General features: G+C 68.6%; 53 protein-coding genes (1 of these 53 only partly in view). 25 read left to right on the top strand and 28 right to left on the bottom strand.

Annotation, left to right across the window (positions count from 1 at the left end; all coding sequences use genetic code 11):
- Positions 1-163: 163 nt before the first annotated feature.
- Complete coding sequence (locus OID54_RS29135; protein ID WP_329024288.1) at positions 164-331, bottom strand: hypothetical protein; 168 nt, start codon at positions 329-331, stop codon at positions 164-166.
- Positions 332-696: 365 nt separating this feature from the next.
- On the opposite strand from OID54_RS29135, the gene OID54_RS29130 reads away from it, so the two are divergent.
- From OID54_RS29130 to OID54_RS29115, 4 genes are all read left to right on the top strand, one after another.
- Positions 697-1,350 (top strand): response regulator transcription factor, encoded by a 654-nt coding sequence (locus tag OID54_RS29130; RefSeq protein WP_329024286.1) that lies wholly within the window; start codon positions 697-699, stop codon positions 1,348-1,350.
- A 6-nt stretch (positions 1,351-1,356) separates the two neighbouring features.
- Positions 1,357-2,595, top strand: a complete 1,239-nt coding sequence (locus OID54_RS29125; protein WP_329024284.1) for a sensor histidine kinase — start codon at positions 1,357-1,359, stop codon at positions 2,593-2,595.
- 394 nt (positions 2,596-2,989) lie between these two features.
- Entirely contained in the window at positions 2,990-3,286 is a 297-nt protein-coding gene (locus OID54_RS29120; protein WP_005310959.1) for a DUF4193 domain-containing protein, read from the top strand.
- A 13-nt stretch (positions 3,287-3,299) separates the two neighbouring features.
- Complete coding sequence (locus OID54_RS29115) at positions 3,300-4,244, top strand: hypothetical protein (protein WP_329024282.1); 945 nt, start codon at positions 3,300-3,302, stop codon at positions 4,242-4,244.
- Between the two features lie 100 nt (positions 4,245-4,344).
- On the opposite strand, the gene OID54_RS29110 is transcribed toward OID54_RS29115, so the two are convergent.
- Positions 4,345-4,809, bottom strand: coding sequence for a DUF3093 domain-containing protein (locus OID54_RS29110; protein WP_329024280.1), 465 nt, complete (start codon positions 4,807-4,809; stop codon positions 4,345-4,347).
- A 103-nt stretch (positions 4,810-4,912) separates the two neighbouring features.
- Between OID54_RS29110 and OID54_RS29105 the strand changes: the two genes are divergently transcribed.
- The 9 genes from OID54_RS29105 (at position 4,913) to OID54_RS29065 (ending at position 16,247) form a co-directional block, all read left to right on the top strand.
- Complete coding sequence (locus OID54_RS29105) at positions 4,913-5,476, top strand: PaaI family thioesterase (RefSeq protein WP_329027853.1); 564 nt, start codon at positions 4,913-4,915, stop codon at positions 5,474-5,476.
- The gene (gene dut, locus OID54_RS29100) at positions 5,476-6,006 is read left to right on the top strand and encodes a dUTP diphosphatase (protein ID WP_329024278.1); all 531 of its coding nucleotides are present in this window, start codon (positions 5,476-5,478) and stop codon (positions 6,004-6,006) included. The genes OID54_RS29105 and dut overlap by 1 nt, the downstream gene beginning before the upstream one ends.
- A gap of 1 nt (position 6,007) precedes the next feature.
- Complete coding sequence (locus tag OID54_RS29095) at positions 6,008-6,799, top strand: DUF3710 domain-containing protein (protein ID WP_329024277.1); 792 nt, start codon at positions 6,008-6,010, stop codon at positions 6,797-6,799.
- Positions 6,800-6,916: 117 nt separating this feature from the next.
- The gene (locus tag OID54_RS29090) at positions 6,917-7,648 is read left to right on the top strand and encodes an ABC transporter ATP-binding protein (RefSeq protein ID WP_329024275.1); all 732 of its coding nucleotides are present in this window, start codon (positions 6,917-6,919) and stop codon (positions 7,646-7,648) included.
- A 187-nt stretch (positions 7,649-7,835) separates the two neighbouring features.
- Complete coding sequence (locus OID54_RS29085) at positions 7,836-10,379, top strand: sensor histidine kinase (protein ID WP_329024273.1); 2,544 nt, start codon at positions 7,836-7,838, stop codon at positions 10,377-10,379.
- Positions 10,380-10,492: 113 nt separating this feature from the next.
- Complete coding sequence (locus OID54_RS29080) at positions 10,493-11,182, top strand: response regulator (RefSeq protein ID WP_329024270.1); 690 nt, start codon at positions 10,493-10,495, stop codon at positions 11,180-11,182.
- Positions 11,183-11,376: 194 nt separating this feature from the next.
- Entirely contained in the window at positions 11,377-11,805 is a 429-nt protein-coding gene (locus OID54_RS29075) for an OB-fold nucleic acid binding domain-containing protein (protein ID WP_443055689.1), read from the top strand.
- 3 nt (positions 11,806-11,808) lie between these two features.
- Positions 11,809-12,546, top strand: a complete 738-nt coding sequence (locus OID54_RS29070; protein ID WP_329024266.1) for a DUF3159 domain-containing protein — start codon at positions 11,809-11,811, stop codon at positions 12,544-12,546.
- A 335-nt stretch (positions 12,547-12,881) separates the two neighbouring features.
- The gene (locus OID54_RS29065; protein WP_329024264.1) at positions 12,882-16,247 is read left to right on the top strand and encodes an ABC transporter permease; all 3,366 of its coding nucleotides are present in this window, start codon (positions 12,882-12,884) and stop codon (positions 16,245-16,247) included.
- Positions 16,248-16,326: 79 nt separating this feature from the next.
- Here OID54_RS29065 and OID54_RS29060 read toward each other — a convergent pair whose 3' ends face one another.
- Positions 16,327-16,482 (bottom strand): hypothetical protein, encoded by a 156-nt coding sequence (locus OID54_RS29060; protein WP_329024262.1) that lies wholly within the window; start codon positions 16,480-16,482, stop codon positions 16,327-16,329.
- A 27-nt stretch (positions 16,483-16,509) separates the two neighbouring features.
- On the opposite strand from OID54_RS29060, the gene OID54_RS29055 reads away from it, so the two are divergent.
- Both OID54_RS29055 and OID54_RS29050 read left to right on the top strand, forming a co-directional pair.
- Positions 16,510-19,215 (top strand): ABC transporter permease, encoded by a 2,706-nt coding sequence (locus tag OID54_RS29055; RefSeq protein WP_329024260.1) that lies wholly within the window; start codon positions 16,510-16,512, stop codon positions 19,213-19,215.
- Between the two features lie 92 nt (positions 19,216-19,307).
- Positions 19,308-20,228: an ABC transporter ATP-binding protein gene (locus tag OID54_RS29050; protein WP_443055688.1), complete on the top strand. Its 921-nt coding sequence runs from the start codon at positions 19,308-19,310 to the stop codon at positions 20,226-20,228.
- Positions 20,229-20,329: 101 nt separating this feature from the next.
- Here the strand turns inward: OID54_RS29050 and OID54_RS29045 are convergent, their stop codons facing one another.
- Together OID54_RS29045 and OID54_RS29040 are read right to left on the bottom strand one after the other, a co-directional pair.
- On the bottom strand, positions 20,330-20,998 hold the full coding sequence (locus OID54_RS29045; RefSeq protein WP_329024256.1) for a potassium channel family protein: 669 nt from the start codon (positions 20,996-20,998) through the stop codon (positions 20,330-20,332).
- Positions 20,998-21,666, bottom strand: coding sequence for a potassium channel family protein (locus OID54_RS29040; protein WP_329024254.1), 669 nt, complete (start codon positions 21,664-21,666; stop codon positions 20,998-21,000). The genes OID54_RS29045 and OID54_RS29040 overlap by 1 nt, the downstream gene beginning before the upstream one ends.
- 214 nt (positions 21,667-21,880) lie before the next feature.
- Between OID54_RS29040 and OID54_RS29035 the strand changes: the two genes are divergently transcribed.
- Both OID54_RS29035 and OID54_RS29030 read left to right on the top strand, forming a co-directional pair.
- Positions 21,881-23,938: an APC family permease gene (locus OID54_RS29035; protein ID WP_329024252.1), complete on the top strand. Its 2,058-nt coding sequence runs from the start codon at positions 21,881-21,883 to the stop codon at positions 23,936-23,938.
- Between the two features lie 130 nt (positions 23,939-24,068).
- Complete coding sequence (locus OID54_RS29030) at positions 24,069-25,397, top strand: class I SAM-dependent RNA methyltransferase (RefSeq protein WP_329024250.1); 1,329 nt, start codon at positions 24,069-24,071, stop codon at positions 25,395-25,397.
- A 122-nt stretch (positions 25,398-25,519) separates the two neighbouring features.
- On the opposite strand, the gene OID54_RS29025 is transcribed toward OID54_RS29030, so the two are convergent.
- Positions 25,520-26,758 carry a cytochrome P450 family protein gene (locus OID54_RS29025; protein ID WP_329024248.1) on the bottom strand — a complete coding sequence of 413 codons (1,239 nt, stop codon included), beginning with the start codon at positions 26,756-26,758 and terminating at the stop codon, positions 25,520-25,522.
- A 265-nt stretch (positions 26,759-27,023) separates the two neighbouring features.
- Here OID54_RS29025 and OID54_RS29020 point away from each other — a divergent pair, with 265 nt between their 5' ends.
- Both OID54_RS29020 and OID54_RS29015 read left to right on the top strand, forming a co-directional pair.
- The gene (locus OID54_RS29020) at positions 27,024-27,281 is read left to right on the top strand and encodes a hypothetical protein (protein WP_329024246.1); all 258 of its coding nucleotides are present in this window, start codon (positions 27,024-27,026) and stop codon (positions 27,279-27,281) included.
- Positions 27,282-27,457: 176 nt separating this feature from the next.
- Positions 27,458-28,006, top strand: coding sequence for a hypothetical protein (locus OID54_RS29015; RefSeq protein WP_329024244.1), 549 nt, complete (start codon positions 27,458-27,460; stop codon positions 28,004-28,006).
- A gap of 256 nt (positions 28,007-28,262) precedes the next feature.
- On the opposite strand, the gene OID54_RS29010 is transcribed toward OID54_RS29015, so the two are convergent.
- From OID54_RS29010 to OID54_RS28975, 8 genes are all read right to left on the bottom strand, one after another.
- Complete coding sequence (locus OID54_RS29010) at positions 28,263-29,540, bottom strand: MFS transporter (protein ID WP_329024242.1); 1,278 nt, start codon at positions 29,538-29,540, stop codon at positions 28,263-28,265.
- Positions 29,541-30,179: 639 nt separating this feature from the next.
- On the bottom strand, positions 30,180-31,112 hold the full coding sequence (locus OID54_RS29005) for a dioxygenase family protein (RefSeq protein ID WP_329024239.1): 933 nt from the start codon (positions 31,110-31,112) through the stop codon (positions 30,180-30,182).
- A gap of 24 nt (positions 31,113-31,136) precedes the next feature.
- Positions 31,137-32,234, bottom strand: coding sequence for a maleylacetate reductase (locus OID54_RS29000; RefSeq protein WP_329024237.1), 1,098 nt, complete (start codon positions 32,232-32,234; stop codon positions 31,137-31,139).
- A 40-nt stretch (positions 32,235-32,274) separates the two neighbouring features.
- Positions 32,275-33,249, bottom strand: coding sequence for an amidohydrolase family protein (locus tag OID54_RS28995; protein WP_329024235.1), 975 nt, complete (start codon positions 33,247-33,249; stop codon positions 32,275-32,277).
- A 123-nt stretch (positions 33,250-33,372) separates the two neighbouring features.
- Complete coding sequence (locus OID54_RS28990) at positions 33,373-33,912, bottom strand: VOC family protein (protein WP_329024233.1); 540 nt, start codon at positions 33,910-33,912, stop codon at positions 33,373-33,375.
- A gap of 65 nt (positions 33,913-33,977) precedes the next feature.
- Positions 33,978-35,189: an NAD(P)/FAD-dependent oxidoreductase gene (locus OID54_RS28985; RefSeq protein ID WP_329024231.1), complete on the bottom strand. Its 1,212-nt coding sequence runs from the start codon at positions 35,187-35,189 to the stop codon at positions 33,978-33,980.
- A gap of 3 nt (positions 35,190-35,192) precedes the next feature.
- On the bottom strand, positions 35,193-35,387 hold the full coding sequence (locus tag OID54_RS28980; protein WP_329024229.1) for a ferredoxin: 195 nt from the start codon (positions 35,385-35,387) through the stop codon (positions 35,193-35,195).
- Complete coding sequence (locus tag OID54_RS28975) at positions 35,384-36,319, bottom strand: fumarylacetoacetate hydrolase family protein (RefSeq protein WP_329024227.1); 936 nt, start codon at positions 36,317-36,319, stop codon at positions 35,384-35,386. The genes OID54_RS28980 and OID54_RS28975 overlap by 4 nt, the downstream gene beginning before the upstream one ends.
- Positions 36,320-36,400: 81 nt before the next feature.
- Between OID54_RS28975 and OID54_RS28970 the strand changes: the two genes are divergently transcribed.
- Positions 36,401-37,339: a LysR family transcriptional regulator gene (locus tag OID54_RS28970; protein WP_329024225.1), complete on the top strand. Its 939-nt coding sequence runs from the start codon at positions 36,401-36,403 to the stop codon at positions 37,337-37,339.
- Positions 37,340-37,563: 224 nt separating this feature from the next.
- Here the strand turns inward: OID54_RS28970 and OID54_RS28965 are convergent, their stop codons facing one another.
- The 8 genes from OID54_RS28965 to OID54_RS28930 all read right to left on the bottom strand — a co-directional run bounded on the left by OID54_RS28965 (position 37,564) and on the right by OID54_RS28930 (position 46,153).
- Complete coding sequence (locus tag OID54_RS28965) at positions 37,564-38,478, bottom strand: alpha/beta hydrolase (protein WP_329024223.1); 915 nt, start codon at positions 38,476-38,478, stop codon at positions 37,564-37,566.
- Between the two features lie 217 nt (positions 38,479-38,695).
- Positions 38,696-39,457, bottom strand: a complete 762-nt coding sequence (locus tag OID54_RS28960) for an SDR family NAD(P)-dependent oxidoreductase (protein ID WP_329024221.1) — start codon at positions 39,455-39,457, stop codon at positions 38,696-38,698.
- Positions 39,458-39,911: 454 nt separating this feature from the next.
- Positions 39,912-40,838, bottom strand: coding sequence for a VOC family protein (locus OID54_RS28955; protein ID WP_329024219.1), 927 nt, complete (start codon positions 40,836-40,838; stop codon positions 39,912-39,914).
- Between the two features lie 42 nt (positions 40,839-40,880).
- Positions 40,881-41,723: a fumarylacetoacetate hydrolase family protein gene (locus OID54_RS28950; protein WP_329024218.1), complete on the bottom strand. Its 843-nt coding sequence runs from the start codon at positions 41,721-41,723 to the stop codon at positions 40,881-40,883.
- A gap of 363 nt (positions 41,724-42,086) precedes the next feature.
- Complete coding sequence (locus OID54_RS28945) at positions 42,087-43,184, bottom strand: LLM class flavin-dependent oxidoreductase (RefSeq protein WP_329024216.1); 1,098 nt, start codon at positions 43,182-43,184, stop codon at positions 42,087-42,089.
- Between the two features lie 37 nt (positions 43,185-43,221).
- Complete coding sequence (locus OID54_RS28940; RefSeq protein ID WP_329024214.1) at positions 43,222-44,964, bottom strand: CocE/NonD family hydrolase; 1,743 nt, start codon at positions 44,962-44,964, stop codon at positions 43,222-43,224.
- Between the two features lie 4 nt (positions 44,965-44,968).
- On the bottom strand, positions 44,969-45,400 hold the full coding sequence (locus OID54_RS28935; RefSeq protein ID WP_329024211.1) for a GlcG/HbpS family heme-binding protein: 432 nt from the start codon (positions 45,398-45,400) through the stop codon (positions 44,969-44,971).
- Positions 45,401-45,412: 12 nt separating this feature from the next.
- A complete protein-coding gene (locus tag OID54_RS28930) occupies positions 45,413-46,153 on the bottom strand; it encodes a GntR family transcriptional regulator (RefSeq protein ID WP_329024210.1) in 741 nt (246 codons plus the stop codon).
- 205 nt (positions 46,154-46,358) lie between these two features.
- On the opposite strand from OID54_RS28930, the gene OID54_RS28925 reads away from it, so the two are divergent.
- On the top strand, positions 46,359-46,871 hold the full coding sequence (locus tag OID54_RS28925; RefSeq protein ID WP_329024209.1) for a flavin reductase family protein: 513 nt from the start codon (positions 46,359-46,361) through the stop codon (positions 46,869-46,871).
- A 117-nt stretch (positions 46,872-46,988) separates the two neighbouring features.
- On the opposite strand, the gene OID54_RS28920 is transcribed toward OID54_RS28925, so the two are convergent.
- Entirely contained in the window at positions 46,989-49,406 is a 2,418-nt protein-coding gene (locus tag OID54_RS28920) for a SpoIIE family protein phosphatase (RefSeq protein WP_329024207.1), read from the bottom strand.
- 292 nt (positions 49,407-49,698) lie between these two features.
- Positions 49,699-50,046 carry a hypothetical protein gene (locus tag OID54_RS28915; protein ID WP_329024205.1) on the bottom strand — a complete coding sequence of 116 codons (348 nt, stop codon included), beginning with the start codon at positions 50,044-50,046 and terminating at the stop codon, positions 49,699-49,701.
- 134 nt (positions 50,047-50,180) lie between these two features.
- On the opposite strand from OID54_RS28915, the gene OID54_RS28910 reads away from it, so the two are divergent.
- Entirely contained in the window at positions 50,181-51,083 is a 903-nt protein-coding gene (locus OID54_RS28910) for an LLM class flavin-dependent oxidoreductase (protein ID WP_329024203.1), read from the top strand.
- Positions 51,084-51,331: 248 nt separating this feature from the next.
- On the opposite strand, the gene OID54_RS28905 is transcribed toward OID54_RS28910, so the two are convergent.
- Complete coding sequence (locus OID54_RS28905) at positions 51,332-51,853, bottom strand: MarR family winged helix-turn-helix transcriptional regulator (RefSeq protein WP_329024200.1); 522 nt, start codon at positions 51,851-51,853, stop codon at positions 51,332-51,334.
- A 319-nt stretch (positions 51,854-52,172) separates the two neighbouring features.
- On the opposite strand from OID54_RS28905, the gene OID54_RS28900 reads away from it, so the two are divergent.
- Together OID54_RS28900 and OID54_RS28895 are read left to right on the top strand one after the other, a co-directional pair.
- Complete coding sequence (locus tag OID54_RS28900; RefSeq protein ID WP_329024198.1) at positions 52,173-53,240, top strand: alkene reductase; 1,068 nt, start codon at positions 52,173-52,175, stop codon at positions 53,238-53,240.
- Positions 53,241-53,440: 200 nt separating this feature from the next.
- On the top strand, positions 53,441-53,959 hold the full coding sequence (locus OID54_RS28895) for a MarR family winged helix-turn-helix transcriptional regulator (protein WP_329024196.1): 519 nt from the start codon (positions 53,441-53,443) through the stop codon (positions 53,957-53,959).
- A 47-nt stretch (positions 53,960-54,006) separates the two neighbouring features.
- Here the strand turns inward: OID54_RS28895 and OID54_RS28890 are convergent, their stop codons facing one another.
- Positions 54,007-54,402: a RidA family protein gene (locus tag OID54_RS28890; protein WP_329024195.1), complete on the bottom strand. Its 396-nt coding sequence runs from the start codon at positions 54,400-54,402 to the stop codon at positions 54,007-54,009.
- Between the two features lie 135 nt (positions 54,403-54,537).
- Here OID54_RS28890 and OID54_RS28885 point away from each other — a divergent pair, with 135 nt between their 5' ends.
- Positions 54,538-55,512, top strand: a complete 975-nt coding sequence (locus OID54_RS28885) for a helix-turn-helix transcriptional regulator (RefSeq protein WP_329024193.1) — start codon at positions 54,538-54,540, stop codon at positions 55,510-55,512.
- A 58-nt stretch (positions 55,513-55,570) separates the two neighbouring features.
- On the opposite strand, the gene OID54_RS28880 is transcribed toward OID54_RS28885, so the two are convergent.
- Both OID54_RS28880 and OID54_RS28875 read right to left on the bottom strand, forming a co-directional pair.
- Positions 55,571-55,843: a hypothetical protein gene (locus OID54_RS28880; protein WP_329024191.1), complete on the bottom strand. Its 273-nt coding sequence runs from the start codon at positions 55,841-55,843 to the stop codon at positions 55,571-55,573.
- 638 nt (positions 55,844-56,481) lie between these two features.
- Positions 56,482-57,137: the 3' portion of a 4-hydroxy-3-methylbut-2-enyl diphosphate reductase gene (locus OID54_RS28875; RefSeq protein WP_329024189.1), read on the bottom strand. It continues 325 nt past the right edge of the window; 656 of the gene's 981 nt are visible here — the last part of the coding sequence; its start codon lies off the right edge, out of view — the gene reads right to left on this strand; it ends in the stop codon at positions 56,482-56,484.

Here is a 57,137-nt window from a genome sequence, read left to right as displayed (position 1 = left end):
CGGCCGGGCCCAGCCAGCCCCACAGGGCCCACCACGGGCCCCAGGAGCCACGCAGGCCCCCGGGGGGTACCCGGGCGCGGCCCTGTGGCCAGGAGGCGGCCAGAACGCCAGGGACCCCCGTCGAATCGAGACGGGGGTCCCTGGCGTGCCAGGGTGCGGCCTACTAGGCCGCACGTACCTCCACACCGTGTTCGGCAGCCAACCGGTGGAGGTCTTCCAGCTCCTCCTGCTCGACCTCGGCCAGGAACTCGTCACCCGTCTCCCGGGCCAATGTGAGGTCCGTCTCCGCGGCCTTGATGCGCTGTAGCAGTCCTGCGGTAAATGCGTCCATGTGCGCCCCCTCGTCGTGGGTCGGTGGCACGGGGGTGTGCCTCGGGGTCCCCCTGCCGCAGCAGGGAGCGGGGTGATTGATCACCTTTGGCCGAAGGGCCGGGTTTGTGGCGTTGCCACGTCCAACGTCGCCGCCACTGGCAGGGCGTGATCTCGGGATGTCTAAGCGTCCTCCCCCAAGCGCTCACGGGGGAAACCTCAACTGGCCCGAGAAACGGGTCAATTCCCCGGGCCCCGCTCCGGCTGCACGGGGGCGCTCTCGCCTTACCGCCGGTTTACGCGCGTAACGGGCAGGATGGAGGCGCACAGCACGTGCAAAACGCTGCCCTGATCATGGCTGACGGGCCCGGAGGAAGGAAACGAGACGTGCGCGTACTCGTCGTCGAGGACGAGCAGCTGCTCGCCGATGCGGTGGCCACCGGACTGCGCCGGGAGGCGATGGCCGTGGACGTCGTGTACGACGGTGCGGCGGCACTGGAGCGCATCGAGGTGAACGACTACGACGTGGTCGTCCTCGATCGCGACCTCCCCCTGGTCCACGGTGATGACGTCTGCCGCAAGATCGTCGAGCTCGGCATGCCGACCCGGGTCCTGATGCTGACGGCCTCAGGCGATGTCAGCGACCGGGTGGAGGGGCTGGAGCTGGGCGCGGACGACTACCTGCCCAAGCCCTTCGCCTTCACCGAGCTGATCGCCCGGGTGCGCGCGCTGGGCCGGCGCACCACGGTGCCCCTGCCCCCCGTGCTGGAGCGGGCGGGCATCAAGCTCGACCCCAACCGACGCGAGATCTTCCGCGACGGCCGCGAGATCCAACTCGCACCCAAGGAGTTCGCCGTCCTGGAGGTCCTGATGCGCAGCGAGGGTGCGGTGGTCTCGGCCGAGCAGCTGCTGGAGAAGGCGTGGGACGAGAACACCGACCCCTTCACGAACGTGGTCCGGGTGACCGTGATGACGTTGCGCCGCAAGCTCGGGGAGCCGCCGGTGATCGTCACCGTTCCCGGCTCGGGATACCGGATCTGAGCTGCGGTGGCCGCAACCCCGCCGCATCCGTCGGCGCCCCCGAAACCGACCTGGGACCCTCGTGACCCGGTCCGCCCGTTGCTGCGTCCGACGATCCGGATACGGCTGACCCTGCTGTACGGCGGGATGTTCCTGATCGCGGGCGTGCTGTTGCTGTCGATCATCTATCTACTGGCGGCCCAGGCACTGCACTCGGGGAACGCGCTGCCGTTCAAGCTGCTCCCCGAGAGCACGATCGAGCTCACCGCCAACTCCTGCCCGGCACTGCGGCACGACCTCTCGGCCGATCAGGCCAACGCGGTCCTCAAGGAGTGCTTCGCCCGGCAACGCGAGGTGGCGCTGGACGATCTGCTGCGCCGTTCGCTCTTCGCCCTGTTGGGCCTGAGCATCATCGCCTTCGCCTTCGGTTACGCGATGGCGGGCCGGGTGCTGTCGCCGCTCGGGCGCATCACCCGTACCGCCCGACAGGTCGCCGGATCGGACCTGACGCGCCGGATCGAGCTGGACGGCCCGGACGACGAGCTCAAAGAGCTGTCGGACACCTTCGACGAGATGCTGGACCGGTTGCAGCGGGCCTTCACCGCCCAGCAGCGGTTCGTCGCGAACGCGTCCCACGAGCTGCGTACGCCGCTCGCGATCAACCGCACCCTGCTGGAGGTCCACCTCTCGGACCCCGGTGCACCCATGGAGCTCCAGCAGCTCGGCAAGACGCTGCTGGCCACCAACGAGCGCAGCGAACAGCTGGTGGAAGGACTCCTGCTGCTCGCCCGCAGTGACAACCAGACCTTCGAACGCAAGCCGGTGGACCTGGCCGAGGTGGCCACCCGTGCGATCGACCAGACCCGGTCGGAGGCCGACAGCAAGGGTGTGGAGATCCGCGGCGAGTACGCCGAGGCCGTGGTCCAGGGCAATGGAGTGCTGCTGGAGCGGATCGCACTGAATCTGGTGCAGAACGCCGTGCGGTACAACATCCCGGAGGACGGTTGGGTCGAGGTGACCACCGAGACCGCGGCGGGGCAGGCGATCCTCGTCGTGTCGAACACGGGCCCCGTGGTCCCCGCATACGAGATCGACAACCTGTGGGAGCCATTCCGCCGGCTCCGACAGGAGCGCACGGGGAGTGACAAGGGGGTGGGACTGGGGTTGTCGATCGCCCGATCGGTGGCCAGGGCCCACGGGGGACGTATCATCGCGGAGCCTCGCGAGGGCGGAGGGCTCGTGATGCGCGTCACACTTCCTATCTAGACCGTGTTTCGCGTCGCACGACTTCGTTCGCTTTACGCGGAATTTTCAGGACCCGTTCCCGGCTTGCACATGTGGGATCGATCACAGAGATGGCTTTCCGGCCATCTACTCTCCGTGATCAAGGGACCCTCCAGAAAGCCGGGAAAAGTCCGGGTTTCCCGGGGTCGAGATCACGGGAAGTACACGGGGTGGCGCCCGTGAGCTGCGACATTTGGATCGTGTACGGTCCCCTTCGCCATCCAACCTGATCACCATCGGGGAATCCGGTTGGGTGTCGATTGAGTAACAGACCTTGATGTGAGGCAAAATCTCCGCCTCAGGTCGGGCACAAGTCCGGCCTCTCACGCGTTACGTGCGCTGGAGACACCGAAATCACCCAGAGGGGGAGAGCGACATGGCAACGGATTACGACACCCCACGTAAGACCGATGACGACGTCGATTCCGACAGCCTTGAAGAGCTGAAGGCACGACGGAACGACAAGTCGACATCTACGGTCGACGTCGACGAGTTCGAAGCAGCAGAGGGCATGGAGCTGCCCGGCGCGGACCTTTCCAATGAGGAACTGGCCGTCCGGGTGCTGCCCAAGCAGGCCGATGAGTTCACCTGCATGAGCTGCTTCCTCGTACACCACCGCAGTCAGCTGGCCCGTGAGAAGAACGGCCAGCCGATCTGCCGCGACTGCGACTGAGGTCCGGTCGGCTGTGGCAGGCGAGACACCGTCCAGGAAGCGACGCTTCCGACGTCAGAAGCCGTCGGAGGCGCCCGCAGAGGCGTACCCGGGCGGTACGGGACCGGACGAGGGCAGTACGCCCTCCGACACGGACTCGTCCGCCCTCCTGCCCTACGGTGCGGGAGAAGGCGGGCGAGACACTTCAGCCTCGCTCGAAGCACTCCCGCGCGACACGGCTGACCGGCCCCACGGGTCGAGTCGGCCGGGGCGGCTGGCCTCCGTGCGCAACGGCGTGCGGAGAAGCAGCGAGGGCGCCAAGGCGGCCGTGGGCTACATCGCCGACCGGATCATCGAGAACGCACCGCGCGTGCCGGTGCGTGACCTCGCGACCCTGCGAGGGCAATTCCCCGGACTGGGTCCCGAACAGCTTGCTGACAAGCTGGTCGCGGGCGCGTCCAACGCCACGGCGACGGTGGGCGCGGGTGTGGGCGCTGCCGCGATGCTGCCCGTACCGCCCGCAATGCCCGCTGAGCTGGCGGCAGAGATCACCGGCGTTGCCGCGATCGAGCTCAAGCTGATCGCCGAACTACACGAGGTCTATGGCCTGAGGCCCCCGGGCAATCTCAAAGAACGCAGCAGCGCCTATCTGGCCGCCTGGTCGGACGAGCGCGGCGTCGACGTGACCAAACCGTCGACGTACAAGAACGCCGCCATGAGCGGCGGGCTCAAACGCGAGCTGCGCCAACAGATCATGAAGCGGATGATCCGCAACCTCCCCAACCTGATTCCGTTCATGGTGGGCGCGGCGGTCGGTGCCGTGATGAACCGCCGGGACACCCGGCACCTCGCGGACCGGATCCGCAAGGATCTCCGTACGCGGCAGGTCCCGTGGGACGCACTGCCGTCGCTACCGCCGCTGGAGCAGCCCGCGCAGCCCCTGGAACACCTGAAGAAGCCCTACGAGTTGGAGGGCTGAGCCACTCCGCCGGACGGCGAGGGCAAGGAGCCGGCATCGAGATCGACGCCCGGCACGACCGGGCGGTCCGCGGCCCCGAGAGCGGCCCGGACCGGTTCGGTCAGGCGCCGCGAAGGGCGTCGGCCAGCCCCTGTGGATCACGGGTCGAGAGATAGACGTACGGCGTCGGGTCGGCCGGATCGGTGATCTCGATCCGCAGGGCCGTGGGGATGTAGCTGCGCAGCAGCATGAAGGCCCGCGGATCCGCCTTGTAGGAGCGCCAGGCGACCGCTTCCTGGGCGTCCAGGACTTCCGGCTCCCCCAGCGCACTCAGCGGAATGCGGGCGTCCCCCACGATCAGCGACCCGGTGACCACCCGGATCCGAGCGGATCCGTAGGAGCTCACCAGGACCGCGGTCAGCAGTGCACCGCCGGCCAGACCGCCGAGCATGGGAAGGACACCGAGGGGGAGTGTGACCAGACCGCCCGAGATGCCGGCCAGCAGGGTCAGGGCCCACCAGGTGGGCGGAGCGGTCAGACGTTCTTCGTAGCGCACGGCCGTGGCGCCAGGGGCGGAGGGCTGCATGCCGACTAGCTTGGCACGGTGCGGCTGCGGGCCGGCCACGCGGGTAAGGTCTGCGCCTGTGAGCACTGAGAATTCCCGGGGGTCGAGTCCCAGCCATCCGGCCATGGTCCCCCCGGCCGACGCCATACCTCCGGTGCGGCACCCCGACGCCCCCGCCCCCGGTGAGCTGCTCGGCTCGCACTACGACCACTGCTTCGGTTGTGGAGAGGCCCAGCCGCACGGTCTGCATCTGCAAGCGCGGGCGGGTGACGGTGTGAGCATCACCGCCGAGTTCACCGTACGGCCGGCGCACCAAGGGGCACCGGGACTGGCACACGGCGGGGTCCTGACATCCGCACTGGACGAGACGCTCGGGTCGCTGAACTGGCTGTTGCGGACGATCGCCGTCACCGGTCGGCTGGAGACGGACTTTGTGCGGCCCGTGCCGGTGGACACCCAACTCTTCCTCCAGGCGGAGGTCACAGCGGTCGCCGGTCGGAAGATCTACTCCAGTGCCGTGGGCCGTATCGGCGGCCCGGACGGACCCGTCGCCGTACGCGCCAAGGCCCTCTTCATCGAGGTCAAGGTCGACCACTTCATCGACAACGGCCGGTCGGCGGAGATCCAGGCCGCCATGTCCGACCCCGACCAGATCCGACGCGTACGCGCTTTCGAGGTGAATCCCTGATGTCCCGCACGTCCGACCACAACAGCCCCGTGGACCTGCTGATCCGTCGAGTGGACCCGGAGGTGCCGCTGCCCTCGTACGCGCACCCCGGGGACGCGGGTGCGGATCTCGTCACCTGTGAGAGCGCCGAGCTCGCTCCCGGTGAGCGCGTTGTGCTGCCGACCGGGGTCGCCATCGCGCTTCCCGACGGGTACGCCGCCTTCGTCCATCCGCGCTCCGGACTGGCGGCCCGCTGCGGCGTAGCACTCGTGAATGCCCCGGGGACGATTGATGCCGGGTACCGTGGGGAGATCAAGGTGATCGTGGTCAATCTCGACCCGCACGAGACGGTGCGGTTCGAGCGATTTGACCGGATTGCCCAACTGGTTGTCCAGCAGGTCGAGAAGGTGCGCTTCCACGAGGTGGCGGAGCTTCCCGGCTCGGCACGGGCCGAGGGGGGCTTCGGGTCCACCGGCGGTCATGCCGCTGTGGACGGCTCAACGGGTGGGAATCGATACGCTTCCGTCGTATCCGACCGGGAAGGACAGTGACGTGTTCGGACGTCGCAAGAAGAGTGGTTCCGCGGGGGACGCGGACGCAGCGGCCGAGGCCGAGCAGGTCGCCGAGCTCGACTCGGAGAACGCTGACGATGCTGATGGCACTGAGGACGCCCCGGGCAAGGGCCGCCGGGTGAACCTGCCGCCCGCGCCACGGCCGGACGGCCCCTGGGACCTCTCCGAGGTCTCCAAGGCCGATGAGGGCCGTGTCGATCTCGGTGGGCTGTTCGTGCCCGGGGTCGAGGGCATGGAACTGCGGGTCGAGGTCGCCGGCGATGCGATCGTCGCAGCGACGGTCGTGCTGCGCGACAGCGCCGTACAGCTCCAGGCGTTCGCAGCGCCGAAGAAGGAAGGCATCTGGGGCGAGGTCCGCGAGGAGATCGCCTCCGGCATCACCCAGCAGGGCGGCATCATCGACGAGGTCGAAGGTCCGCTGGGCTGGGAGCTGCGGGCCCAGGTGCCCGTGCAGCTGCCCGACGGCACCGGTGGGGTGCAGTTGGTGCGCTTCATCGGGGTCGACGGTCCGCGGTGGTTCCTGCGGGGTGTGATCTCCGGCCAGGGCGCCGTACAGCCGGAGGCGGCCGGTCTGCTGGAGCAGATCTTCAAGGACACGGTCGTCGTCCGCGGCGAAGGTCCCATGGCGCCGCGCGACCCGATCGTCTTGAAGCTGCCCGACGACGCACAGATGGTGCCCGAGGGTGTCCAGCAGGAGGAGCAGGAGGGCTCGCGCTTCTCCGGTGGCATGGGGCAGCTCCAGCGCGGCCCGGAGATCACCGAGGTGCGCTGACGCGCTCCTGAACAGCTCGGACCGGTGGGTCGCACTTCCCTGGGGAGTGCGACCCACCGGCATTTTCTCGTACTGTTCCGAGATCGAACCGGAACTCCCGTACGAAGGGCGCGCTTCATGACCGAGAGCACAGGAGCCCGCGGCAGCACGGCACTGGCCGACGAATCGGCACAGGGTCCGATGGTGCGGGTGGAGGGCCTGCACCGTTCGTACGGATCCGGCGCCGCGGCCGTCCACGCGCTGCGGGGTGTCTCCTTCGAGATAGGTCGAGGGGAGTTGGTGGCGCTCAAGGGCAGATCGGGTTCGGGCAAGACGACCCTGCTCAATCTGGTCGGCGGCCTCGACTCCCCCGACGAGGGACGCATCGTCGTTGACGGGATCGAACTGGCGGGACTGGGCGAGAAGCAGCTTCTGGAGCTGCGTCGTGATCGCATCGGGTTCGTGTTCCAGGCGTTCGGACTGATCCCGATCCTGTCGGCCGCCGAGAACGTGGGCGTGCCGATGCGGATGCGCAAGACGCGCCAGCGCGAGCGGGAGGACCGGGTTCAGCTGTTGCTCTCGCTGGTGGGCCTCGCGGACCACGCCGCCCAACGCCCCGGGGAACTCTCCGGCGGGCAGCAGCAGCGCGTGGCCATCGCCCGCGCGCTGGCCAATCGGCCCGCCCTGCTGATCGCCGACGAGCCGACCGGCCAGTTGGACGCGGACACGGGGCTCGCCGTGATGGAACTGCTGCGGGCGGTGGTGCGGGGCGAGGGTTTGACCGCCCTGGTGGCCACCCATGACGCGCAGTTGTTGGGGTTGGCGGACCGAGTGATCGAACTCAGTGACGGCGAGATCACCGAGGGCTGACCTGGTGTGACGGGGGCACGCATGGGATTCGCACGAACCGTCGACCACCGGATGCGGCGAAGCGTCCCCACCGCATCAGAATCACGTCAAATCCGCCGCTCAGGCACCCCCCTGGCCCGAAATGCCCGATTCCACCGCCGTATGGTCATGACAGCGCACCCAGCTGTTTCTGAAAGACAATGAGGCCATGGCACGCGGCAAGCTCAGGATCTATCTCGGCGCGGCACCCGGCGTCGGCAAGACCTACGCCATGCTGTCCGAGGCCCATCGCCGGGTCGAGCGCGGCACGGACTGCGTGGTGGCCTTCGTGGAGCACCACGACCGCCCCCGTACCGAGGTCATGCTGCACGGGCTGGAGCAGGTCCAGCGCCGGCAGATCGAGTACCGGGGATCCGTCTTCACCGAGATGGACGTCGACGCCGTACTGGAGCGGTCGCCGGCGGTGGCCCTGGTGGACGAGTTGGCGCACACCAATGTGCCCGGATCCCGTCACGCCAAGCGCTGGCAGGACGTCCAGGAGCTGCTGGTCGCGGGCATCGATGTCATCACGACGGTGAACATCCAGCACTTCGAGTCGCTCGGCGATGTCGTCGAGTCGATAACCGGGGTGCGCCAGCGGGAGACCGTGCCCGACGAGGTGGTGCGCCGGGCGGAGCAGATCGAGCTGGTGGACATGACGCCCCAGGCGCTCAGGCGGCGGATGGCGCACGGCAACATCTACACCTCGGACAAGGTCGATGCGGCCCTGTCCAACTACTTCCGCCCCGGCAATCTGACGGCCCTGCGGGAGCTGGCCCTCCTCTGGGTGGCGGACCGGGTCGACGAGTACCTCCAGCAGTACCGCGGCGAACACAACATCCGCTCCACCTGGCAGGCCCGGGAGCGCATCGTGGTGGGGCTCACCGGCGGGCCGGAGGGTCGCACCCTGATCCGTCGGGCGGCCCGGATGGCGGCCAAGGGCTCGGGCAGCGAGATCCTGGCGGTCTACATCGCCCGCAGTGACGGTCTGACCTCGGCATCGCCCAAGGAACTGGCGGTGCAGCGGACCCTGGTCGAAGACCTCGGCGGAACGTTCCACCACGTCATAGGCGACGACATTCCGGTCTCCCTGCTGGAGTTCGCCCGGGGCGTCAACGGCACCCAGATCGTCCTCGGGTCCAGCCGCCGCAAGGCATGGCAGTACATCTTCGGCCCGGGCGTCGGCGCCACCGTCGCCCGCGACTCGGGGCCCGACCTCGACGTCCACATCGTCACCCATGACGAGGCGGGCAAGGGGCGCGGATTGCCGGTGGCCCGTGGGGCACGGCTGGGCCGTACCAGAATCATCGCGGGCTGGCTGGTGGGAGTGGTCGCCCCGATCCTGTTGTCACTGCTGCTCACGGCCCTGGGCGACTCGCTGGGGCTCGCCAACGACGTGCTGCTCTTCCTTTTCCTGACCGTGCTCTCGGCGCTTCTCGGCGGTCTGTTGCCCGCCCTCGCCTCCGCTGCGGTGGGTTCCCTGTTGCTGAACTTTTACTTCACTCCCCCGGTGCGCACCCTGACCGTCTACGACCCCAAGAACATCGTGGCCATCGTGATCTTCTTCGCGGTGGCGGTCGCGGTGGCTTCGGTGGTCGATCTGGCGGCCCGCCGCACCCATCAGGCGGCCAGGCTGCGCGCCGAATCGGAGATCCTCTCCTTCCTCGCCGGCAGCGTGCTGCGCGGCGAGACCACCTTGGACGCCCTGCTCCAACGGGTCAGGGAGACGTTCGGCATGGAGTCGGTCGCGCTGCTGGAGCGTGCAGGGGACATCGATCCATGGACGATCGCCGGCAGTGTGGGGCCCCGCTGTGTCGTGCGCCCGGAGGACGCCGATGTGGACATGCCGGTGGGCGACCACATGGCACTCGCGCTCTCGGGCCGGGTGCTGCCCGCCGAGGACCGTCGGGTCCTGGCCGCCTTCGCCGCCCAGGCCGCGGTCGTCCTCGACCGGGAGCGGCTGGTCGACGAGGCGGAGGAGGCGCGGGCGCTCGCGGAGGGCAACCGCATCCGCACGGCGCTGCTCGCCGCGGTCAGCCATGATCTGCGCACCCCCCTGGCAGCCATCAAGGCGGCCGTGACCTCGCTGCGGTCGGACGACGTGGCCTGGTCCGACGACGACGAGGCGGAGTTGTTGGCCGGTATCGAGGACGGCGCCGACCGGTTGGACCACCTCGTCGGCAATCTGCTGGACATGTCCCGGCTCCAGACCGGCACGGTGACCCCGCTGATCCGGGTGACCGATCTGGACGAGGTGGTGCCGATGGCTTTGGTGTCGGTGCCGGTGGAGAGCGTAGAGCTGGACATTCCGGAGTCGCTGCCGATGGTGGCCGTCGACCGGGGGCTCCTGGAGCGTGCCGTCGCCAACATCGTGGAGAACGCGGTCAAGTACAGCCCCCTCGACACGGCCGTCACGGTGGCCGCGAGCGCACTGGGCGACAGGGTGGAGGTACGGGTGGCCGATCGTGGCCCGGGGGTTCCGGACGAGGAGAAGGAGCGGATCTTCGAACCGTTCCAGCGGTACGGGGACGCTCCGCGCGGCGCCGGGGTGGGTCTCGGCCTCGCCGTCGCCCGGGGGTTCACCGAGGCGATGGGCGGCACCCTGACCGCGGAGGACACACCCGGCGGTGGCATGACCATGGTCCTCACAGTGAAGGCCGCACCCGGGCTGGAACCGGTGAGCGGCGACCTGCCCGCCCAGGTCACCTCATGACCGCTCCGAGCGGACGCACGGTGGAAGCAACGGCCGGGGCCGTGCCTGCACGACACCCGGCCCCCGACGGGACGACAGTCGCTCAGTCGACGATGCAGAAAGGCAGGCCCGCCATGACCAGGGTGCTGGTAGTCGACGACGAGCCGCAGATCGTTCGAGCGCTCGTGATCAACCTCAAGGCCCGCAAGTACGAGGTGGATGCCGCACCGGACGGTGCCACCGCCCTGGAGCTGGCCGCCGCGCGCCACCCGGACGTGGTCGTGCTCGACCTGGGCCTGCCCGACATGGACGGTGTCGAGGTGATCCGCGGCCTGCGGGGGTGGACGCGCGTACCGATCCTGGTGCTCTCCGCCCGGCAGACCTCGGACGAGAAGGTCGAGGCGCTCGACGCGGGCGCCGACGACTATGTGACCAAGCCCTTCGGCATGGACGAGCTACTGGCACGGCTGCGGGCGGCGGTGCGGCGGGCGGAGCCGGTCGGCGGTGGGGACGATGACGTGGTGGTCGTGGAGACCGAGGGGTTCACGGTCGACCTGGCGGCCAAGAAGGTCCACCGGGACGGACGCGATGTCCGACTGACCCCGACCGAGTGGCATCTGCTGGAGGTCCTGGTGCGCAACACCGGCCGGCTGGTCAGCCAGAAGCAGCTGTTGCAGGAGGTGTGGGGGCCTTCGTACGGGACCGAGACCAACTACCTGCGCGTCTACATGGCGCAGCTGCGGCGCAAGCTGGAGGCCGACCCCTCGCATCCGCGCCACTTCGTCACCGAGCCGGGCATGGGATACCGGTTCGAGCGATTCTGAGCGGGTCGCGTGCGCTCGGGGCCACGTCGGGCTTTCGGGTGGGCCCGGGGGCGTCACCGGGGCGGCCGGGCACAGCCGTACAGCCGTGGGTGGCGTCCTTGGCGCCCTTCTTCCGCAGGGAACGGGTCCGTACCGTCCATACCGTCCGGTCGGGGTCCCGGGAAGGTGTCGGCAGTGGCCGGTACGCTTGCTCCATGAGTGCAACACCCCGCTCGGAGAGTGGTTCAGCGAAGGACGACAGAGCCGCAAGGCCGACAGGTCGCTTTCGCCGCATGCTCGACCGACTTTCCAGCTCACAGCAGGACCTGGAGTCCGAGGAGCTGCGGGAGGATGCCCAGGCGTCGGGGTGCGTTCGCATAGCCGAGTGCGGTGACCGGCAGATCGTCAGGGTCACTGGTACGTTGCGCACGGTCACCTTCAGGCCACGTGCGGGGGTGCCCGCCCTGGAGGCGGAGCTCTTCGACGGCAGCGCTCCTCTGGACGTCGTCTGGCTCGGTCGCCGCGCGATCGTCGGCATCGAGCCCGGCCGCAGGCTCATAGCGTCCGGCAGGATCTCGATGAGCCACGGCCGCCGTGTGCTGTTCAATCCCAAATACGAACTCCGACCACTCGGACAGGAGTAGCCGGTGACGTCTCTCGACAAGCCGACCACCACGAACGACCCGCAGCAGGACGACGACTCCAAAGCAGTCACGGAGGCGGCGCTCTCCGAGGCGTTCGGTGGCGTTCGGGGCATGGTGGAGACCGTTCTGCCCGGACTGTTGTTCGTCACGATCTACACGATCAACAGAGATCTTCATGTCTCCGCCATCGCGGCGCTGACGGTCTCCCTGTTGTTGGTGGGGGTCCGCCTGGTGCGCAAGGACACCGTGAAGCACGCGTTCAGCGGTGTCTTCGGGGTGGCCTTCGGCGTCGTCTTCGCCATGATGACGGGCAATGCCAAGGACTTCTATCTGCCCGGAATGCTGTACACGCTGGGCACCGCGCTCGCCTACATCATCACCACCTTGTGCGGTGTGCCGCTGGTGGGATTGATCCTGGGGCCCATCTTCAAGGAGAACCTCTCCTGGCGGACTCGCAACCCCGGTCGCAAGAAGGCTTATGCCAAGGCCAGTTGGGCCTGGGGTCTGATCTTCCTCGCCAAGTGCGCGATCCTCTTCCCGCTCTACTGGTGGGCGGACACCACCCAACTGGGCTGGGTCCTGGTGGCGCTGAAGATCCCGCCACTGCTGCTGGCCGTCTATCTGACCTGGCTGTTCCTGGCGAAGGCTCCCCCGCCGATCGATGTCTTCGCCGAGATGGAGGAGCAGGAGCGCGCCGAGAAGGAGCGCAAGGCGGCGGCTGCTCAGCGGCCCGAACTGTAGGACGCACATCAGGTGCCCGGTCCCTGAGGGATCGGGCACCTCGTCGTTCGCCGCACCGCTCGGAAGGATCGCAGCGGCTGCCGGGGCTTGTGCGGCTGGCGGGACTTGTGCGGCCATGGCCGAAAGGGCTTGCGCGGCGCCGATCCGCAAGCCGCTCATCAGCCGGTTTCGTTGGCCGATCCGTTCCCCTCCGATCACGATCTCATCAATTCCTACGCAACAATCGCCACTTCAAACGCACCTTCTGAAAGCATCCGAAAGCAGAAAAGGCTTTCAGGGGGCATACACCTTTACCGGTCTCACCGGGTGAGGACTGGCGCAGCAGGGGGATTGTCGTGGCGGGGTTTCTGTTCCTGCGCGCCCGGGGGCATCGACTGCTCCTGGCGGCGGCGCTCCTCGCCATCCTGCTCACGACCTCGGTACTCGCCGCATTGGCCGCCTTCGCGGGATCCGTGTCGGACGCCGGACTGCGGCACGCCCTACAGACCAGGGACGCATCCGCTGCGGCCCTGGTCATCACCACCGAGAACTCCGAGTTGGACCGGGTGGCGGCAGCGCGGGACGCCCAACGCGGCGCCCGACTCGCCTTCGACGGCCTCCCCGTCACCCTGCGCACGTTCGAACGATCGGGTCCGTACGCCCTGCCCCGGGCGCTCCAGTCACCCGCCGCACGCAAGGGCGAACCGGACCTCACCCTCTTCGCCGCCGTCGACCGCTCGCACGTCCGTCTGTCCGCGGGGGCCTGGCCGGCGCCGGGTACCGGCAAGGTGATTCCGGTCGCGCTGCCCGAGGCCGCGGCCAAGCAGCTCAAGCTTGCTCCGGGGCCACGGGTCCTCACGGTCACCGACCGGATGGGTGGCCCACCCGTACGGATCAAGGTCACCGGCACCTATCGGCCGCTGGACCGCAGCGCCTCCTACTGGCAGCTCGACGAACTGAACGGCCGGGGGGTCAAGAAGGACGTCTTCACCACGTACGGTCCGCTGCTCGTCGACCCCAACGGCTTCGCTGCGGGCGGTATCCGCCCCGGTGGGCTGGCCTGGATCGCCACGGCCGACTTCGGCGGATTGGGCGCGGAGCGGATCGACGATCTGCGCAGCGCCGCGGGGAAGAGTCAGCAACTGCTGTCCGCCCAACCCGCGCTGACGACCGGCGTCGTCGCCCGTACCTCGCTGCCGAGCGTGCTCGACCAGTTGGAACGAGCGCTCCTGGTGTCCCGCGCGACACTGCTGCTGGTCTCCCTGCAACTGGTCCTGCTCGCCGGATACACCCTGCTGCTCGTCGCCCGACTGCTGGGCCAGGAACGGGACAGCGAGACCCGGGTACTGGTGGCACGCGGGGCCTCCCGACGCAGGCTCGCCGCCCTCGCCGCCCTGGAAGCACTGCTGCTGGCCCTGCCGGCCGCCGTCTGTGCTCCGTTGCTCGCCGGCCCGCTGACCCGGCTGCTCGCCGGTCACGGTCTGCTGGCCAGGATCGGGCTCCGGGACGAACTGGGCGACACCGGACCGACACCACAGCTGTGGCTCATCGGCGCCGCGGTCGCGCTGGCCTGTGCGACAGCGGTGACGATCCCCGCCCTCAGCGCCGCCCGAGCCGCCCGCGGCAGGGCCAGGACGCTGCCGGGCCCCCTGCGGGCCGGTGCCGATGTCGCCCTGCTCGCGGTCGCCGCGGTCGCCTACTGGCAGTTGGACCGGCGGACTCTCGGCAGCGGCGCGCTCAGCGGCGACCGCGACGGCCGACTCGGCATCGATCCGCTGCTCGTGGTGGCCCCGGCGCTGGCGCTGCTCGCCGGTACGGTGCTAACCCTGCGGCTGCTGCCGCCGGCCGCACGGCTCGCCGAGCGCCGCGCCGCACGCGGGAAGGGGCTGACCGCCTCGCTGGCCGGCTGGCAGTTCAGCCGTCGCCCCATGCGCGGTGCGGGCCCCGTCCTGCTGCTGGTGCTCTCGGTCGCCATGGGGATGCTGGCGATCGGACAGGGCGCGTCGTGGGACCGCTCGCAGGACGATCAGGCGGACTTCCGCACGGGCGCTCCGATCCGGGTGCTCAGCGGCGGCAGCGCTCCCCCCATGGGCCAGGGCGGCCAGTACGACGAACTGCCCGGCTCTCCCGCGGTGGCTCCCGGGACCCGTACGGAGGTCAGCCTCTCCGGTGGGCGGCGGGCCACGGTGCTGGCGCTCGACACGGTCGCCGCGACCGATGGGATCCAGCTCCGCAGCGATCTGGCGGAAGGCGGCGCGTGGCGGCTGCTGGAGATACTCAAGCCGCACGAGGACGCCCGACCAGGGGTGGAACTGCCCGAGGACATCGCCCGGTTGGAGTTCGATCTGACGCTGCACCGGCCGTCGAAGGGCGGGCCCGAGGAGCAGCACGAGGAGCCGGCCCTCACCTTCACCGTGGAGGACCGCTACGGAGTGTCGTACCGCCTGCCGCTCACCGCTCCACCGGCCGACGGCAAGGCGCACCGGGTGTCCCTCGACCTCGCCAAGGCGGCGGGGGCTCCGTCAGGGAAGCCGGCCGCGCCCTTGGCGCTGACCGACATCGAGGTCTTCGAACCCGGGGCGCTGACCCGGATCGTCCCCAAGCGGTTGACGTTCGGCGCGTTCCACGCGGTCACCGCGGATGGTGTGTCCCGTCTCGTCGCCCTGCCGTCGGGGCCCGTGTGGTCGGTCCGTGCGATCCCCAGCGTCGAGGTCGACCCGGCGAACGACGCGGAGGCCGCACCCGCCGTCACCTCGGTGCGTTCGACGTCTCGGCAACCGCTCGACATCCGGTATCACACGGGGAAGATCTCGGCCTACGACCCCTGGGGCTCGGATATGACGGCCACCTTGCGGATCACCGTCAAACGGGAGGCGCCGGAGGTGGTTCCCGCCCTGGTGACCGAGGGCTTCCTCCGGGCCAGCGGCGCCAAGATCGGCGCGACGATCGAACTGCCGTTGGCCGGCGGCCAGGTCAAGGTGCGGCTCGCCGGGGTGCTGGGTGCCATACCGACGACCGGGCAGGACAAGGTCGCCGTGAGCACGGACGGGGGCACGGACGCCGCATCGGCCGCCAAGGCGGACGGGGGCGCGATGTTGATCGATCTGCGCGCCGTCAACCGGGCGCTGGCCACCCGTCCCGACGCCGCGATGCCTCCTTCCGAGTGGTGGTTGTTCCCTCGGCCGGGACAGGCGGCCGAGGTCGCCGCACAGGTGCGCGAACGCGCGGATCTGGAACCGAGTCAGGTCCAGGTGCGGGACGAGGTGGCCGCTGCCCTGCATGACGATCCGCTCGGCGCGGGCCCCCAGTCGGCGCTCCTGGCGGCGACCCTCGCCGCCGCCGCACTCGCCGCTGTCGGCTTCGCGGTGGCCGCGGCGGGCGCGGTGCGTGAGCGCTCCCGTGAGTTCGCCGTCCTCCGGGCGCTGGGTGCGCCGCGACGTCAGTTGGCCAGACTGCTGGCCCTGGAACAGTCCCTCCTCCTCGGCATCGCGCTGGTGATCGGGACCGCGCTGGGAGCGGCGCTGACCCGTGCGGTCGTTCCGCTGATCGTCCTGACGGGTCAGGCCACCCAGCCGATTCCTTCGGTGATCGTGGAACTGCCGGCCGACCGGGTGTGGTTGCTCCTGGCAGCCGTGGCCGCCGCGCCCGTCGCCATCGTGGTGGCACTGTCGCTGCGGCGCGGTGAGTCGACCGTGGTGCTGCGCACGCAAGGAGGCGAATGACAGTGTCGTGCGTGAGCAGTGATCCGGGGGCTCCGATGCATCGGATGCCGCCGATACGCAGGCGAGAACGGCCGGCCGATCAGTCCGTACGACCGTCCGTCGGTTGCACGACGGTCTGCTCCGGGTCGAGGACCCGGAGCAGATCGCACCCCGCTGGGGAGTCGTGGAGCCGACTCGGTTCGGGGGCGGCGAACTGCGCTCCAACCCCGTCGCACCGCCCGCTCGTGGCGTTCATCGGTTCATCCGCCCGAGGAGGCATGGAGTGAGGGCCGTCGCCCCGTGGGTCCGTACCCGGTTGCGCACCTCGCCCGGTGCGGCCGTCGCGCTGTTGGTGCTCGTCCTGGTCACCTCGTTCCTCGCCGCGGCCTTTCCCCGCGCGGTGGACGGGTACGAGAGCGACGGGCTGCGCCAGGAGATCAGCGCGGCGTCGCCGGACCGCAGCGTCATCCAGTTCACCGAGGGCCCGGCCGAAGAGTTCACCGATACCTCCGACGATCCGGAGGCCGATGCGGCCTACCGGCTGCGGCCGGAACGGCTGACGAAGGCGTACCGGGCGATCCTGTCCGCCCTCCCCGGGCCGCTGCGCGCCGATGTCGACCAGTCGGCGTACGGAGTGCGGAGCGTGGAGCCGGAGCGGGCCGGCGATGCCTGGCTGCCGGAACTCGACGGCGGCCGTCCCGCCTTCACCTTCAGTACGCAGGCCGGGCTCGGCGATCACTCGACACTGCTGAAGGGGCGGCTCCCGAGGGCGGGAAAGGGCTCGGGCACGGTGGAGGGCGCGGTCACCGCGGCCACCGCGGCGACCCTGCGGATCACGGTGGGTGCGACCGTCCACGCCGGTCCCGTAACGGTCCGGGTGACCGGAATCGTCACGCCCCGCAGCCCCCAACTGGGCTACTGGTCCACCGAACCCGTGCTGCGCACCCCGACCCTCCTCTATGTCGGACAGCCCGTGCCCGTGCCCTACTGGCACGGCGCGCTCCTGCTCGACCCCGGTTCGGCCGAGGCGCTGTTGGCCCTGCCGAACGCGCCCGAGCCCTACTGGCGGATCGCCCCGGACCCCTCGGGGCTGGACATCGCCGACCTGTCGGAGCTGAGGGATTCCGTCGCCAGCGCCGAGAGCGGTCCCCTCCGTACCGCACTGCGCGATTCCGTCTCGCCCGAGTTGGACGCCGGAACGTCCCTGGACGAACTCCTGCTGGGATTCGACGACATCCGGGCCGCCATCGGGCCGGTGGTCGCGGTCGCGGCGTTCGGTGCCGGCAGCGTCGCCTTCGTCGTCCTCCTGATGGCCGGCGGGCTGGCCGTCGCCCGACGGAATCGGGAACTCGCCCTCGTACGGGCTCGTGGTGGCTCGCTGCCCGGTCTCTTCGGCAGGCTGCTGCGGGAGACCGCGGTGGTGGCGCTGCCCGCAGCCGCGGGCGGATGTGCCCTGGCGCTGGTGGCCGTCCCGCACGGAGCGTTGCTGCCCTCTCTGCTGGCTTCGGGCCTCGTCGCCCTCGTTGCCTGCACCGCGCTGCCCGCGCGGGCTGTCTTCGCGCACCGTAGGGCGCGGCTCGACGGCGGACGGGACGACGTGACCCACCACAGGCCCTCACGCCGCCGGGTGGTGGCCGAGGTGACCCTGTTGACGTTGGCGGTGGGCGCGGTCGTCGCGCTGCGCCGCCGGGGCACCGAGCCTGGCGCGGCGGACGAACTGGTCAGCGCCGCACCGGTGCTGGTGGCCGTGGTGGCGGCACTCGTCCTCGTCCGGCTCTATCCGCTTCCCCTGCGGCTGCTGACGATGCCGATGGCCCGTCGGCGCGGGGTGGTCGGATTCCTCTCACTGGCCCGCGCCGGCCGGTCCCCGGCGACCACGGTCCTGCCGCTGCTGGCTCTGCTGGTGGCACTGACGACGGCCGCCTTCGGGGGCTCGGTGGTCTCCGGTGTGGACGGGGCGCGCGATCGGGCCGCTCTGGTCACGGTGGGCGCCGATGCCCGGATCGCCGCGCTGGACGGCCTGCCGGACTCGCTGGCCCAGCAGGTGCGGAAGGTTCCGGGCGTCCGGGAGGTCGTGCCGATCTTCCTGGAGGCCGAGTTGGACCTCCGGGACACCGGGACGCGCAATGTGACGCTGGTGGCCGTCGAGCCGGACGCCTATGCCCGACTGGCGCAGGCCACGCAGTTGGGGGAGTTCGGCGCGGGCCGGCTGCGCGGCGGATCGGATGCGGTGCCGGCCCTGGTGACGCCCGCGGTCGCCGAGCGCCTCGGGGACACCGAGGCCCTGATCGGACCGGCCGGGGCGATGTTCACGGTCCGGGCCGTCGGAGTGCTGGAGACGACGCCGGCCGTGCCCGTGGGCGACTTCGTCCTCGTCGACGCCTCACGGGTGCCGAACCGGGCTACGACGGCGCTGCTGCTGACGGGCCAGGACATCTCGCCGACCGGACTGAGGTCCGCGGCACGGGCAGCCGGCGGCGATCCGGTCGTCGCGCTGCGTTCCGAAGCGCGGGCGGACCTGACCGAGTCACCCGTACAGAGCGGGGCCGAACGGATCTACGTGGTGGCTGCCGCAACCGGAGCGGGGTACGCCGTACTTGCCCTGCTGCTGTCGCTGCTCCAGGCGGCGCCCGAACGCACCGCCCTGCTCGCCCGGCTGCGCACCATGGGGCTGACCCGGGGGCAGAGCAGACGCCTGTTGGTGCTGGAGAGCCTGCCGCAGACCCTCCTGGCCGCGTCCGGTGGCGCTCTGGTGGGCTGGGGTGCCATCCAACTACTGGCCCCCGGTATCGACCTCGGGCGCCTCTCGCTGGGCTCGCAGAGCGGGTTCGCCACCTTGGGCGCGGTGCGACTGGCCCCCGACCCGACGAGCCTGCTGCTGCCCGCGTTCGCCGTGGTGGTGATCGCGGTCGGCGTGTGTGCGGTGCAGGCATGGATGGCGACCCGGCGTACGACGACGACCGAACTCAGGGTGGGAGACACACGATGACCGAAGCTGCTTCCCCTGCATCCGCTGCTTCTGCTGCTGCTTCTGCTGCTTCTGCTGCTTCTGCTGCTTCTGCTGCTTCTGCGCTACAGGAGTTGGAGCGTCGAGCGACGGCCCGGCGCGAGAGCCCCGGGTTCGGCCATGACGCGCTGATCGCCTGCGACCGTCTGGTGCGGGTCTTCGCCACCGACGGGGTTGAGGTGCAGGCCCTCCAGGGCCTTGACCTGCTGGTGCGCGAGGGCGAACTGATGGCCCTGGTCGGTGCGTCGGGAAGCGGCAAGTCGACCCTGATGAACATCCTCGCGGGGCTCGACGAGCCGACCGCGGGGGCGGCGAAGGTCGCCGGCAGCGATCTGCTCGGGATGAGCGCCAAGGAGCGGCTGCGCTACCGGCGCGAGGTGGTGGGCTTCGTCTGGCAGCAGACGGCCCGCAATCTGCTGCCGTATCTGACGGCGGTGCAGAACGTGGTCCTGCCGATGCAGCTGCGGGGTCGTACGAAGAAGAAGGCCGAGCGGGCCGAGGCACTGCTCGCGTTGCTCGACGTCGCCGACTGTCGCGATCGGCGCCCCCAGCAGATGTCGGGTGGACAGCAACAGCGGGTGGCGATCGCGGTGGCCTTGGCGAACGAACCATCGGTCCTGCTGGCGGACGAGCCCACGGGCGAGCTGGACTCCCAGACCGCGGAGCAGATCTTCGCCGCGTTCCGCACGGCCAACGAGGAGTTGGGGACGACGATCGTGATCGTCACCCATGACCAGGCCGTCGCCAGCGAGGTCAAGCGGACGGTGGCCATCCGCGACGGGCGGACCTCCACCGAGATCCTGCGGCACACCGAGGTGGACGGGGCGACCGGCGAGGAATCGGTGGTGGCCAGGGAGTACGCCATGTTGGACCGGGCCGGCCGGCTCCAGCTCCCCGCGGAGTACACACAGGCATTGGGCATGCGGGACCGGGTGCTGCTGGAGCTGGAGCCGGACCACATCCAGATCTGGCCGGACGGTCCTCGGGAGGAGTGACGTAGGCGGGGATCGAAGTGCCCTGGGCGCGATCGCCCACCCCACGTAGACGGTGATGGTTCGCCTTCCGTAAGAAAGGCAAACCATCACCGATTCAGCGACTACATTTCGCGGCGGACCTGGAGTAGGTCCTCCAACTGCTCCTCACGCGCCTGCGCGGCCACGAACAACAGTTCGTCGCCGGCTTCGAGGGTCTCTTCCGGGCTGGGGGTGAGCACCCGTGAGCCACGGATGATCGTCACCAGCGAGGTGTCCTCGGGCCAGTCCACATCGCCGACCTGGGTTCCCGCCACAGCCGACTCGGGCGGCAGGGTCAACTCCACCAGGTTGGCGTCACCGTGGCTGAAGCGCAGCAGCCGTACGAGATCACCGACGCTCACCGCCTCCTCCACCAGTGCCGACATCAGCCGTGGCGTCGAAACGGCCACGTCCACGCCCCAGGACTCGTTGAACAGCCACTCGTTCTTGGGGTTGTTGACCCGGGCGACCACCCGGGGGACGGCGTACTCCGTCTTCGCCAACAGCGACACGACCAGATTGACCTTGTCGTCGCCGGTGGCCGCGATCACGACGTTGCACCGCTGGAGCGCGGCCTCGTCGAGCGAGGTGATCTCGCACGCGTCGGCCAGCAGCCATTCCGCCTGCGGCACCCGCTCCACGGAGATCGCCGTGGGTGCCTTGTCGACGAGCAGCACCTCGTGGCCGTTCTCCAGCAACTCCCCGGCGATGGAACGCCCCACCGCACCTGCGCCCGCGATAGCGACCCGCATCAGTGTTCGCCCTCCTCGGGGCCTTCGGCGAAGGCCGCCTCGACCTTCTCGATCTCGTCCGTGCGCATCATGACGTGGACGAGGTCGCCTTCCTGGATCACCGTCTGCGAGGTCGGCAGGACCGCCTCCCCCAGCCGGGTGAGAAAGGCCACCCGCACGCCCGTCTCGTCCTGGAGCCGGCTGACCTTCTGTCCGATCCAGGAGGGTGCGGTGTGGACCTCGGCGAGTTGCACCCCGCCGCTGGGGTCACGCCACAGGGGCTCGGCGCCGGACGGCAGGAGTCGGCGCAGCATCTGGTCGGCGGTCCAACGGACCGTGGCGACGGTGGGAATGCCGAGGCGCTGGTACACCTCGGCCCGGCGCGGGTCGTAGATACGGGCGGCGACATGGTCGATGCCGAACATCTCGCGCGCCACCCGGGCGGCGATGATGTTGGAGTTGTCGCCACTGCTGACGGCGGCGAAGGCTCCCGCGTCCTCGATCCCCGCTTCGCGCAGGGTGTCCTGGTCGAACCCGACTCCGGTGACGCGCCGGCCACCGAATCCGGAGCCGAGACGGCGGAAGGCCGTGGGGTCCCGGTCGATGACGGCGACCGTGTGCCCCTGCTTCTCCAGGGTTTGGGCAAGAGCGGCTCCCACCCGCCCGCACCCCATGATGACGATGTGCACGACCGTCCTTCCGGCTGCCACCTCAGTGGCGTTCTTTGCTCAGTATTTAACGGTTGAAGCAGTGCTGTGGCTTAAAGGGTCTCAGACCTTGGCTCAAGCTACACACGCACCGTAAGCCCTGGGACACCAGGTATCCGGGGTGAAGGATGCATTCCGTGGGGGGACTGGGGTGGTGGGTGGGCCTGGCCCATATCGAACGCTTACGATCCTCTCCGTGTCCAAACTGACCGACCTGCCCAAGCGGATTCTGATTGGCAGGGCGCTGCGGAGCGACCGCCTCGGGGAAACGCTCCTTCCCAAGCGCATCGCGCTCCCGGTCTTCGCCTCCGACCCGCTGTCATCGGTGGCCTATGCACCTGGTGAGGTGCTCCTGGTGCTCTCGGTCGCAGGTTTCTCCGCCTACCACTTCAGCCCCTGGATCGCCCTCGCGGTCGTGGTGCTGATGTTCACGGTGGTCGCGTCCTACCGACAGAACGTGCACGCCTACCCCAGCGGCGGCGGCGACTACGAGGTGGCCACCACGAACCTCGGGCGCAGGGCCGGATTGACGGTGGCCAGTGCGCTGCTCGTCGACTACGTCCTCACGGTCGCGGTCTCCATCTCCTCGGGCGTGGAGAACCTCGGCTCCGCGATCCCGTTCGTGGTGGAGAACAAGGTCCTGTGCGCCGTGATCGTCATCGGGCTGCTGACAGTCATGAACCTGCGCGGCGTGCGGGAGTCCGGAAAGCTCTTCGCGATTCCGACGTACGTCTTCGTCACCGGCGTCTTCATCATGATCGCGTGGGGGGCGTACAAGGGGCTGGTCCTCGACGACACCATGCGTGCACCGACCGCGGGTCTGGAGATCAAGGCCGAGGATGAGGGGTTGGCCGGATTCGCTCTGGTCTTCCTGCTGCTGAGGGCCTTCTCCTCCGGCTGTGCGGCGCTCACCGGTGTCGAGGCCATCAGCAACGGCGTACCGGCCTTCCGAAAGCCGAAGTCGCGCAACGCCGCCAGCACGCTCGCGCTGATGGGCGCCCTGGCGGTCACCATGTTCTGCGGGATCATCGGGTTGGCAATGGCCACGGACGTCAAGATGGCCGAGAACCCGGCCGTGGATCTGCTGCGCAACGGCGCGCCGGTCGGGGACGGCTTCGTACAGGATCCGGTGATCTCCCAGGTCGCCGCCGCCGTCTTCGGTGACGGCACCTTCTTCTTCGTCCTGCTGGCGGCGGCAACCGCCCTCGTGCTGTTCCTGGCCGCGAACACCGCGTACAACGGCTTCCCGCTGCTCGGCTCGATACTGGCGCAGGACCGCTACCTCCCCCGCCAACTGCACACCCGCGGCGACCGGCTCGCGTTCTCCAACGGCATCGTGATGCTCGCGGGCGCCGCGGCGATGCTCGTCGTCATCTACGGCGCCGACTCCACCCGGCTGATCCAGCTGTACATCGTCGGTGTCTTCGTGTCCTTCACGCTCAGCCAGATCGGCATGGTCCGACACTGGAACCGCCATCTGCGCACCGAACGCAATCCGGCCAAGCGCCGCCATATGATCCGCTCCCGGGCCATCAACGGCTTCGGGGCCTTCTTCACCGGTCTGGTCCTCGTCGTGGTGCTCGCGACCAAGTTCACCCACGGCGCCTGGGTGGCGCTCCTCGGCATGGTGATCTTCTACGCGGTGATGAGCGCGGTCCGGCGGCACTACGACCGCGTTTCGGCCGAGCTCGCGGCATCCGACGAGCCGAGCGATGACAGCGTGCGACCGTCGCGGGTGCACGCCATCGTGCTCGTGTCGAAGGTCCACAAGCCCACCCTGCGGGCTCTGGCCTACGCCAAGCTGATGCGCGTCGACAAGCTGGAGGCCGTCAGCATCAACGTGGACACGACCGAGACCCGGGCCCTCCTGGCGGAGTGGGAGCGCCGCAACATCAATGTGCCGCTGAAGATCCTCGACTCCCCCTACCGGGAGATCACCCGCCCGGTGATCGAATACGTCAAGGGGCTGCGGCGGGAGAGCCCGCGGGACGTGGTCAGCGTGGTCATCCCGGAGTACGTGGTGGGCCACTGGTACGAACACCTCCTGCACAACCAGAGCGCCCTGCGGCTCAAGGGGCGGCTGCTCTTCACCCCCGGGGTGATGGTGACGTCGGTGCCGTTCCAGCTGGTGTCGTCGGAGGCGGCCCGCAAGCGGGCGCGCAAGCGGCAGGAGTGGAGCGCGCCGGGCGCCGTGCGTCGGGGCATCGTGGACGAGCGCCCGAAGGCACCCGCCCCCCACCACGAAGACGAGTGAGGCAGAACGCCACGGCTCACCGGCGTAGACTGGTGGGCTGCCCCGCCCTTCGCAGGGCCACACGCCCCTCCGCGCACCGGCCGGGCCGGTCCGCACCTCGCACCACATCGAACTCTGGAGTCACCCCACCATGCAGAACGCATCCGATTCTTCGCTGGTCGGGGACGAGTACGAGGTCGAGATCGGTCCCGTGGCCCACGGCGGCCACTGCATCGCCCGCACCGAGGACGGCCGGGTGCTGTTCGTCCGGCACACGCTGCCGGGCGAACGGGTGATCGCGAAGGTCACCGAGGGCGAGGAGGACTCGCGTTTCCTGCGGGCCGACGCGGTCCGGATCATCGAGGCCGCCAAGGACCGGGTGGAGGCGCCCTGCCCGTTCTCAGGGCCCGGCAAGTGCGGCGGCTGCGACTGGCAGCACGCGAAGCCGGGTGCCCAGCGACGGTTCAAGGGCGAGGTGATCGCGGAGCAGTTGCTGAGGCTCGCGGGCCTGACCCCCGAGGAAGCCGGCTGGGACGGCACCGTGGCTCCCGCCCCGGGCGACAAGCTCCCCCCGGGCGAGGTCCCCGCCTGGCGCACCCGAGTGCAGTACGCCGTGGACGCGGAAGGCCGCGCCGGATTGCGTCGCCACCGCTCCCACGACGTGGAGCCGATCGACCACTGTGCGATCGCCGCCCCCGGGGTCACGGAACTGGGTATCGAGAAGCGCAGCTGGCCGCAGATGGAGTCGGTCGAGGCGATCGCCGCGACCGGTTCCCACGACCGCCAGGTCATCCTCACCCCGGCACCCGGCGGCCGTCTCCCCCTGGTCGAGCTGGACAAGCCCGTATCGGTGCTGCGGGTCGACGAACGCGACGGCGGGGTGCACCGGGTCCACGGCCGCGCCTTCGTCCGGGAACGCGCGGACGGCCGCACCTACCGCGTCGGCGCGGGCGGCTTCTGGCAGGTCCACCCGCAGGCGGCCGACGTCCTGGTGAAGGCCGTGATGCAGGGCCTGATGCCCCGCAAGGGCGAAACGGCACTGGATCTGTACTGCGGGGTCGGCCTGTTCGCCGGCGCGATCGCGGAGCGCCTCGGCGAACGCGGCGCGGTGCTGGGCATCGAGTCCTCCAAGCGCGCGGTCGAGGACGCCCGACACAACCTCCGCGACCTGGACCGCGTCCGCATCGAACAGGGCAAGGTCGACCAGGTGCTCCCCCGCACGGGCATCACCGAAGCCGACCTGATCGTCCTGGACCCGCCCCGCGCGGGCGCCGGCAAGCAGACGGTCCGCAGCCTGGCCGCCCTGGGCGCCCGCCGGATCGCCTATGTGGCCTGCGACCCGGCGGCCCTGGCCCGGGACCTGAAGTACTTCAGCGAGGCGGGGTACAAGCCGCGGACGCTGAGGGCGTTCGATCTCTTCCCGATGACGCACCACGTGGAATGCGTGGCGATTCTGGAGCCGGTGAAGAAGGACGCCTGAGCTGGGGTTTTTCGGGTGCGTGTGATGTGCGGTGGGCGTTGCGTCATCGACTGCCGCACACATGACCGGGTGAACCGCCCGCATGGTTGGATGGGCGGTTCGCGTTCACTGGAACGGCCGGCTCACCGCGCCGCGCGGCCGGTGGCCCGCAGTAGAACGGGCAGGGCGAGGACGTCGTTGCCGATGAACGACGGCTGCGGGTCCGGAGCGTTGCCCTCGTCCGCGAGCGCGATGTCCGGGAACCGGTCGAAGAGGGCGGGCAGCGCGATGGCGGCCTCCAGCCGGGCGAGCGGGGCACCGAGGCAGTAGTGGATGCCGTGCCCGAAGGCCATATGGTCCCTGTCCGCGCGGTCGATCTGGAAGCCGTGCGCGGCATCGTGGAGCGACGGGTCCCGGCCGTGCGCCCCGAACCCGATGAGAATGGCCTCCCCGGCCGCTATGGTGACGCCCTCGCCGAGGTCGATGTCACGGATCGCGAACCGCAGGGGAAGGTGGACGACCGGCGGATGGAGCCGCAGGGTCTCCTCGATGACATCGGCCCAGCGGGCGGGCTCGGCCAGGGTCGCGTTCAACTGCTGACGGTGGGTGAGGAGCGCCCGGACGGCGTTCCCGATCAGCGCGATCGTGGTCTGGCTCCCGGCGCCGATCATCAGGACCAGGGTGGATATCAGCTCCGTCTCGGTGAGCCGGTCCCCCTCATGTGCGGTGAGCAGCAGGCTGGTCATGTCATCGCCGGGCTCCCGCCGCTTCGCCTCCACGAGACGGTGCATGGCGGTGATCAACTCGTTCGTGATCCGTGCCGACTCCTCCTGGGGGACATCGGTGGCCAGGATCGCGTCGACGGCGGAGAGCATGGCGGGGCGCTGGTCCTCGGGAACGCCGAAGAGATCGCAGATCACACGGGTCGGCACACCGTGCGCGAAGTGCGCCCGCAGATCCACTGCCGCGCCGTCCTCCAGAGCCTCCAGACCGTCCAGGAGGTCGGTGACGGTGGACTCGATCGAGGGCCGCAGAGACTGCATGCGCCGCGATGTGAAGGCGGGGCCGATCAGCCTCCGTAACCGGGTGTGCTCGGCCCCCTCAGAGGTGGCCATGGAGCGGACGTCGACCCAGGGGGAGAGCCAGGGGACGGCGCCCGGCTGGTAGCCGGTCCAGGCGTCACGGGCGTTCCTGGTGACATCGGGATGGGTGACCAGCCGCTTGATGACATCGCCGCGCGTGATGGACCACGCGATGACGTTTTGGGGCAGCCGGACCCGCACGGCGGGCCCAGTGGCACGGAGTTCCTCGATCTGCTCGTACAGCCGGTCACCTCCATCGCTGTCGAGGACCGGGATGGCAACCTCGTGGCTGGTGGTCATGGGACACCTCCGGTCACGCGGGGGCGGCCCGTCGGCGGGAGCGGCGGCTTCCCGGGCGCCGGGTCGCGCCGGTGCGTGGATGGATGAACTCGCGGCCATGGATGAACTTCGCGGCAGCGACGGGGAATCGGTATCGGGGATTGTGCTGCGACCGCGCAGGATCGCAAAGAGGTAAATCAGCCTCTTGTCTGGTTTCTGGGCCGATTTCAGGATTGCTCGAACGTTTGCACGTCCACCGGTGGGCGGCGCGGCTCACGGAGACGTTGTGCGGGGAGCCGTCTCCGGGGACGGCGGTGTGTCTGGCCGACAGAGCTACACGGCAGCTGTCAGCGCGTACTGCACCGAGGTCGAACACCTCGCCAGGGAAGTCGGCGACACCGAAATGCCGGTGTGGACCGCCGGAACCCGATCTCTCGGCTACTGCTGCACCGGCCGCCACGCCGCCTTCCGTGTTGAGCAGCCCCTGCTTCGACGCACCGCGTTGGAGTGCGTGGCGACTGGACCGCTGAAGAAGGACGCCTGAGTTGGGGTTCTGCGGGTGCTCGTGATGTGCGGTGTTGGCGTTGGCGTTGGCGTTGGCGTTGGCGTTGGCGTTGGCGCTAGGTGAAGAGATCCTGAATCACTGAGAAGAGACAGCGGTGGGCGGCTACCGGGCTGCTCACACGTCTCGGCTGTTGACTCTGTGGAACGGAGATCGATGTGTGGACGGAACGACTGCTGGAAGCGACCGGCTGGGAGGACCAACGGCTCATGTTGCCGTGGGCATCCCTTGAAGACGTGCTGGAGATCCGACTGCCGGACGACTACAAGCGACTGTGTGAAGCCTTTGGCGCGGGCGTCTTCTCTGGTGCGTACTTCGCTCTTTCGGTAGGCGATGGTGCGTCCAGCGACTTCCTCAGCATGTGGCGAACTCAAGTGCGGTACGCGCCTGAACCGGGCAGCGAAGAAGAAGGGCAATCGCGGTACGCGCCGTACGCCATCTATCGGCCCCGGCGCGGGGGCCTGATTCCCTGGGGGGCGAGTGAGTCGGCCCACCAACTCTTCTGGATCGCCGATTCCGGATCTCCGGACGACTGGCCCACCCTGGCCATGTCGCCCGAGGCGGCGGCAGGGGAATGGAACCGATACGAGATGTCGGCTTCCGAATTCATGGGCCGGGCAATCCTGGACCCCGAATTCGGAGGTCTCGGTGTCGCGGACTTGGTTCCCCGGCCTTTCTTCGATCCGCACGGGGGCGAAGTTGGCTGAGCCGGACCCACGGACGAGAACCCGCGGCCGGGACGCCTCCCGGACCGGACCGGCGACCGTGGTGTTCCCGGTCCGCTGCGCCACCGGGAACACCACGTGATGTCACCACTCGGACCCCACACTTGGACTTCTCGCCCGTGCGTTCTCACGCGGGGAGCCCCGCTCAGCGCCTCCGAGCCCCACCCGGAACGCCCGGGCGCGCGCCCCCAAAGCGCGCGCCCCGCCGTACCGGAAGTGGAGACCGTACCGACTTGCGTCAAGGAGTGATGTCGGCCCCGGGCTGCGGTTTGGTGGCTTCACGAGGGGCCGAGTGCAGTAGTCCGATGAGTGCCGCGCCCAGGATCGCCGGGACGACGAAGGCGTAGAAGCCGGCCTTCGGGGAGCTGATCAGGACGGTGACGGCGGCCAGATAGCTCGGGCCGACGATGGCGCCGACACGGCCTACGCCGAGGCTGAAGCCCAGTGCTGTGCCGCGCAGGTGTGCCGGGTGGGAGCGGGCGACGAAGATGTTGATGAGGGTCTGGGAACCGAGTGCGCCGAAACCGGCGACGGCGGAGGCGAGGAGCAGCAGGGGCCGGGCCTGCGGTGTGCTGAGGACGATCATGGCTACGCCGGCCAGGAGGAAGCTCGCCATGGTGGCGAGCTTAAGGAAGCCACGGTCGGCTATCAGGGCGGCGCCTATGGTGCCGATGACGGCACCGGCGTTGAAGGCGATGGCGAACTCCAGCGACGAGCGGAGGTCGTATCCCGCCTCGACCATCAGGGCCGGCAGCCAGGTGCTGGCGCCGTAGACGATGACGAGCCCGACGAACGTCGAGGCCCAGGCCAGGAGAGTCAGCCGGCGGTACCGAGGCGTCAGCAGTTCGCCGAGCCGGTTCGCGGAGGTGGTCCGCTCAGGGGCCGGCTCCGGCTCGGCTGTGCTGGTCGCGTGTGAGGTCTGATCGTCGATCGATCCGGGGACCATCCGCCACACCACGGGGATGAGCACCAGGGGGATGACGCCGAACAGGAAGAGGGTGCGGAAGTCCCATTCCGGCAGCAGGGAGCGTCCGACGACCGCGGTGATGATGCCGCCGATGGCCAGTCCAGTGGTGGCCACGCCTACTTGGAGGGAATGGCGACTGGGTGTGGCTGCTTCGCTGACGTAGGCGGTGACGAGGGGTATCAGGGCTCCGACGCCCATGCCGGTGAGGAATCGTGTCGCGGCGAAGAGTGTGAGGTCATCGGCTATGGCGCTCAGGAGCATGCTCAGGGACAGCCAGGCCAGGCTGAGGACCATAGGGAGCCGACGGCCGTAGAGGTCGCCGGCCCAGCCGGCGACGATGGACCCCAGGGGCATCCCCAGTGCGGTGAGGCTGCCCAGCAGTCCCAGGGTCGACTTGGTGACGTCCCAGTCGGGGTGGGCCAGGAGGGAGGGGCCGACCGCGCCCAGGATGAAGAGGTCGTATCCCTCGATGCACAGGATGACGAGCCCGAGGGTGACCGCAGGGCCGGGGCGGACCCCGGGTCTGGGTCCGCTGGAGATGGAGCTCATGTTGGTACTCCTCACGGAGAGGCGCGCGGGGGAAGCGCGCGGCGATTGCAGGTGTTCGAGGACGAGGGCGAGTAGGCCCTGACTGATCTCGGCACGCAGCGCCGAGGGTTCGACCGAGCACGATCGATCCGCCCCAGGGGCTGAGGGCAGGTCGAACTCGGGCCATCGGGGGATGCGGCCCAGCACTTGGGCGGCGAACGCGTCGTACGACTCCGGGCATCCGGGTCGCCGAATCCCGCGCCCGCGGGGCCTGATTGTCTGCGTCGACGGTGCGAGGCCGGAGGAGTGGGTCGAGGCGGGAATCCGGGCGAGCGGCGCGCTATCTGAGGTTTCGCTCGTCGGGGCGGCAGCAGAGGGGTGGCGCAATCGGCCGTTGCCCGCTGGGGCACATGGCCGATGATGATCTAGCTGCTTGACGGTTGCTCGGGCCCACGGAGGGTGTGCCGAGTTGGTGTTGGCGGGTTGCGGACGTGTCGGGGCAACCCGCCATCACCATCGTTTCGGTGGGGCGCTCGCCAGCCACACCGGAGTGATCAGCGGGTTCCCGTAGATCCGCGACGCCCCATGGTGCGAGCGGGCCATGGGGGTACGGCCGGCGCGCCTCGCTGGGTCGGCGAGGTCAGGAGTGGCCCGTGAACGTCAGGGTGAGTGCTCTTCGGCCGACAGGACGATGTCGAAGACCGTTGATGTCCAGGTTCCGGGAATCACACGGCCGTCCGGGGTGGGTGTACCGGGTTCGTGGCGTTCGAAGTCGTAGATGAGTGACTCCTTCACACCGAAGACGGAGTCCGTGCCGAGATACGCATCGCCGGCGACGAAGATATGGGTGACCAGTCGGCGGAAGCCGGGTGCGGTCACCATGAAGTGCAGATGGGATGCGCGCATGGGTGAACGTCCGGCGGCATCCAGCAGTTGGCCGACGGGTCCGTCGTCGGGAATCGGGTACGGCGTGGGAGTGAGCCCCCAGAACTGGTAGCGACCATCGGCGTCGCTGTACAGGTGGGCTCGACCGGTGAGCCGATCGTTGTCGTACTGGACGTCGTACATGCCGTCCGAGTCGGCCTCCCAGACCTCGATCCTGGCGCCGGCGATCAAGTTTCCGGCTGTGTCGGACACGGTTCCGCTGATCAAGGATGGTTCGCCGGTGGCGCCGTGGGCGATGTCCCCACCGGGCTCGATCCTCGGTGAGTTCTCGACGAAAAAGGGGCCGAAGACGGTCGCCTCGGTGGCCTTGATGACGCCTGGTGCAGCTGTTGCGTCGTTCACCGCGACGGTGAGCATGGAGATGCCGAGCACGTCCGACAGGAGTACGAACTCCTGACGCGTGTCGGTCGTCGTGTGCCCGACCGCCGTCAGGAACGCGATCGCCTGGTTCCACTCGTCCTCAGAGAGCCGAACCTCCCTGATGAACGCGTGGGTGTGTCGCACAAGCGCCTGCATCACCTCACGCAGTCGCTCATCCTTGGCCGTGGTGAAACTGGCCACTACGGCGTCGGTCACGACCTGCTCCCGGTGAGCGTCGAGCGTGCCGGGGTCAGGGTCTGTGCCCTCTGCCGTGTGTTCGTGTGCCATGACGATCCCTTCGATTCAGGTATCTCAGCCGGGGAGCGGTACCAGCAGCCCTGCTTCGCCGCGGCACGCGCGCCCGAGGAGAGCGAGCAAGTCGTCACGGGTGACGGAACGTGGGTTGGACGGTGGAATGTGACCCATCACCAGGTCGGCGGCGTGCTCGACGTCCTTATCCGAGAGCCCCAGTGCCTGGAGCGAACGGGGCGCGTCGAGCCGTGCGTAGAGGTCGAGCAGGGCGCTGAAGGGGGCCTCCGGGTCCCCGAGAGCCGCTCCGAGACGGCGAGCGGCGTCAGGTGCGGCGGGCAGATTGAATCCTGCGACGTGCGGGAGGATCACCGCGTGGGTGGCGGAATGCTCCAGGTCATAGGCACCGCCGAGAACATGACAGATCTTGTGGTGTAGCCCCGAGCCTGCTCCGGCGAACGCGACGGCCCCGAGATAGGTACCGAAGAGGATGTCCCGCCGGGCCTCAATGTCCTGGCCGTCGGCCGCGATGCGTGGGAGGGAGGCCGCCAGTGCGCGCACGCCCTCTGCGGCGAGTGCGGAGCTCATCGGATTGTGCTGTGGAGCCCACCAGGAATCGACACAATGCGCCAGCGCGTTGAGCCCTGATGTCACCGACAGACGGGTGGGGAGGGTGAGCATGAGCGACGCGTCGTAGACGACCACACGCGGCAGGACCTTCGGGTCGATCCCGGTGCGCTTGCGGCCGTCCTCGGTGATGCCCCAGACGGGTGTCGCCTCGGACCCGGCGTAGGTTGTGGGGACCGCGAGGATCGGCAGTCCCGTCGTGAGCGCCGCCGCCTTGGCGGCACCGGTCGTCGACCCTCCCCCGACGCTGAGCAACAGGTCCGCATCGTGCTCCTGGGCAGCAGCGCTCACCGCGGCGGCCACGTCGGCCGGGACATGCGGTCTGACGTCGCCGAAGACGGCCGCGACCGGGATGTCCTGGCAGATCTCCTCGGCCACCGCCCGCTTGCCCTCAGCAGCGATGAGCAGGACGCGGTGCGCGCCGAGCCTGGCGATCTCAGCCGCTACGTCGTGCCGGGCGGTGCCGGAGCCGAAGAGAACCCGCTGTCCCCACGACTCGTACACGACCGCAGCGGCCGGCGGGTTGGTCTTCATGGTCCAACTTCCTGCTGTGTCATGGATCTCCGTGGCGCCATCATTCCGTGGCAGGTGCAAGGCCGAGGAGGCGTTGGGCGTTGCGGTGACCGATCTTCGCCCGGTCGGCTTCGCTGATCGGCGCGTCGCGCAGGAACTGAGTGGCGGTGTCGATCTCTTCGAACGGGTAGTCCGTACCGAAGAGGATGTGATCGGCGCCGATGGACAGCATCGCGGCGAGAAGTGGTGGAGCGGAACACACTCCGCTGGTGGTGATGTAGAGGTTCTCCCTGACGTACTCCGACGGCTTGCCGCGCTTGAGCTCGATGCCGTGGTGGGCGTGGAAGTTCCACCGGGAGTCCATCCGCCAGAGGGTGAACGGCAGGCCCTCCCCCATATGGCCCAGGAGCAGTTTCGCCTTGGGGAAGTCGTCGAACACACCGCCGAAGATCAGACGCAGTACGTGGGTGGCGGTGTCAATGCCCCAACTCCACATCGGTCCCACCAGCTCAGGGTGGCCGGAGAAGACATGGGCCAGGTCTACCCCGTTGGCCGGGTGGAGGTAGAGCGGTACGTCGAGGGCCTCGGCGCGCTCCCACACCACCCGCAGGGTGGGGTCGTCCAGGTAGGTCCCGTTGGTGTGAGCGTTGACCAGGGCACCGCGCAAGCCGAGTTGGGTGACCGCGCGCTCCAGTTCGTCGGCGGCCTTCTTGGGGTCCTGGAGGGGCAGTGCGGCGAATCCGGAGAATCGGTCGGGGTGTTCGGAGATGACTCCGGCGAGGTGGTCATTGACGGTGGCGGCCTGCCGTACGGCGGCGGCCGGGTCGGTCTCGGCCTGGATGCCGGGGGAGTTCAGCGACAGCACCTGCATGGCGAGCCCTGCCGTGTCCATCGCCTCCAAGCGCTCCTCCGTCAGGTCGAGCAGTCGACGTGAGGCTTCGGCCCAGGCTTTGGGCTGGGCTATGGAGGAGGTCGACGTGCCATGGCCGACGAGTGCGGGGGTGACGAAGTGTTCTTCGAGGCCGATCAGCTTCATGCGCTCTCCTACGGGGGTAGAGGCGGGGGGAGAGGGTCAAGGACCACGGGGCGAGGATGTTGGGCGCGAGGACGGCCACGGCAGCGGGTTCGGCGGCCGTGACCGTCTGCGCGCCGAGCGACCCTAGACGGCCGTCGAAGGAGACAGGTAGTCCTCGGGCCGTGTGTAGCGGGAGCGAATCTCTTCGGGCGACAGGTCGTCCCGACCGGTCAGGTCCACCTCGGAGTTCTCATAGCGGAAGGCGTAGCCGCCTTGTGGCAGGTGGCAGATCTCCCACCAGTTGCCGTCCAGGTCCTGGAGGAAGAAGGCATAGGTGCCGTGTTGGCGTACGGGCTTGGTGATCTGCCTGATCCCGTACTCGTCCTTGACCTCGTGCAGCATTTCGTGGGCCTGCCGCACTTCCTCGTCGCTGGACACATCGAGGCCGTTGTGGTTCATCAGCGGCATCTCCCCTTCGCCGGGGGTCTCGACGGCTGCGTAGCAGTGGTCACTGCCCAGGCGGACGAGCAACGCCATGGGCGCCTGCTGCACCACTTCGAGGCCGAGCACCTCTTCGTAGAAGCGGCGGGAGGCGGAGATGTCCCGGCACTCAAGCGTGCCGTGCGACAGGAACTTCGTCTTCAGCAGGGGCGTCTTGGTGGACCGATGGGTGATACCGGGCATGATGTGTCACTCCTTGAGGCGATTCAGAAGACGGTTCGACAGGGAAGGGACAGGGGGTTGCTGCGTCAGGGTGTGGCAGCGGGCAGGGGGACGGGGTCCCCCGACGCGACGGCCCGCCGGTAGTCGCGTAGCCGGTGGGGGCTGCTGACCAGGAGCGCGGCCGTCATCTGGCCAGCTCGGCTGTATACGACGACTCCGCGGCGCTGCGCCAAGTCGCCCTCGACCACGGTCACCAGATCGTCGGGATAGGGGTGACCGACCAGTTGGAGCTTGCAGTCGTACTGGTCGGACCAGAACATCGTGGTGTCGCTGAACACCGTTGCGGGTCGATCGTCGAGGGCGAGCAGGGTGGCGGCTGCGGTGTTCGCCTGGCGCAGGGCGTTGTCCCAGTGCTCGACCCGGACCAGGGCGCCGTCGCGGTGGTGCGGCCAGCGGGCCACGTCCCCGGCGGCGACGATGCGATCGGCGACCGAGAGGTCCGCTCCGCACACCACGCCGTCGTCCAGTGGCAGCCCGCTGTTCTCCAGCCAGTCGGTTGCGGGCCGGGCACCCACACCGACCACCACGACATCGGCCGGCACGACCTCGCCGCTCGCCAGCTGTACTCCGGTGACCCGGTCTCGGCCGGTGAAGCCGGCGACCCCCGCACCCAGCCGCAGCCGCGTGCCGTGATCACGGTGCAGGGCGGCCAGCATCGTGCCCACTCCGGGGCCCAGCACCCGCGCCATGGGGGCGGGGCCGGCCTCGATCAGGGTGACATCGAGGCCGAGCGCGCGGCAGGAGGACGCGACCTCGCTGCCCACGAATCCGGCCCCCACGATGGCTACCCGTGGAAGTCCCACCAGGTCGGCGCGCAAGGCGGCGGCATCGGCGAGCGTACGCAGCACATGTACACCGGGTGGAGTCCGTATCGGTAGCCTGCGGGCGGCGGCCCCGGTGGCGATCACCAGTGCGTCGACCCTGTGGACGTGAGTACGGTCTCCATCGCTGGCGCGCAGGTGTAGCCGCCGTGCGTCGAGGTCGAGGCCGGTTGCCCGTACGCCCAGTTCAAGGCGGACGTCCTCCAGGCCGGTGTGCATGCGGATGCTGTCCGCGGCGAGGTCGGCGGAGGTCAGGAAGCGTTTGGACAGGGCAGGTCGTTGGTAGGCGGCCTCCGGTTCATCGCCGAAGACGGTGACCGGCCCGTCGAAGCCGTGCTGTCGTAGTCCGTGTGCTGCGGCAAGCCCGGCGGCGGAGGCTCCGACGATCGTGACATGGCGAACGCGATCCCGGACCATGGTTCAGCCCTCGGTGAGTGACAGGGCCTGCACCGGGCAGCTCCGCACGGCTTGGCGGATCTCGACGAGCAGGTCGGCCGTCGGCTTCTCGGCGAGGATGACGAGGTCACCCTTCTCGTCCATCTCCAGGGCGTCGGGGGCAAGCCCCGCGCACAGCCCCGTGACCTGGCAGAGTGCGCGGTCGACGGTCAGGTTCATGAGGTGCCTCCTGGAGTGGTGTCGCGGGCGGTGACGGGAGTGGTGAGTCGTCCGAGGTGGCCGATGGTGATCTCCACGATGTCGCCCGGCCGCAGGAACCTGCCCTTGGGCAGACCGACGCCCGCTGGTGTGCCGGTGGACAGGAGGTCGCCGGGCTGGAGTGTGACGAAGGTGCTGGCCGCGGCCACCAGCTCCGCCACCTCCAGGATCATTTCCTTGGTGCTGCTGGTCTGCTCAGGGCGGCCGTTGACCGTCAGGGTGATGGGCAGGTCGTGTGGGTCCGGAACCATCCACGTGGGAGTGACCCCGGGACCGGTGGGGCAGAAGGTGTCCTGGCCTTTGGAGGCCAACCAGTCCCAGACGAAGGGATCGGCGATGGCGTCCGTCCTGCGGTGCGGGCCGCGGGCGGAGATGTCGTTGACAATGGTGTAGCCGGCGATGTGATCTACCGCCTGCCCGATGGGAATGTCGCGACCGCCCCGGCCGATGACCACACCGAGTTCGGCTTCCCAGTCCACCTGCTGATCCTCGTCCGGAGAGATCACAATGGGGTCGCCCGGGCCGATCACGGTCGTGGAGGGGGGCTTGAGGAAGAAGAACGGTGGGACCCGGTCCATGTCGTTGCCGGTCATTTCAAGCAAGTGATCGCGGTAGTTGGAGCCCGAGCCCAGGACGGTCCGCGGGTAGCGGACGGGAGCCAGGACCTGCGCACCGACAACGCGGGCTACACTCGTGGGGTTGTATGTACGCAGGGCCGGGGCGATCGTCTCCCAGTCCTGAAGCGCTTCGAACAGGCCCGCATAGCCTTGCAAAGCGGGTACTTCCCACAGCTCACCCTCGTGAAGAGCGGCGCAGAAACTGCCCCGCTCCGGGGTTCGAGCGGTGACCAGAGACCACGTGGGTGAGGAAAGAACCTCTTCGTCGGCTGCCATGGGGCCTATTTGACTGCTGACGCCGAAACCCGGTCCAACACTCTTGAACGACGATTAACAGCCATTTACTGTTAACACCCTGTGAACCTGGACCTACGACTGGTGCGCTACGCCGTCGTCCTCGCCGAAGAGCTGCACTTCGCCCGTGCCGCCGACCGACTCCACATTGCCCAACAAACACTCTCCGCACAGATCAACAGTCTGGAGACCCGGCTGGGCGTCACACTGTTCGTCCGCGACAAGCGTCATGTCGCCCTCACTGCCAAGGGAGAACTCTTCGTGCGCCGGGGTCGGGAGCTGCTCGCCCAGGCTGACGACCTCGTGGCTGAAATACAGCGGAATTCCGCCTTCCTCCGGCTGGACGTGATCACGGAGGGCCTCACCACCGGGACCCTCGTCCAGGAGATGCGTCCGCGCATGCCCGACGTGACACTGGAGTTCGTCCAGGGCCAGGGGCTCTCGGCCACCGTTTCAGCGGTCACCGGAGGTCAGGTGGACCTGGCGTTCGGCCGGGTCCACGGGACGGCCGAGCCGCTGCCTGCCACGCTGAGCCACCAACTGGTGCGCTGGGCACCCCTGGGAGTCGTCCTGCCTGCCGGCCATCCGCTCGCCGCGCATCCGAAGGTGGCCATGGAGGCACTGGCCGCCTACCCGCTCCTCCTGCACACGCCGGTGGAGGCCGCGGAGTGGCGGGACTGGAACGAGGAGTTGGCCGCGAGCTTCGGCCTGGAGATCGGTTGGCGGCTGCACGGCCACGGCAGGCAGGCGGCCAACACCGCTGTTCTGAACTACCAAGCACCCACGTTCGGGCCGCTGGAGGCACTCGTACCCGACTCGCTCGTGGTCAGACCGGTGGTGGCGCCCATCCCCCTGTTCCCCTATTCGGTGATCTGGCGCTCGGAACGCGCCACGGCCACACTCAGGCACGCCCTCGCCACCATCCACCAGATCGCGACCGAGAACGACTGGCTGACAGCCCCGGCCGAGGACTGGTGGCTACCTGACCGCGACCGGGCCTGACCGCGACTGTCCCACCTACCGGCCGCCATCCGCTCCCCCGCCGTGGCCACGGAAGAGGTACACATCCGACTGACGCACCACACGACGTCAGCGCCCGCCCGCTCCACCGCCCCTTTCGGAACGCGTCCCCTCGCGACCTTCCCAGCCTGAGAGAACCGGTGGGCACTGACCCCAAGGGTCCGGTCCGGTGGAGGTCTACGGGGCGACGGCTGACGGGCCAGTGGTCACGCGAGGGTGCCCAGTGCGGCGCCGAGGGCCTGTCCGACCTTCCGGCGGGCCTCGACGGCTTCGGGGATCAGGCCCGCGTAGTAGACAAAGATGTGGATCTGACCGGGAAACTCGTGAACGTCAACGGGGACTCCGGCCTCGCGCAGCCGTTGGGCGTAGTCGGCTCCCTCGTCGTGCAGGGGGTCGTACTCGGCGAGGATCATGGTGGTGGCCGGGGCGCCACGGAGATCCGGTACTGCCAGTGGTGCCAGCCGGGGGTCGGTGGGATCCGCGCCGGGGGCGTACTGGTCGAAGGACCATTGCATGTCCCGTGCTTGCAGGAGGAAACCTTCTCCGTACTTCCGGTAACTCTCGGTGGCACCGACGGAAGCTTGCGTGACGGGGTAGATGAGGGCCTGGTGACGCAGTGCCCGGGGGTGCTGCCGCAGGGCGAGTGCGGTGACGGCGGCCAGATTCCCGCCTGCGCTGTCACCCGCGACAGCCACCCGCTCCGGATCGATGTCGAGGCCGGAAGTCCCATCGAGCAGCGCGCGCGTCACGCCGACTGCGTCATCGAAAGCGGCCGGGAACGGATGTTCCGGGGCGAGCCGGTAGTCGACCGAGACCACAACCGCCTGGGAGAACACGGCCAGATCGCGGGCCGTGGTGTCGGCGAGGTCCAGATCACCGACCACCCAGCCGCCTCCGTGGAAGAAGGCGACCACGGGAGAGCTGGGATTCTCCGTCGGCCGGTAGACGCGCACGGGCACGCCGGCCACGTGGGTGTCGAACACCTCGTGGACGGGTGTCGCTTCCCCGGTCAGCCCTACTATCTGAGCTGCGCCGGCACGGTTCTGCTCCACCGACTGCGTGTCCAGCGGCGCTGCGTCGACTGCGAGGTCCAAGAGGGCCTGCGCGCTTTTGCTTACCATGTGACAACCTTTCCGAAGCTGAGATTCGCCAGTTGCGCCGAGCGGTGTTGTGAACAGGTCGCCCGCAGGGCGGAAGGGGCCGTGCGTGGCGACCTGAACCCACGCAGGCCGGAGTTGGCCCCCCTGTTGCGTCGAAGCTGCTGGTGGGCCGTCCGACTCGGCCGTGTTCCGGTGCAGTGAGGTGAGGTGCCTACGGATGGACGGCCCGTACCGGTGGTCAGACGGCGAGGTACCCACCGTCGACGGGTATGGCCGCGCCGGTGACGAACTCCGAACTGTCGGACAGGAGCCAGTGGACGGCTTCGCCGATCTCGTTGGCCTTGGCGAATCGGCCGAGTAGGTGCCGCTGGCGCAGGGCGTCGAACATTCCGGAGAACGTGGGGTCTTCGGAGAGCCGGGCGATCAGGGGAGTCTGCACAATGCCGGGCAGTACGGCGTTGATACGGATGCCGTGCTGGCCGTAGTCCGCTGCGGCGGCTCGGGTGAGGCCGATGACACCGTGCTTGGCGGCGACGTACTCGCTGGCGTTGGGTATGGCGACCTGGCCGAGCGAGGAGGCGGTGTTGACGATCGAGCCGCGGGTACCGGACTCCAGCATGGCAGCGATCTGGTACTTCAGGGAGTAGAAGACCCCGGTCAGATCGACGCGGATGGCCCGGTCCCACTGCGCGGGGGTGAGCTCGTGGAGGGGGGTGGCGGCCTGCTCGACACCGGCGTTGTTGAAAGCGCCGTCAAGCCTGCCGTAGTGCTCAAGAGTCTTGGCCACCAGGGCCTCGGCCTCTTCGGCCACACTGATGTCCGCCCGGATGAAGGTGGCTTCTCCACCCGCCTGGCGGATGCTCTTGGTGATCTCCTCACCCGTCTCGCTGATGTCCGTGACGACGATCTTCGCGCCCCGCTCGGCGAGCAGCCGCGAGGTCTCCGCACCGATTCCGCTGCCCCCGCCGGTCACGATGACCACTCGGTTCTTGATGTCCATGGTTCTGTGCTCCTGTGTTCTGTGGAAGATCGATGAGGGAGGGGATCAGCGCCTACCGCGTTCCATCCGGCCGGCGCCGGGCCGCGCGGGCCCGAGTGACACTCCGTGGCCGCCACACCGCCCATACGCCTCCGCCTCGTTCCATATCGACCATAATCCCTGTCCGAACTGGAAAATTCCCTTGATGTTCAGGCAGCGCCGGAAGGTGACCGCGCAGGACCGGGCGGTGACTACGGGCAAGCGATGGCGATATCGCTCTCTTCCTGCGGATACGGCGGCCAGCCGTTGGACGATCAAGAAAAAGGGCGGCCCCTTGAGGCCCGCGCATCATGAGTTCCGGGCAGACATGCCGGTATTCGGCGGTGACGATCCCCATATTTACCTGTTCGCACAATTAATCGCCCCAAGGCCATGTCGCTTGGAGCTGTCGATGCGGCGGGTGCGCGCGGTTCCCTCAGTTGCTCGGGCTGTGGGCGCCGGTCATGAGGGCGGCAAGGTCGTCGGGTGCGAGGAAGGAGGGTGGGGGTGGGGGCCCCCAGTTGAAGAGCCCTTTGGCGCCTTCGAGGACTTCGGGGGTCCACAGCTCGTCCTCGACGATGGAGTCCATGTCCGAGTAGTACTCGCTGAAGTTGCCCGCCGGGTCCTTGAGGTACCAGAAGAAGTTGGAGCCCGCGTGATGCCGTCCCAGACCCCAGATATGCCGCTCGGGGTGGCCTTCGAGCATGGTGGCCGCGCCCCGCCCGATGTCGTCGATGTCGTCGACCTGCCAGGAGGTGTGGTGGAGATAGCTGACCGGGGCGGCGAGGACCAGGATGTTGTGGTGGTCGGAGGAGCACCGGAGGAAGGCGCCGTGGCCCTTGATGTAGTCGGAGGCTTTGAAGCCGAGACCGTCATGGAAGAAGTTGGTGGTGGTTTCGAGGTCGGTGGTGCCGATGACAGCGTGGCCGAGTTTGCGGGGCCGGACCCTGTCGGTGTGTACGAGTCCGGGGGCGCGGGCCCCGGTGCGTTCGGTGCGGCCTGGGCCGTTGTACGGGGTGGGCGGTACGGGTGCCTGGTGCAGGCGTGGTGTCACTTCCAGCACGGCTCGTACGCCGGTGGCGTTGTCGTACGCGATCAGGGTGCTGGTGGAGAGCTGACAGGCGATGTCCATGCGCCGCAGCCGTGCGGCGGCGACGGCGAGGTCGTCGGGGGTGTCGGCTCCGATGCGGATCTCGACGAGACGGCGGGTCACGGCGGGCACGATGCGGAGCTGGCGGCCGGCGTCGCGGGTGGTGAACCAACCGTCGGTGTCGGGGGTGAGGCCGAACTCGGTGTAGTAGGCGGCAGTATCGGCGACGTTGGGGACCCCCATGGTGACGGAGGTCAGGCGGTGCAGTGCCATAGGGAGCTCCTGGGCAGTGCGTTGTGAGGGAGGCGAAGAGGGCTAGCTGGTGAAGGTCTGGCGGAGTTCACCGATGCCGTCGATGGTGCTGACGAGTTCGTCTCCTGGGGCGAGCCAGCGCTGGGGGTTGCGGCCGAGGCCGACGCCCGCGGGTGTGCCGGTGAAGATGATGTCGCCGGGTTCCAGGGGCAGGATCGCGGAGAGGGTGGCGATCAGGTCGGACACGGACAGGAGCATGTCGCGGGTGTATCCGTGCTGGACTTCTTCACCGTTGATCGTGCAGCGCAGTTGGAGGTCGTCGGGGTCGTCGAACTCGTCGGGGGTGACGAGCCAGGGTCCGACGGGGCCGAAGCCGGGGTAGGACTTGCCGAGGCTGAACTGCGGCACCTGGCCGGTCATCTGGGTGATGCGTTCGGAGATGTCCTGGCCGACCGTCAGTCCCGCGACATGGCCCCAGGCCGCTGCCGGTGAGACGTCTTCGGCGCGGGAGCCGATGACGACGACGAGTTCGACCTCCCAGTCGGTGTGGCCTCCGGGTGGGAGGGCGACCGTGGTGACCGGGCCGGTGATGCTGGTGGCGTACTTGGTGAAGACCGGCGGCAGGCCCTCCGGCGCGGCGAAGCCTGCCTCGGCGGCGTGGCTGCGGTAGTTCAGACCGATGGCCAGGGTCTGCCGGGGGGCGGGCGCCGGCGAGCCGAGGTCGGTGGGCTGGAAAGGTTCGCCAGGGGGCAGATCCGCGGTGGCGGCCCACGCGCGGAAGTCCTCCCACCGTTCGTAGATGGCTTGCGGCTCGGAGGGGAAGAGGCCGTCGCTGGCCTTCTCGACGTCGACCGCCCGGCCGTAGGCGATCAGGACGAGCCGACCGGAGAGGTTGGCGATGCGCATGAGTGGCTCCTCAAAGAGGGAGTACGGGCCCCGGCCCGCGCAGCAAGGCAGCGGGCTGCGCGGTCAGCTGGATGGCTGCGCGGGCTGGGGCGAGGAAACGGGAAGTCCGATGGTCCGTCCGATGACGTGATCGGTTGCGATGCCGAGTGGTCGGCCACGGCCAAGAGCGCCGTTGGGCGAGCCGCTGAGGCGCGCTCGATGTGCTCCCCGCGGAGTCTGTGGTGCGCGGGGGCGAACACTCGGGACTGGACTTCTCACGCGAGTGAGGCCGTGGGCCTCAGGGCGCGTTGGGGTCGTTGTGCTGTTGTGCTGTTGTGCTGTTGTGCTGTTGTGCAGCGTGTTGTTGCGTGTTGCGTTGTGTGGTCAGGCCACGGTCTCGTCGCGCAGGGCGGGGATGACTTCCTGGCCGAGGAGGTTGTAGGAGTGGAGGGTCTGCTCCTTGGTGAGCGTTCCGAACGATCCCCACATCAGGATGTTCGAGGTGCCGAGTTCGTGAGCCTGCTTGATCAGGGATTCACGGACGGTGGAGGGTGAGCCGACGATGAAGATTCCGAGGTCGACGAGGGTCTGCCAGTCGACAGGACCCGATCCCGCGAAGGGGCGGAAGAAGGACTCGTAGAACTCGGAGGAGTAGCCCTCGGGGATGTTGTCCAGGTCGCTGAAGACGACCGATTCCTTGAACAGGCCGAACATGTGGTTGAGCGCCGGTTCGGCGATGGCGCGTGCTTCCTCGTCGGTGTCGGCGACGAAGACATTGCGCAGTGCCATGACCGTGTCGGAGCCGGAGGGGTTTCCGGCCTTCTTCGCAGCGGCCCGGTAGGTGTCGTGGGCCTGGCGCAGCTTGGTGGTGGGCTGGAAGGCGGTGGAGATCCGGTAGCCGTTCTCGGCGCACCAGGCGACGGTTGCCGGGCTGGTCGCGGTGATCCACGGCGCGGACCGGCCGGGCAGGGCCTGGGGCCACATCGAGGTCTGCTGGAAGTCGGCGTACTTGCCGGAGTGGGTGAAGACCGCGTCGGCCGTCATCTTCTCGATGAGTTTGAGGCCCTCTTCGAAGCGGGGTCGGGTCTCCTCCATCGGGATGCCCTCACGGGCGTACTCCCGTTCGTCGATGCCTCTGCCGAGGCCGACTTCGAGGCGACCGTTGGTGAGGTAGTCCAGCATCGCGAACTCCTCCGCCAGCCGGCGAGGGTTGTGCATCGGGACGATGTTGGCCATCACACCGAGCCGCATTCTGCTGGTGCGCTTGGCGAGGGCGGCGACGAGCAGGTTCGGCGAGGGGGAAACGCTGTAAGGGGTGTAGTGGTGCTCGCTGAAGAAGATGCCTTCGAAGCCGGCTTCCTCAGCGAGGACCCAGGAGTCGAAGTGCCAGTCGTACAGGTCCTGACAGCCCTCGGTGTCGAACTTGCGGGCGTCGGTGGACCACGGGTAGTTGAAGATGTCGAAGAGCCACGGCGTGATCATGGTTACTCCTTGAGGGTGGGTACTGCTGGACCGTCGGTCACCAACCGTCCCGGCCGGACGCTTTCCCGGCGGGAGAGGGCGTTGGGACGCCCCCGGAGAGATAGGTGCCGATGCGGTTGCCGTTGACGATGGGAAGGGCCAACTCCGAGGGGTGGTCGGAGTCATGGAGCACACTGACCCACGAGGGTTCCTGGCGGAGCAGATGGCCTTGTGCGATCAGGTCCAGGAAGGTGCCCTCCTCCTCGGTATCGGAGGAACTGACCTGTACCTGGATGCGCTGGCCGGGGGTGAAGGCGTACGCGGTGGGTGCGAGGGTCACTTCGTAGCGGTGCACCTCGCCCGGGATGATGGGTTTACTCGCCGTGTAGGTGTGTTCGCGCAGCCAGGGGGTGGAGGCTGCTTCGTCGACCTCGCGGAGGCTGCCGCGCAGCCAGCCCCGGGTCAGCGGTCGACGAGAGTCATCGGGGTCGACCACCCAGAGGCTGACGAAGAGGAGAAGTTCGTCGTCGGTGGTGGCCGCGTAGAGGGTCAAGGTGGCCGGTCCGACCACTTCGGTCCGCTCGACGAGGGGCGGTGTGGTGAAAGCGATGCCGCCGCGTTCGTTGAAGAGGTTGTCCTGGTAGCTGGTGGCTCCCTCGTACGGCCAGAATTCATGCTCGGAGAGCAGGCCGTCGGCGTGCAGGAAGAACGAGTGCCAGCGGGTCTCGGGCAGCGGCCAGGTTTCGGAGTCCAGCCAGGAGCCGTCGCCACCGGGGAGGAAGAGTTGGACGGGGGGTTCGTCCAGATAGCCGGTGTCGTTGTCCTTGAGCCAGTGGTCGAACCAGCGCAAGGACTGCTCGGCGTACTGGTAGACCGGCCGGTCCAGATAGATGGGCGGCCCCACGATGAGCTTCTTCGGTGCACTGACGCGGTCCCAGGCACGGAACTCACCGGGCAGGTGCAGTCCGTACATGCCCCAACAGGCGCCCAGCACGATCGGCACCTCGATGGCTTCGAGGTCGGGATTGCGTTCGTGCCAGTAGGGGCCGTCCAGTGGGTTCATCAGGACGTCGACGATCAGCGGGTTGGGCCCGGACTCCGGCTCGGCGAGAGCCGCGGCGAGTACGGGGACCGCCGTGATGTCCGCGTCCTGCCGCAGCTCGGTCAGTCGCCGTTCGTACTCCTCCTCGCCCAGGTTGGTCCTGCTCCAGCCGGTCACCCGCACTCCGGCCAGGTGCCGACTCCATGAGGTGAGGAAGGTACGGGCGAGAATTCCACCGTGGTAGAACTTGTCCCGGTAGAAGTCGGTGTAACCGAAGGGCGCGAACACCGCTTTGAGGGCCGGGGGGTTGCGCGCGGCTATCTGCTTCGCCACGACGGAGAAGTAGGAGACGCCGAACATTCCGACACCGCCGGTGCACCACTCCTGCCGGGCCAGCCACTCGATGACCGCGACACCGTCGTCGACGTCCTGCGGACCGTAGTGGGAGTACGAACCACCGGACGCACCCGTACCCCGGGCGTTGACGATCGCATGGACATAGCCGCGGCGAGCGTAGAAGTAGGGATCTCCCGCCTCGGCCGAGGCATTCGGGCCGGTCATGGCCTGCGGACGGGAGGGGATGGACTGCATCGCGCTGTCGTAGGCGTGGATGCCCAGAACGGCGGGGAAAGTGCCCTCGGCGTCGGGGCGGTAGATGTCCGCTTCCAACTCGACGCCGTCCGCGACCGGGATGCGCACATGTCGTTCGACGATGACGCCGAACTCGCGGGGCGATGTTCGCCAGGTTGTGCCGTACATGGTCTTACAGCCCGCCGATCTCGGTGAGCGCCTCCTGGGCGATCTGCGCGTCCAGGGCGCTGCTACCTCCGCTGACACCGATCGCTCCGACCGGCCGGCCGTCGCTGATCAGCGGGATGCCGCCGGCTACGAGGGTGAACCGGGGCACCGACGGCATGCTAAGTAGGGCGGCGGGGTCGGAGGCGACGAACGCGTGGACGCCTTCGGTGGGGGCGCCCGCGTTGGCCGCTGTCCATGCCTTGTCCGAGGCCACGGTCAGGCTGAGCATCCCCGCATTGTCGGTACGCGCGGTCGCGACCGGTTCACCGGCGGTGTCCGTAACGACGATGCTCGCCCGCACACCGAGTCGTTCGGCGGCGCGTACCCCGGCCGCCACCAGCCGGCTCGCCGTCTCATAGGAGACGGTCGGGCGGTCGTAAGTGACTGTGCTGTCCATTCGCTGCACCTCTCATGTATCTCTGCACACCTGCTTCAGTGCGGCTCGCACCAGCAGGGGGTCGTATGACGGGTCGATCAGGGCGATCATGGCCAGTGCCGTCGAGGCCAGGTGTCGGGCCAGTTCCTCGGTGGCCGCGGTGAAGTCGCCGGTGCGGATCGCTTCGAGAATCCGGGCGTCCTGCCGCAGAACCACGTCCCACGCCATCGGTGTCTGGGTGGTGTAGACCCGCCGGTAGCGTTGGGCGTGGTCGATCAACTGTCCGATCTGCCGGGACATCCGGTAGCCGAAGTCGGTGACCAGGAAGGTGTGGAACCGGGTGTGCGGGACCGTGAATCGGTCGTAGTCCCGTTCGGCGGCGCTGACCCGCATGCCTCCGAGCGCCTCGTCCATTGCGGTGAGGTCGTCTCGTGAGAGCCTCGGCAGCTTCAGGCTGACGGCCAGTGTCTCCAGGACCAACCGGGAGGCGTAGATCTCCTCCAGGTCCTCCAGCGAGAAGTCGGCCACCTGAACCCGGTGGTTGTGCCGGGCGTCGACCAGACCCTCGCTTTCCAGCAGCCGGCACGCCTCCCGCACGGGAGACCTGCTGACTCCGAGATCACGCGCCAACTGAGCCTGCGACACCACCACTCCAGGTGCGAGCTGGCCCTCCAGGATCTGCTTGCGCAGCAGATCGTGGACCAGTTCCACAGCGGCCTTGCCGCTCACCGGCCCCGCCTCGACGATCGCTGACTGCACTACTCGGTCAGCCATGGAATCCGGCACCCCGATCGATTGGACGACAACGTCTAAACCGAAGACTGTCGACAGAAGCCCAAACCGTCAAGAGGAAACCATCGGCAGATTTTGCACAGATTGCCCTTGCGTTAACACCGCCCTCCAGCTCATTCTGTCGACAGAAATCGGCGCGACCGCTGTTTCCCTCGACGGTGTGCGTCCTGATGCAGGAGGAGTCCCCATGATCGACTCAGCTGAGTTCCGAACGGCGATGTCCTGGGTCGCGGCCCCTGTCGTGGTCGTGACCGCCACCGCGGACGACCGGGCCCACGGCACCACCATCAGCGCCTTCAGCTCGCTGTCCCTCGACCCCCCGATGGTCTCCATCGCACTGGATCGCGGCTCGGACCTGCTCGCCATGCTGCGGGCGACGAACCACTTCGGAGTCAACCTGCTGGCGAGCGACCAGCAGGCCATAGCCACCAGGTTCGCCCGCAAGGGGCCCGACAAGTTCGCGGACCTCTCCTGGACCTCTGACCAAGGCGTCCCCCGGCTGCCGGACACCGCCGGCTGGCTGGTCTGCACCGCGGAGAGCTACCTGGACGGCGGCGACCATGTGATCGTCCTCGGCCTCGTCGAGCACGTGGAATACAACCGCCGGCCACCGCTGGTCTACCACGACCGAACCTTCCTGACCTGCGGCCCGATCACCGAGGAGCACGCGGAAACCGGGGCTGCCACAGCGCGCGTCTGAAGCACCTCACGCTGGCGACACCCAGCAGCGGAATCCGCACGGCCGTATCCGGCCGACCAACCGGACAGGGCGGCGACCCACAGCTCGCCCGGGAAAAGCGGCAGCCAGGTGTTGTGGTCAGGCGGTGTCCAGGGAAATGTCGGCCCAGATGGTCTTGCCGTCAGAGGTGTAGCGGGTGCCCCAGCGCTGGGTGAGCTGAGCGACGAGCAGCAGCCCCCGGCCGCCTTCGTCGTAGACCCGGGCGCGCCGCAGATGGGGAGAGGTGTTGCTGGCGTCCGACACTTCACAGATCAGCTGGCGGTCACGGATCAGTCGAAGCTGGATCGGCGGGTTCCCGTAACGGATCGCGTTGGTGACTAGCTCGCTGACCACCAGCTCGGCAGTGAAGCCCAACTCCTCCAGGCCCCAGGCGGACAGCAGGTCCGAGACCTCCGCCCGGGCCCGTGCGACCATGGCCGGGTCGGCCTCCAGCTCCCAGGTGGCCACCTGACGCTCGCCGAGGGAACGGGTGCGGGCGGCGAGCAGCACCATGTCGTCCTCGGGCGAGGTGGGCAGCAGCTCCGCGATGACTCCGTCACAGAGGTCCTCCAGCGAGCGAGCGGACTGGGTGAGCATCCGGCGCAGGGCGTCGAGTCCGACATCGAGGTCGCGGCCCCGAGCCTCGATCAGCCCGTCGGTGTACAGCGCGAGGATGCTCCCCTCCGGCAAGGTGACCTCGGCGGTCTCGAAGGGCAGACCGCCCAGGCCCAGAGGCGGTCCGACCGGCATGTCGAGGATCTCGGCGGTGCCGTCCGGATAGACCACGACGGGTGGGGGATGACCGGCGCTGGCCAGGGAGCAGCGGAGTGATACCGGGTCGTAGACGGCGTAGAGGCAGGTGGCACCGACATCCCCGTGTTCGACGCCCCGTTCCGTGCCGACCTCTGCGGCGAGCCGGAGCACCACATCGTCGAAATGCGTGAGCAGTTCGTCGGGCGGCAGATCGATGTCAGCCAGTGTGCGCACTGCGCTGCGCAGGCGGCCCATGGTGGCGGCGGCCTGGATGCCGTGGCCGACGACATCACCGGCCACCAGTGCCACCCGTGCCCCGGAGAGCGGGATCACATCGAACCAGTCGCCGCCCACCCCGGCCCGTCCCCCTGCGGGCAGATACCGGGCAGCGACCTCAAGCGCCGCTTGGTCGGGTAGTGAGCGCGGCAGCAGACTGCGCTGGAGCGTCACGGCGGTGCGGCGTTCGTGGGCATAACGGCGGGCGTTGTCGATGCACACCGCCGCCCGGGCGGTGATCTCCTCTGCGAGGAGGACATCGTCGGGGGCGAAGGGCTCGGGCTGCCCTCGCCGGGCGAAGATCGCGATCCCCAGGGTGACCCCGCGGGCACGGAGCGGCACAACCATCACCGAATGCGCTCCGATGGGACGGACCCGGGCGACCCACTCGGGGCTCTGGGCGTTCCAGCGGGCGTACGCGGCGTCATCCGTGCCGAACACTCCCGTCCGGCCGCTGGTCAGACACTCGGTGATCGGCGACGGTCCGGCGCCGGTGATGTACTCGTTCGCGACGGTGACGGCCTCCGGAATGGTGTCGGCGGCCCGGGAGGCGGCCTGGTGCAGGGTGACCGGCCCGGTCAGCGGGTCGGACTGCGGTTCGTCGCCGTGCTGGATGAAGGCCAGCAGATCCACGGCCGCATAGTCGGCGAACGCGGGCACGGCCACATCGGCCAGTTCCTGCGCGGTACGGGTGATGTCGAGGGTGCTGCCGATCCGATTGCCGGCCTCATTGACCAGCAGCAGTCGCTGGCGGGCCCGGTGGTGCTCGGTCCTGTCGTGGGCGGTCAGGCAGACACCGCGCACTACTCCCGCCGGATCTCTCATCGGTGCGAGCGACATCGACCAGGCGTGCTCGCGGCTCTCACCCGGCACCCTCACATACGTCTCGATGTCCCGCCTCTCGCCCGATTCGAGGACTTCTCGCATGGCACGCTCGATCTCCACCGCGCCGGGAGCCAACACCACCTGGTAGGGGCGCAGACCTCGGACCTGGTCCTCGGTGAGGGCTGCCGCGCTCTCCAGACCGGTATTGGCGCGCACCGCCAACAGATCACTGTCGAAGACCACCCCCACGCAAGGAGACTGGATGAACGCCCACTCGGCGACCGTGCGGTCCTCGTGAGGCAGCCCGCCGGGGCGACGCTCCTTCCCTACGGGTGTCAGCAGCCAATGGGTTCTCTGCGGGCCGCTCACCTCACGCATGGCGCGCACCAGGATCTTCAGGACCGTACCGTCGCGGTGGAGCAGCTCAGCTGTCCCACTCCAGGAGTTGCCCTCACGGAGCCCGGCCTCGGCCGCATCGGCGACCTGGTCTCCCAACAGATCCGAAACGGCCCGTCCCAGGGCCTCGCCTGGCAGGTGCCCGAGCAGCAGTCGCGCGCCCTCGTCCCACCCCGTGACGATGTCCCGTTCATCGGCGGTGACGACCGCGACGTACGGCGGGCCAGGACGCTCGGGCGTGCTCTCGGAATGCTCGTCTTGGGTCATGTCTGCCCATTTCAACTGTGGGGCGACCATGCCACGCACTGCGTGACCGGGCGCGTCAGCCAGCGCAGCCGGAACGCCTCCACCTATACGGACCGTACGGCGTGTTCTCGTCCCGAGCGGGGCGACCGGTGAGCATCGCCCCGCACTGTGTCCGCTGCCTCGACGGACATGAGTGGCTGGCCGGTGCGGCGGTGGGTCGCCCCTGCGGAAGCAGCAACGGGCTGATGTTTCTCGACCACCTCATCGCCTGCCGTGCCACAGGGCGGCACGGGGTCCAGCTCCCTACCCGACTTCAGTCGTCGGACCCGATGCCGGGGGCCTGGCCGGGTTCGAGGTGCTCGACGCCGGGGACGTGGACGACGGTTGCGTGTTCCATGCTCTTCAGTTCGGCGATATGACTGAAGAACGCGCCGATCTCGGGAAGGTTGGGGCCCTTCTCATGGGAGGCGTCGGCGTCTTCGGGGCTGTTCCACAGGACGAGGTCCAGCCAGTCGCCGCCGTCGAGCCGGGCGAGGTACGCGCCCCGGAAGCCGGAACGGTCGCGGGCGAACGCCTTCACCATCGCCGGACGGTCGGCCAGCAGGGCGTCTTCCTCCCCGGGTTTGACGGCAACTCTCGTGATCTCCACGACATGGCTCATGACCAGGGCCTCTCTTCATGATGATGGGGCATTTTGCGGCTTATGTCGGCAGGGTATGGCGCCGCTCCGGTGTCCGCGCGCCGGCGCATACCGTCCGCGTGCGGGGCAAGTCGCTCGGGGTTATGTTGTGGACCATGTCGGACTATGGACGTCCAGTGGAGTTCGGGATCTTCCCCACCCCCGACGCCGCGCGGACCGAACACGTGATCGCCCTCGCCCAGCTCGCCGACCGGGAGGGTCTGGACCTGGTGGGCGTCCAGGACCATCCGTACCAGAGCCGTTTCGTGGACACCTGGGCGCTGATGGCCGTACTGCTCGCCCGCACCGAGCGCGTACGAGTGTTCCCGGACGTCGCCAACCTCCCCCTGCGACTCCCATCGGTCATGGCGAAATCCGCGGCCAGCCTCGACATCCTCTCCGGCGGCCGGTTCGAACTGGGGCTCGGAGCAGGCGCCTTCTGGGAGGCGATGGCAGCCATGGGCGGGCCCGCCCGGACACCCGGCGAGGCCGCGGGCGCACTGGATGAGGCCATCGACGTCATCCGCCTCATGTGGTCCGGTGAGCGCGCGGTGCGCTACGACGGCGAGCACTACCAACTCACCGGTGCGCACCCCGGGCCCCGCCCCGCGCACGACATGGGCATCTGGCTCGGCGTGATGGGGCCGCGTCTGCTCGATGTGCTGGGCCGCAAGGCGGACGGCTGGTGTCCCTCCGTCAGCTATGTACCGCCCCCGAAACTGCCGGACATGCAACGCCGCATCGACGACGGAGCCGCCGCGGCGGGCCGGGATCCGCGGGACATCCGCCGCCTCTACAACGTCTTCGGCGCCATCACGGACGGCCAGACCGGCGGGTTCCTGGTGGGACCGCCCCAGATGTGGGTCGAACAGATCATGGCCCTGATCGTGGACTACGGCATGGACACCTTCATCTTCGGCGCCGAGTCCGACGATGAGCGCCAGCATCAGCGCTGGGCCGCCGAAGTCGTCCCCGCCGTCCGCGAGGAAGTCGCCCGCTACCGAGCCGCGTCCACCTGAGCCGCATCACCTGTCCGGGCAGCCTCCGCCGGCCTGGGATCGATCCCTGCCAGCCGGTACGGAGCTGATGGCCCTCGGCCGAGGGGCACCCTGCCGCGGACCAGTAGGAAATCAGCGCCTACCCGATCACCTCGGACCCGGTTCATCGCAGGCTCCCCCGTCGCATCCCGCTCGTGACGGAACGGCCCCGGGAGACCGCCGTACGGTGACGGACCCCGGCGCCTGGCGAGCAGTGCCGGCCGTGTCCATCAGCGCTCAGCCGACGACCAGAGGCTGAGGTGCCGCTCCAGCGCTTCCATCGTGGCCAGGGCCGCCGTCTCCTGCTCCGCCGTGAAATCACCCGCGGTGATCTTTTCGAGTTCGGCCCAGACCTGCTCGACCTCCCGCTGTAGCGCACGGCTGGCCGCCGTCGATTCCACGATGACTGCCCGTTTGTCGGTTTCCGAGGGGCGGCGTCGGATGAAACCGGCCTGTTCCAGGCGCCGCACGGTGCGGGTCATGGTGGCTGCGTCGGAGTCCAGCAGACGGATCAGGTCGATCTGACGCTGCGGTCCCCGTTCCCACAGATGCATCATCACCAGCTCCTGGCCCGGATGGAGTCCGACCCGGCGCAGGAGTTGTCCGGCGATCATGCGATGCAGCCGCGCCACCCGGAAGATCGCATGGCTGATCGGCCCCCCGAGCGCGGACTCAGGCAGCGACACCGTCTCGGCACCGCCCCCCGCCGGCTCGGGCGCCTGGCCCTCGGCCCGAGATGTCGACCCCGTCATGATCGAAGAACCTTTCATTTACCGCTCGGACAGGTAAATATCCCACACCACTACATCAACTCGGCAAACTGCACCGAAAGAGGGCAGCCACGCGGGCAGATGAGCCCCCGCTTTCCAGCCGTATTGGCCATCAGGGCGCCACTCAACACAGAATCGCGATATTTACCTGCCCGGCCAAGTTATGTTGGTTGAGTCGGCGTGCCGCCCTCGCGGAGCCTCCCGGCGGAGCACTCACACGCGTTGTACCGCCGTTCAACGCCCGCTGCCAACGGCCCACCGTCTGCTCTGGACGGCACCAACTTCCCACGAAAGCGATGACATGACTACCGCGTTCGACCCTATCGACCTGGCCGGCAAGCGCCTGGCCAACCGCATCGCGATGGCCCCCATGACCCGCAGCCGCGCGTACGGCCCCGGCGCTACCCCCACCCCTGAGATGGCGACCTACTACGCGCAGCGCGCGAGCGCGGGCCTGATCGTCGCCGAGGGCGCCCAGCCGTCCGTGGTCGGCCAGGGATACCCGAACACCCCCGGCCTCCACACCCCCGACCAGATGAAGGGATGGCAGCACATCACCGACGCGGTGCACGCCGAGGGCGGTGTGATCTTCGCCCAACTGATGCACACCGGACGCATCGGTCACCCCAGCCTGCTGCCCGAAGGGCTGCACCCTGTCGCCCCCTCCCCGGTCGCCGCGAACGGCAAGGTCTTCACACCGGAAGGCATGCAGGACTGCGTCACGCCCCGGGAGCTGACCGAATCGGACATAGCCGAGACCATCAGCGATTTCGCCCAGGCCGCGCGTAACGCGATCGCGGCGGGCTTCGACGGTGTTGAACTCCACGGCGCCAACGGCTATCTGATCCACCAGTTCCTCTCCACCGGCGCCAACCAGCGCACCGACGGCTGGGGCGGCTCCATCGAGGGCCGCATCCGATTCGCCGCGGAGGTGACCCGCGCGGTCGCCGACGCCATCGGACCCCACCGGGCGGCCCTGCGGATCTCGCCCGCCAACGCCTACAACGACATCGCCGAGGGCGACCACCGCACCGCCTACCGGGCCCTGGTCGAGGCGGTGGAGCCAATCGGTCTCGCCTACCTCCACGTCATGGAAGGCACCGACCGCGAACTCACCCTTGAGCTCCGCGACCGCTTCAGCGGCGTGTTCGTCCTCAACCCCTATACGCCCGACGGGATCACACACGCCGGTGAACTCGCCCTGGTCGAGGACGGCACCGCCGACATGATCGCCTTCGGCGGCCTGTTCCTCGCCAACCCCGACCTGCCCGCCCGTCTCGCCGTTGGAGGCCCCTTCAACAACCCCGACCCCGCCACCTTCTACGGCGGCGACGAGCGCGGCTACACCGACTACCCCACCCTCAACTGACCACAGCCTAAAGCCCGGGTCCCTGGACCGCCTGCGCGACGCCACCCGTAGAAGCCTCCCGGCAGACCGCACAACGGCGCCGCAGGAGACCTCCGCCATCCCCTGAACCTCGCGACCGACACCGGCAAGAGAGAAGGGGGCATCGCCCCGGACTTCCGCTGCGATGCCCCCTCCCCGTCCCGTGTGAAGGAGAAGCCCCCATGACCGCCGCACCCTCCCGTCCCGATGACACTGCCCAGCACGCCATGCGCACGTTCCTCACCGCGGCCCGGCTCCTCTCCGACCACCTGCACAAAGACCTGCGCCGCGAAAGCGGCATGACACAGACCGACTACGAGGTCCTGGCCCACCTCGCCGACGCCCCTGACCGCAATCTCGCGGTGTCCGAACTCGCCCGCAGCACCGCCACCTCCATCAGCACCACCTCTCACCTCCTCTACCGTCTCGAACGACGGGGCTGGGTCAAGCGGCTCCCTGGCCCCGACGACCGCCGAGTCCACCTCGCCCACCTCACCGACACGGGACACCGAACCCTCACCGAAACAGCCCCCTGGCACGCCGCCTGCGCCCAGTCACGCCTCTCCGAACACCTCACCGACGAACAACTCCACCAGCTCACCGACATCAGCGAACACCTGCGGACCAGACTCACCAGCCAGCCCCAACCGCGACCCACCACACGCAGCACATCAGACCGGAACAAACCGCCAGCGTTGTGAATCCTGCGAGTGGAAGAACCAGGAGTTGAGGTTCCCAGCGGGTCACCTCACGCGACGGCGGTGCCCTCAAGCTCGACCAGCTGACCCGGGATCGCCAGGCGCAACACACCGAGCATGGTGGTGGTCGGCGCGACTCTGGCGGCACCCAGCCGAGCCCCCAGCACACCGTAGTGCTGGAAGAGTGTGTCGACGTCGGTCGTGTAGACGTTGAGCCGGACGAGATTCGTGAGGGTCATACCGGCTTCGGTGAGCACCGCCTCGATGTTGTCGATGCTCAGCGCCAGTTGTGCCGCCATGTCACCGTCGTGCTCGGGCTTGCCCTCCTTGCTCATCGCGGTCTGCCCCGAGATGTACAGCGTCTGCGCGTGCCCGGAGACAACCTCACCCTGGTTGAAGCCCATATCGATTGACCACGTCACCGGGTTGATGGCCTTGCGTTCCATGACCGACTCGCTCCATTCGGTTTGCTGACACGACGGACGTTCAGCGACTTAGCAGTTGCCGCGCTTTGCGTCGTGCAACAGAGACTTTCAGAAATACATGACGTCCTCTGTCATGTATTTCGTTAGACTTTCCGCATGCGCGCCGACCGCTTGGTTTCCCTGGTGCTCCTGCTGCGTCAGCGCGGTCAGATGACTGCGGAGACACTGGCTGGCGAGCTGGAGGTTTCCATCCGCACGGTGCTGCGGGACATCGAGGCCCTGTCCGCCGCAGGCGTCCCGGTCTATGCGGAGCGCGGCCGGCGCGGCGGATTCTCGCTTCTGCCCGATTTCCAGATGGCCCTCACCGGACTGAATCACGATGAGGCGCTCGCCCTGTTTGTGGCGGGATCGCGGCGCGGCGCCCAACTGTTCGGCCTTGGCTCGGCGCTGGCATCCGCCATGCTCAAGGTGGTCGACTCGTTGCCCGAGAACCTTCGGTCCACCGCGGCCGACGCGGCACAACGTCTACTCATCGAACCGGAAACCGACCTCCTCTCGCGCCGCGTGGCCGAGGAGGAAGTGCCGGACGTCATCGTGGCCGAGGTCCGGCGCGCAGTGTTCGCCGGCCATAAGTTGCGCATCCACTACGCGGCGGCGAACCAGGCCCCGAAGTGGCGCACAGTGGACCCCATCGGCCTGGCCGCCGTCCGCGAACAGACCTATCTACTGGCCAGAAGAGCAGGCGAGGACCGCACCTACCGGTTGTCCCGGGTGCTGGCCGCCATGGAACTCGACGAACCCGCGGAGCGACTGGAAAGCGTCGACCTGGACCGGGCCTGGCAGGAACGTAGTACACGCTTCCGGACTGGCGGTGACAAGGTCAGCGTGCTGGTACAGGTGGACCCCGCCCAGCGGGAGCCCCTGGTTGGCACCGCCCTGGCCGTCCACGCCGAGGAAACAGACGAGGACGGCCGGCTACGGCTGGACGTCGTCTTCCAGGATGCGCGTCACGCCGAATGGGCCCTGCGGCAGCACGCCCCCCATGCGGAAGTCCTGGCCCCACAGTGGCTGCGCACAACCCTGCACCAGCGCGCCGCCGAAGTCGCTGCCCGCTATGGCCCGCACTCCTGATCAGCACTCAGTGACACTGCCGTACCTGCTGTTGGAGCCCGGTGTTCTGCCCTGTCGATCAGGACGTCGGCAGACAGAGGGCGTAGGCCGTCACCGTCGCCGTGGAAGTACCGGTCGCGTTGAAGCTCGGGAGCAGTTCGACCGTCCATGTCTTGGCTGCCGCGTCGGGGTACTCACTGGACACTCCGAGGACGTCGCTCGGCGTTGCGCTCCACCCGCCGCCCGTCAGTGTGGTCCCGTCCGGGCAGGTGGCCGTCACCTTGAAGGGAAAGGGCGAGTTCTGGTCGTGGACCACTGGAGTGCCGGTGACGACGATCGTGGGCTTCGGCACCCCGGCAGGTCCTTGCGGTCCGGCCGGTCCTTGGGGCCCGGCGGGACCCTGAGGGCCCGCAGGTCCAGCGGGGCCAGCGGGGCCGGGAGGACCGACAGGGCCAGGAGGACCCACAGGGCCGGTAATTTGGCAGTTGTGGTTCCCGACGTAGACGGTGCAGTACTCGCCTTCGTCTCCCGGCTGAGCTGCGGCTGCAGCTGCGGGAACGACCGCAGTAGAGAGCCCGAGAGCCAGCAGGCCGCTCGCTATCGTGACGGATGTGCGCATCAGTACCTCCGGTAAAGGTGGGATCTGGGCATTTCTTGCCCGCTCGGAGGCCCGCGCTGTCGCCGCAGGGCCAACGTCCCCACCAATGGAGCAGAGCTTTACCGGCGAGCCTCCTTGCATTCCCCGTCGCATTCGATCTCGGAGTGGTCCAGGAGGCTCCCCGCCAGACATCGGTGAGCGCAGCCGCCATGACCGTGCCCGGAACAGTGGAACCCTGCGCACCTGTCACGAGGGTGACTCAGTTCGGCTGTCGGACAGCGACCACCCGCGGGGGAAGGAACCCGACCTGGCCAGTCGGCCCATACCGGCCCTACGGGGTGAGGCGTCTGTTCGTTGCAGACGGTCTCTGCGAGTACCGGACCGGCGTGCGCTCAACAAGACCGAGCACCGTCTTCGCGGCGTAGTTCCTTGGGGAGCGAGAAAGTGATCGACTCCTCCGCCGCCGTGACGGTCTCCACGTCCTGGAAGCCGCGCGGTGCGAGCCAGTGAAGAACGTCCTCGACCAGGACTTCGGGGACGGATGCGCCGGAGGTGAGACCGATGGTGCTCACACCGTCGAGCCAGGTCTCGTCGATCTCGTCGGCGGAGTCCACCAGGTGCGCCACGCCGGCACCGGCGGTGAGGGCGACTTCCACGAGGCGGACCGAGTTGGATGAGTTCTTGGAACCGACCACGATGACCAGGTCCGCCTCGCGTGCAATCTGCTTCACCGCGATCTGTCGATTCTGCGTGGCATAGCAAATGTCGTCGCTCGGAGGGGAGATGAGCTGTGGGAACTTCTGCTGGAGCGCTTCCACCGTCTCCATGGTTTCGTCGACGGAGAGGGTGGTCTGGGAGAGCCAGACGGCCTTGGATTCATCACGAACGTCGATGTGTCCCACGTCCTCTGGTCCGTCGACCACAGTGATGTGGTCGGGGGCCTCGCCCAAGGTGCCGATGACCTCTTCGTGGCCCTCGTGGCCGATCAGGAGGATGTCGTAGCCCTCACGCGCATACCGGGCCGCTTCTTTGTGGACCTTGGTGACCA

Origin of the sequence: Streptomyces sp. NBC_00690, from assembly GCF_036226685.1 — a bacterium.
Lineage (GTDB): Bacteria > Actinomycetota > Actinomycetes > Streptomycetales > Streptomycetaceae > Streptomyces.
This window is presented reverse-complemented; position numbering and strand designations above follow the sequence as displayed.

Coding starts and splice junctions, on each gene's coding strand:
- OID54_RS28905 (WP_329024200.1), bottom strand. CDS start 51,853: ATGACGGGGTCGACATCTCGGGCCGAGGGCCAGGCGCCCGAGCCGGCG.
- dut (WP_329024278.1), top strand. CDS start 5,476: ATGTCCCGCACGTCCGACCACAACAGCCCCGTGGACCTGCTGATCCGT.
- OID54_RS29120 (WP_005310959.1), top strand. CDS start 2,990: ATGGCAACGGATTACGACACCCCACGTAAGACCGATGACGACGTCGAT.
- OID54_RS28930 (WP_329024210.1), bottom strand. CDS start 46,153: ATGGCTGACCGAGTAGTGCAGTCAGCGATCGTCGAGGCGGGGCCGGTG.
- OID54_RS28890 (WP_329024195.1), bottom strand. CDS start 54,402: ATGGAACGCAAGGCCATCAACCCGGTGACGTGGTCAATCGATATGGGC.
- OID54_RS28950 (WP_329024218.1), bottom strand. CDS start 41,723: ATGCGCATCGCCAACCTCTCCGGTCGGCTCGTCCTGATCGCCTACGGC.
- OID54_RS29010 (WP_329024242.1), bottom strand. CDS start 29,540: ATGAGCTCCATCTCCAGCGGACCCAGACCCGGGGTCCGCCCCGGCCCT.
- OID54_RS29060 (WP_329024262.1), bottom strand. CDS start 16,482: ATGAACGCCACGAGCGGGCGGTGCGACGGGGTTGGAGCGCAGTTCGCC.
- OID54_RS28975 (WP_329024227.1), bottom strand. CDS start 36,319: ATGGCAGCCGACGAAGAGGTTCTTTCCTCACCCACGTGGTCTCTGGTC.
- OID54_RS29075 (WP_443055689.1), top strand. CDS start 11,377: ATGAGTGCAACACCCCGCTCGGAGAGTGGTTCAGCGAAGGACGACAGA.
- OID54_RS29085 (WP_329024273.1), top strand. CDS start 7,836: ATGGCACGCGGCAAGCTCAGGATCTATCTCGGCGCGGCACCCGGCGTC.
- OID54_RS29005 (WP_329024239.1), bottom strand. CDS start 31,112: ATGGCACACGAACACACGGCAGAGGGCACAGACCCTGACCCCGGCACG.
- OID54_RS29090 (WP_329024275.1), top strand. CDS start 6,917: ATGACCGAGAGCACAGGAGCCCGCGGCAGCACGGCACTGGCCGACGAA.
- OID54_RS28955 (WP_329024219.1), bottom strand. CDS start 40,838: ATGGCACTGCACCGCCTGACCTCCGTCACCATGGGGGTCCCCAACGTC.
- OID54_RS29135 (WP_329024288.1), bottom strand. CDS start 331: ATGGACGCATTTACCGCAGGACTGCTACAGCGCATCAAGGCCGCGGAG.
- OID54_RS28935 (WP_329024211.1), bottom strand. CDS start 45,400: ATGGACAGCACAGTCACTTACGACCGCCCGACCGTCTCCTATGAGACG.
- OID54_RS29110 (WP_329024280.1), bottom strand. CDS start 4,809: ATGCAGCCCTCCGCCCCTGGCGCCACGGCCGTGCGCTACGAAGAACGT.
- OID54_RS29030 (WP_329024250.1), top strand. CDS start 24,069: ATGCAGAACGCATCCGATTCTTCGCTGGTCGGGGACGAGTACGAGGTC.
- OID54_RS28995 (WP_329024235.1), bottom strand. CDS start 33,249: ATGAAGCTGATCGGCCTCGAAGAACACTTCGTCACCCCCGCACTCGTC.
- OID54_RS28980 (WP_329024229.1), bottom strand. CDS start 35,387: ATGAACCTGACCGTCGACCGCGCACTCTGCCAGGTCACGGGGCTGTGC.
- OID54_RS29105 (WP_329027853.1), top strand. CDS start 4,913: ATGGTCCCCCCGGCCGACGCCATACCTCCGGTGCGGCACCCCGACGCC.
- OID54_RS28885 (WP_329024193.1), top strand. CDS start 54,538: ATGCGCGCCGACCGCTTGGTTTCCCTGGTGCTCCTGCTGCGTCAGCGC.
- OID54_RS28895 (WP_329024196.1), top strand. CDS start 53,441: ATGACCGCCGCACCCTCCCGTCCCGATGACACTGCCCAGCACGCCATG.
- OID54_RS28920 (WP_329024207.1), bottom strand. CDS start 49,406: ATGACCCAAGACGAGCATTCCGAGAGCACGCCCGAGCGTCCTGGCCCG.
- OID54_RS29045 (WP_329024256.1), bottom strand. CDS start 20,998: ATGCGGGTCGCTATCGCGGGCGCAGGTGCGGTGGGGCGTTCCATCGCC.
- OID54_RS28910 (WP_329024203.1), top strand. CDS start 50,181: ATGTCGGACTATGGACGTCCAGTGGAGTTCGGGATCTTCCCCACCCCC.
- OID54_RS28900 (WP_329024198.1), top strand. CDS start 52,173: ATGACTACCGCGTTCGACCCTATCGACCTGGCCGGCAAGCGCCTGGCC.
- OID54_RS28990 (WP_329024233.1), bottom strand. CDS start 33,912: ATGCCCGGTATCACCCATCGGTCCACCAAGACGCCCCTGCTGAAGACG.
- OID54_RS28945 (WP_329024216.1), bottom strand. CDS start 43,184: ATGATCACGCCGTGGCTCTTCGACATCTTCAACTACCCGTGGTCCACC.
- OID54_RS28960 (WP_329024221.1), bottom strand. CDS start 39,457: ATGGACATCAAGAACCGAGTGGTCATCGTGACCGGCGGGGGCAGCGGA.
- OID54_RS29025 (WP_329024248.1), bottom strand. CDS start 26,758: ATGACCACCAGCCACGAGGTTGCCATCCCGGTCCTCGACAGCGATGGA.
- OID54_RS28915 (WP_329024205.1), bottom strand. CDS start 50,046: ATGAGCCATGTCGTGGAGATCACGAGAGTTGCCGTCAAACCCGGGGAG.
- OID54_RS28940 (WP_329024214.1), bottom strand. CDS start 44,964: ATGTACGGCACAACCTGGCGAACATCGCCCCGCGAGTTCGGCGTCATC.
- OID54_RS28925 (WP_329024209.1), top strand. CDS start 46,359: ATGATCGACTCAGCTGAGTTCCGAACGGCGATGTCCTGGGTCGCGGCC.
- OID54_RS29000 (WP_329024237.1), bottom strand. CDS start 32,234: ATGAAGACCAACCCGCCGGCCGCTGCGGTCGTGTACGAGTCGTGGGGA.
- OID54_RS28965 (WP_329024223.1), bottom strand. CDS start 38,478: ATGGTAAGCAAAAGCGCGCAGGCCCTCTTGGACCTCGCAGTCGACGCA.
- OID54_RS29080 (WP_329024270.1), top strand. CDS start 10,493: ATGACCAGGGTGCTGGTAGTCGACGACGAGCCGCAGATCGTTCGAGCG.
- OID54_RS28985 (WP_329024231.1), bottom strand. CDS start 35,189: ATGGTCCGGGATCGCGTTCGCCATGTCACGATCGTCGGAGCCTCCGCC.